50 protein-coding genes and 2 tRNA genes (1 of these 52 running past the window's edge) are annotated in these 57671 nt (G+C 67.8%); 24 read left to right on the top strand and 28 right to left on the bottom strand.

Going from position 1 to position 57671, the window contains the following annotated elements:
• The 4 genes in view from DPM12_RS09805 to DPM12_RS09790 are tightly spaced (at most 21 nt apart) and all read right to left on the bottom strand, a layout consistent with a single transcriptional unit that may run on beyond the window.
• A protein-coding gene (locus tag DPM12_RS09805) for a response regulator (protein ID WP_112258136.1) crosses the window boundary here: on the bottom strand, positions 1-486 show its 5' portion. It extends 159 nt beyond the left edge of the window; only the first 486 of its 645 coding nucleotides appear in the window; it begins with the start codon at positions 484-486; its stop codon lies beyond the left edge, outside the window.
• A gap of 10 nt (positions 487-496) precedes the next feature.
• Positions 497-1894: a sensor histidine kinase gene (locus DPM12_RS23575; protein ID WP_112258135.1), complete on the bottom strand. Its 1398-nt coding sequence runs from the start codon at positions 1892-1894 to the stop codon at positions 497-499.
• 21 nt (positions 1895-1915) lie between these two features.
• Positions 1916-2767 (bottom strand): ABC transporter permease, encoded by an 852-nt coding sequence (locus DPM12_RS09795; protein ID WP_112258134.1) that lies wholly within the window; start codon positions 2765-2767, stop codon positions 1916-1918.
• Positions 2764-3612: an ABC transporter ATP-binding protein gene (locus tag DPM12_RS09790; RefSeq protein WP_112258133.1), complete on the bottom strand. Its 849-nt coding sequence runs from the start codon at positions 3610-3612 to the stop codon at positions 2764-2766. The genes DPM12_RS09795 and DPM12_RS09790 overlap by 4 nt, the downstream gene beginning before the upstream one ends.
• Before the next feature lie 272 nt (positions 3613-3884).
• Here DPM12_RS09790 and DPM12_RS09785 point away from each other — a divergent pair, with 272 nt between their 5' ends.
• Positions 3885-4133 carry a hypothetical protein gene (locus tag DPM12_RS09785; RefSeq protein ID WP_112258132.1) on the top strand — a complete coding sequence of 83 codons (249 nt, stop codon included), beginning with the start codon at positions 3885-3887 and terminating at the stop codon, positions 4131-4133.
• Between the two features lie 13 nt (positions 4134-4146).
• Positions 4147-7143 carry a helix-turn-helix transcriptional regulator gene (locus DPM12_RS24115; protein ID WP_112258131.1) on the top strand — a complete coding sequence of 999 codons (2997 nt, stop codon included), beginning with the start codon at positions 4147-4149 and terminating at the stop codon, positions 7141-7143.
• A gap of 16 nt (positions 7144-7159) precedes the next feature.
• Here DPM12_RS24115 and DPM12_RS09775 read toward each other — a convergent pair whose 3' ends face one another.
• On the bottom strand, positions 7160-7762 hold the full coding sequence (locus tag DPM12_RS09775; RefSeq protein WP_112258130.1) for an MBL fold metallo-hydrolase: 603 nt from the start codon (positions 7760-7762) through the stop codon (positions 7160-7162).
• Positions 7763-7866: 104 nt separating this feature from the next.
• Here DPM12_RS09775 and DPM12_RS09770 point away from each other — a divergent pair, with 104 nt between their 5' ends.
• On the top strand, positions 7867-8361 hold the full coding sequence (locus tag DPM12_RS09770) for a hypothetical protein (RefSeq protein ID WP_123788554.1): 495 nt from the start codon (positions 7867-7869) through the stop codon (positions 8359-8361).
• Between the two features lie 42 nt (positions 8362-8403).
• Here the strand turns inward: DPM12_RS09770 and DPM12_RS09765 are convergent, their stop codons facing one another.
• Genes DPM12_RS09765 through DPM12_RS09740 form a run of 6 tightly spaced genes read right to left on the bottom strand, consistent with a single transcriptional unit; the run spans position 8404 to position 15482 of the window.
• Positions 8404-9573 (bottom strand): glycoside hydrolase family 3 protein, encoded by a 1170-nt coding sequence (locus DPM12_RS09765; RefSeq protein WP_123788553.1) that lies wholly within the window; start codon positions 9571-9573, stop codon positions 8404-8406.
• A 21-nt stretch (positions 9574-9594) separates the two neighbouring features.
• On the bottom strand, positions 9595-10635 hold the full coding sequence (locus tag DPM12_RS09760) for an ABC transporter ATP-binding protein (RefSeq protein ID WP_112258127.1): 1041 nt from the start codon (positions 10633-10635) through the stop codon (positions 9595-9597).
• Positions 10632-11687, bottom strand: a complete 1056-nt coding sequence (locus DPM12_RS09755) for an ABC transporter ATP-binding protein (RefSeq protein WP_211658754.1) — start codon at positions 11685-11687, stop codon at positions 10632-10634. Before DPM12_RS09755 ends, DPM12_RS09760 begins: the two co-directional genes overlap by 4 nt.
• Before the next feature lie 4 nt (positions 11688-11691).
• Positions 11692-12597 (bottom strand): ABC transporter permease, encoded by a 906-nt coding sequence (locus DPM12_RS09750; protein ID WP_112258126.1) that lies wholly within the window; start codon positions 12595-12597, stop codon positions 11692-11694.
• Positions 12594-13595, bottom strand: coding sequence for an ABC transporter permease (locus tag DPM12_RS09745; RefSeq protein WP_211658752.1), 1002 nt, complete (start codon positions 13593-13595; stop codon positions 12594-12596). Before DPM12_RS09745 ends, DPM12_RS09750 begins: the two co-directional genes overlap by 4 nt.
• 33 nt (positions 13596-13628) lie before the next feature.
• Positions 13629-15482, bottom strand: coding sequence for an ABC transporter substrate-binding protein (locus tag DPM12_RS09740; protein ID WP_158542838.1), 1854 nt, complete (start codon positions 15480-15482; stop codon positions 13629-13631).
• Between the two features lie 371 nt (positions 15483-15853).
• Here DPM12_RS09740 and DPM12_RS23170 point away from each other — a divergent pair, with 371 nt between their 5' ends.
• The 3 genes from DPM12_RS23170 to DPM12_RS09730 are packed head-to-tail and all read left to right on the top strand — an operon-like array spanning position 15854 to position 17239.
• Positions 15854-16042 carry a hypothetical protein gene (locus tag DPM12_RS23170; RefSeq protein ID WP_123788552.1) on the top strand — a complete coding sequence of 63 codons (189 nt, stop codon included), beginning with the start codon at positions 15854-15856 and terminating at the stop codon, positions 16040-16042.
• Positions 16043-16098: 56 nt separating this feature from the next.
• Entirely contained in the window at positions 16099-16287 is a 189-nt protein-coding gene (locus DPM12_RS09735; RefSeq protein ID WP_211658750.1) for a hypothetical protein, read from the top strand.
• Between the two features lie 31 nt (positions 16288-16318).
• On the top strand, positions 16319-17239 hold the full coding sequence (locus DPM12_RS09730; RefSeq protein ID WP_112258249.1) for an NADP-dependent oxidoreductase: 921 nt from the start codon (positions 16319-16321) through the stop codon (positions 17237-17239).
• Between the two features lie 30 nt (positions 17240-17269).
• Here the strand turns inward: DPM12_RS09730 and DPM12_RS09725 are convergent, their stop codons facing one another.
• Positions 17270-18736 carry an extracellular solute-binding protein gene (locus DPM12_RS09725; protein ID WP_112258123.1) on the bottom strand — a complete coding sequence of 489 codons (1467 nt, stop codon included), beginning with the start codon at positions 18734-18736 and terminating at the stop codon, positions 17270-17272.
• Between the two features lie 174 nt (positions 18737-18910).
• On the opposite strand from DPM12_RS09725, the gene fdh reads away from it, so the two are divergent.
• Genes fdh through nrfD form a run of 3 tightly spaced genes read left to right on the top strand, consistent with a single transcriptional unit; the run spans position 18911 to position 24065 of the window.
• Entirely contained in the window at positions 18911-22192 is a 3282-nt protein-coding gene (gene fdh / locus DPM12_RS09715) for a formate dehydrogenase (RefSeq protein ID WP_164465309.1), read from the top strand.
• A complete protein-coding gene (locus DPM12_RS09710; protein ID WP_112258120.1) occupies positions 22189-23085 on the top strand; it encodes a 4Fe-4S dicluster domain-containing protein in 897 nt (298 codons plus the stop codon). Before fdh ends, DPM12_RS09710 begins: the two co-directional genes overlap by 4 nt.
• Positions 23086-23090: 5 nt before the next feature.
• Complete coding sequence (gene nrfD, locus DPM12_RS09705) at positions 23091-24065, top strand: NrfD/PsrC family molybdoenzyme membrane anchor subunit (protein WP_112258248.1); 975 nt, start codon at positions 23091-23093, stop codon at positions 24063-24065.
• Here the strand turns inward: nrfD and selB are convergent.
• The 3 genes from selB to DPM12_RS23165 form a co-directional block, all read right to left on the bottom strand.
• Positions 24062-25822 (bottom strand): selenocysteine-specific translation elongation factor, encoded by a 1761-nt coding sequence (gene selB, locus DPM12_RS09700; protein WP_112258119.1) that lies wholly within the window; start codon positions 25820-25822, stop codon positions 24062-24064. The genes nrfD and selB overlap by 4 nt on opposite strands.
• Before the next feature lies 1 nt (position 25823).
• Positions 25824-27149: an L-seryl-tRNA(Sec) selenium transferase gene (gene selA, locus DPM12_RS09695; protein ID WP_112258118.1), complete on the bottom strand. Its 1326-nt coding sequence runs from the start codon at positions 27147-27149 to the stop codon at positions 25824-25826.
• A 23-nt stretch (positions 27150-27172) separates the two neighbouring features.
• A tRNA-Sec gene (locus tag DPM12_RS23165) sits at positions 27173-27265 on the bottom strand.
• 60 nt (positions 27266-27325) lie between these two features.
• On the opposite strand from DPM12_RS23165, the gene selD reads away from it, so the two are divergent.
• Positions 27326-28420 carry a selenide, water dikinase SelD gene (gene selD / locus DPM12_RS09690; RefSeq protein ID WP_112258117.1) on the top strand — a complete coding sequence of 365 codons (1095 nt, stop codon included), beginning with the start codon at positions 27326-27328 and terminating at the stop codon, positions 28418-28420.
• A 205-nt stretch (positions 28421-28625) separates the two neighbouring features.
• On the opposite strand, the gene DPM12_RS09685 is transcribed toward selD, so the two are convergent.
• Positions 28626-29726, bottom strand: coding sequence for a 3-deoxy-7-phosphoheptulonate synthase (locus DPM12_RS09685; protein WP_112258116.1), 1101 nt, complete (start codon positions 29724-29726; stop codon positions 28626-28628).
• Positions 29727-30104: 378 nt separating this feature from the next.
• On the opposite strand from DPM12_RS09685, the gene DPM12_RS09680 reads away from it, so the two are divergent.
• Together DPM12_RS09680 and DPM12_RS09675 are read left to right on the top strand one after the other, a co-directional pair.
• Complete coding sequence (locus tag DPM12_RS09680; RefSeq protein WP_112258115.1) at positions 30105-31565, top strand: amidase; 1461 nt, start codon at positions 30105-30107, stop codon at positions 31563-31565.
• A 116-nt stretch (positions 31566-31681) separates the two neighbouring features.
• Positions 31682-32467 carry a TIGR03936 family radical SAM-associated protein gene (locus DPM12_RS09675; protein WP_211658746.1) on the top strand — a complete coding sequence of 262 codons (786 nt, stop codon included), beginning with the start codon at positions 31682-31684 and terminating at the stop codon, positions 32465-32467.
• Between the two features lie 229 nt (positions 32468-32696).
• Here the strand turns inward: DPM12_RS09675 and DPM12_RS09670 are convergent, their stop codons facing one another.
• The 3 genes from DPM12_RS09670 to DPM12_RS09660 all read right to left on the bottom strand — a co-directional run bounded on the left by DPM12_RS09670 (position 32697) and on the right by DPM12_RS09660 (position 36305).
• A complete protein-coding gene (locus tag DPM12_RS09670; protein WP_170313689.1) occupies positions 32697-33686 on the bottom strand; it encodes an ABC transporter substrate-binding protein in 990 nt (329 codons plus the stop codon).
• Positions 33687-33753: 67 nt separating this feature from the next.
• The gene (locus tag DPM12_RS09665) at positions 33754-34788 is read right to left on the bottom strand and encodes an ABC transporter permease (protein ID WP_112258113.1); all 1035 of its coding nucleotides are present in this window, start codon (positions 34786-34788) and stop codon (positions 33754-33756) included.
• The gene (locus DPM12_RS09660) at positions 34785-36305 is read right to left on the bottom strand and encodes a sugar ABC transporter ATP-binding protein (protein ID WP_112258112.1); all 1521 of its coding nucleotides are present in this window, start codon (positions 36303-36305) and stop codon (positions 34785-34787) included. The genes DPM12_RS09665 and DPM12_RS09660 overlap by 4 nt, the downstream gene beginning before the upstream one ends.
• A 293-nt stretch (positions 36306-36598) precedes the next feature.
• Here DPM12_RS09660 and DPM12_RS09655 point away from each other — a divergent pair, with 293 nt between their 5' ends.
• A complete protein-coding gene (locus tag DPM12_RS09655; protein ID WP_112258111.1) occupies positions 36599-37270 on the top strand; it encodes a FadR/GntR family transcriptional regulator in 672 nt (223 codons plus the stop codon).
• A gap of 66 nt (positions 37271-37336) precedes the next feature.
• Here DPM12_RS09655 and DPM12_RS09650 read toward each other — a convergent pair whose 3' ends face one another.
• From DPM12_RS09650 to DPM12_RS09635, 4 genes are read right to left on the bottom strand one after another with little or no spacing between them, the layout of a single operon-like run.
• Positions 37337-38182: an amidohydrolase family protein gene (locus tag DPM12_RS09650; protein ID WP_211658744.1), complete on the bottom strand. Its 846-nt coding sequence runs from the start codon at positions 38180-38182 to the stop codon at positions 37337-37339.
• Positions 38179-39189, bottom strand: coding sequence for an aldo/keto reductase (locus DPM12_RS09645; RefSeq protein ID WP_211658742.1), 1011 nt, complete (start codon positions 39187-39189; stop codon positions 38179-38181). The genes DPM12_RS09650 and DPM12_RS09645 overlap by 4 nt, the downstream gene beginning before the upstream one ends.
• Positions 39186-39497 (bottom strand): L-rhamnose mutarotase, encoded by a 312-nt coding sequence (locus tag DPM12_RS09640; protein ID WP_112258109.1) that lies wholly within the window; start codon positions 39495-39497, stop codon positions 39186-39188. The genes DPM12_RS09645 and DPM12_RS09640 overlap by 4 nt, the downstream gene beginning before the upstream one ends.
• A 47-nt stretch (positions 39498-39544) precedes the next feature.
• Positions 39545-40873, bottom strand: coding sequence for an enolase C-terminal domain-like protein (locus tag DPM12_RS09635; protein WP_211658735.1), 1329 nt, complete (start codon positions 40871-40873; stop codon positions 39545-39547).
• A gap of 262 nt (positions 40874-41135) precedes the next feature.
• Between DPM12_RS09635 and rplU the strand changes: the two genes are divergently transcribed.
• From rplU to proB, 4 genes are all read left to right on the top strand, one after another.
• Entirely contained in the window at positions 41136-41450 is a 315-nt protein-coding gene (gene rplU, locus DPM12_RS09630; protein WP_112258108.1) for a 50S ribosomal protein L21, read from the top strand.
• 82 nt (positions 41451-41532) lie between these two features.
• Entirely contained in the window at positions 41533-41790 is a 258-nt protein-coding gene (gene rpmA, locus DPM12_RS09625; protein ID WP_112258107.1) for a 50S ribosomal protein L27, read from the top strand.
• Positions 41791-41921: 131 nt separating this feature from the next.
• A complete protein-coding gene (gene obgE / locus DPM12_RS09620) occupies positions 41922-43277 on the top strand; it encodes a GTPase ObgE (protein WP_112258245.1) in 1356 nt (451 codons plus the stop codon).
• Positions 43278-43319: 42 nt separating this feature from the next.
• Positions 43320-44459, top strand: coding sequence for a glutamate 5-kinase (proB, locus tag DPM12_RS09615; RefSeq protein WP_112258106.1), 1140 nt, complete (start codon positions 43320-43322; stop codon positions 44457-44459).
• A gap of 43 nt (positions 44460-44502) precedes the next feature.
• Here the strand turns inward: proB and DPM12_RS09610 are convergent, their stop codons facing one another.
• Positions 44503-45969, bottom strand: a complete 1467-nt coding sequence (locus tag DPM12_RS09610) for an ICP22 family protein (protein ID WP_112258105.1) — start codon at positions 45967-45969, stop codon at positions 44503-44505.
• A gap of 282 nt (positions 45970-46251) precedes the next feature.
• Between DPM12_RS09610 and DPM12_RS09605 the strand changes: the two genes are divergently transcribed.
• A complete protein-coding gene (locus DPM12_RS09605) occupies positions 46252-47088 on the top strand; it encodes an LLM class F420-dependent oxidoreductase (RefSeq protein ID WP_112258104.1) in 837 nt (278 codons plus the stop codon).
• Between the two features lies 1 nt (position 47089).
• Here the strand turns inward: DPM12_RS09605 and DPM12_RS23565 are convergent, their stop codons facing one another.
• Together DPM12_RS23565 and DPM12_RS09585 are read right to left on the bottom strand one after the other, a co-directional pair.
• Positions 47090-49525, bottom strand: a complete 2436-nt coding sequence (locus tag DPM12_RS23565) for an HNH endonuclease signature motif containing protein (protein WP_211658734.1) — start codon at positions 49523-49525, stop codon at positions 47090-47092.
• Between the two features lie 354 nt (positions 49526-49879).
• Entirely contained in the window at positions 49880-50779 is a 900-nt protein-coding gene (locus DPM12_RS09585; RefSeq protein WP_112258102.1) for an SRPBCC domain-containing protein, read from the bottom strand.
• 385 nt (positions 50780-51164) lie between these two features.
• Here DPM12_RS09585 and DPM12_RS09580 point away from each other — a divergent pair, with 385 nt between their 5' ends.
• The 5 genes from DPM12_RS09580 to DPM12_RS09565 all read left to right on the top strand — a co-directional run bounded on the left by DPM12_RS09580 (position 51165) and on the right by DPM12_RS09565 (position 54416).
• On the top strand, positions 51165-52427 hold the full coding sequence (locus DPM12_RS09580; RefSeq protein ID WP_112258101.1) for a glutamate-5-semialdehyde dehydrogenase: 1263 nt from the start codon (positions 51165-51167) through the stop codon (positions 52425-52427).
• 80 nt (positions 52428-52507) lie between these two features.
• Entirely contained in the window at positions 52508-52654 is a 147-nt protein-coding gene (locus tag DPM12_RS23160; RefSeq protein ID WP_158542837.1) for a hypothetical protein, read from the top strand.
• Between the two features lie 98 nt (positions 52655-52752).
• Positions 52753-53349, top strand: coding sequence for a nicotinate-nucleotide adenylyltransferase (nadD, locus tag DPM12_RS09575; protein WP_245951240.1), 597 nt, complete (start codon positions 52753-52755; stop codon positions 53347-53349).
• A 39-nt stretch (positions 53350-53388) separates the two neighbouring features.
• Positions 53389-53784 carry a ribosome silencing factor gene (rsfS, locus tag DPM12_RS09570; protein ID WP_112258099.1) on the top strand — a complete coding sequence of 132 codons (396 nt, stop codon included), beginning with the start codon at positions 53389-53391 and terminating at the stop codon, positions 53782-53784.
• Positions 53781-54416, top strand: coding sequence for a histidine phosphatase family protein (locus DPM12_RS09565; protein WP_112258098.1), 636 nt, complete (start codon positions 53781-53783; stop codon positions 54414-54416). Before rsfS ends, DPM12_RS09565 begins: the two co-directional genes overlap by 4 nt.
• 13 nt (positions 54417-54429) lie before the next feature.
• On the opposite strand, the gene DPM12_RS09560 is transcribed toward DPM12_RS09565, so the two are convergent.
• Both DPM12_RS09560 and DPM12_RS09555 read right to left on the bottom strand, forming a co-directional pair.
• Positions 54430-55032 carry an acyl-CoA-like ligand-binding transcription factor gene (locus DPM12_RS09560; RefSeq protein ID WP_112258243.1) on the bottom strand — a complete coding sequence of 201 codons (603 nt, stop codon included), beginning with the start codon at positions 55030-55032 and terminating at the stop codon, positions 54430-54432.
• A gap of 48 nt (positions 55033-55080) precedes the next feature.
• Positions 55081-57285: an MMPL family transporter gene (locus DPM12_RS09555; RefSeq protein WP_112258097.1), complete on the bottom strand. Its 2205-nt coding sequence runs from the start codon at positions 57283-57285 to the stop codon at positions 55081-55083.
• Between the two features lie 205 nt (positions 57286-57490).
• Between DPM12_RS09555 and DPM12_RS09550 the strand changes: the two genes are divergently transcribed.
• A tRNA-Ala gene (locus DPM12_RS09550) sits at positions 57491-57563 on the top strand.
• Positions 57564-57671 lie beyond the last annotated feature (108 nt).

The raw sequence follows: 57671 nt of genomic DNA, 5'->3' as shown, positions 1-57671 counted from the left end.
CAGGCCGCGCGCCACAGCGGCCAGCACCTCCACCTCCCGGTTCGTCAAGATCGGCTCGGATGGCGCGCGCACGTGGCTGACCAGGCGAGCGGCCACGGGTGGAGCGAGGATGGTCTCGCCTCTGGCGGCGGCTCGCACCGCGTCGGCCAGCTGCGTGCGGGGCGTGTCCTTCAGCAGGTATCCGGTGGCACCGGCTTCCACGGCGCGGATGATGTCAGTATCGGTGTCGTAGGTGGTCAGCACCAGGACGCGGGTGCCCGGGAACTCGCCGACGATGCGTTCGGTGGCCGCAGCGCCGTCCATGCCCGGCATCCGCAGGTCCATGAGGACGACATCGGGCGACAGCGTGCGGACGAGAGTCACCGCCTCGTCGCCGTCGCCGGCTTCACCCACGACGGCGAGATCGTCCTCGGCGGCGAGCATGCCGGCCAGCCCGGTCCGGACGACGGGATGGTCGTCGACGAGAAGGAGTCGCAGCGCCGTCACGGGCGCGAGCCTACCCGGATGGCCGGGCCGCGATCGGCAGGTGAACCCCGATGGTGGTTCCCCTACCTGGCGAGCTGAGCACGTCGAGTTCACCGCCGGCCTGCTGCACGCGGGCGCGCATGCCGCGTAGCCCGAAACCCTCGCCGTTGCTCGATTCGGCAGGGACGAACCCCCGGCCGTCGTCGGTGATGCGCACGGAGACCATGCCATCGACGTTGGGGTCATCACCGTCCGGGACGTCGCGCTCCGGGCGATCGTCGCCCGGGACGTGCGACAGCGCGATGTCGACGCGCCGGGCGTCCGCGTGCTTGCGCACGTTCGTCAACGCCTCCTGGACGGACCGGAGAAGGACGATGTCGGCGAGCATGGAGGACTGGACCTGCTCGCCCTCCATGGAGAGCTCGACGCCTATACCCGTCTGATACGAGAACCGGTCGGCTACCCGGCTGAGGGCCTGCGTGAGTGTGGCGTCCTGCAGATCTGCGGGAGCCAGCGCATCGATCAGCGCCCGGGTCTCGGCGAGGTTGTCCCGGGCGGTCTGCTCGATGAGTGCGAGCTGCTCCCGCGCCCGTGCGGGGTCGCGCTCCAGCGACGCGTCGATCGCCTGGCTCAGCGTGAGGATGCTGGTGAAGCCCTGCGCGAGAGTGTCGTGGATCTCGTGCGCCAGCCGTTCGCGTTCGGCGAGCACGCCGCGGGCGTGCTCGGTTTCGGCGAGTTCGGAGCGGGTCTCCTCGAGCTCGTCGATCAACGTGGCGCGTCGCTCGGCCTGATTGACCACGGAAACCATGAGCAGGCCGAGCAACAGGACGAGCCCGGTCTGCATGACTGCCTGGGGTACGACCCGGGCGACGGTGCCCCACGTCCAGCCGATGGCGTGAATGTTGACACCGGCCATTCCGAGGATGACAGCGACGGACGTCGCGCCAGCTATTTTGGGCGCCAGGAATGCCCAGACCTGCGGGAAGAGCGCGAACAGGATGAAGAAGGCGCTGGTGTTCCGATCGCCGACGAGAATGATCGCGTAGAAGGAAAGCCACGTGATGCTCAGGTAGATCGCCGCCCGGACGCCGCCCGGCCGTTCGAAGAGCGATCGCCCCAATGCGAGATATATGGCAGCCATGACGGTGAGCAGGCTCAGGATGGTCCACCGCTGTTCCAGATCCAGGCGGCCATCCAGGGCGGTGGTGATGATGGCGAGCGACAGCAGGCCGAGGTAGAGCGTGTGCCAAAGCGGGAGGATCCGATCCCACCAGCGCTCGTAGGCGGCCAGGCTGCCGAAGGCTGCCGGGCTTGCCGCCTCGTCGGTCGCCGAGCGCCGCGCCAGCATGTCGGCGGCCGACGCGATGAAGGAGCGCCGGCGTGCTGGCGCGGCGGCAGTGCTCGGCTGCGTTCCGCCCGGGACCGTCATCGAGCTTCAGACTAGCTTCTATCAGGCGTCCCGGCGCTGCCAGTGGAATGTCTGGACGGCGAGGATGAGCCCGGCGACGATCCACGCGACAAGGATCAACGCGATCGGGCCGTGTTGCCACGATCCGGCGGCTTCCATGGGCTCGAATTCGTCCGGGAGGAACGCGGAACGCATACCCTGGGCCATCCACTTCACCGGGAAGATCGACGCTATCGTCTGTACCCATTCGGGAAGCTCGGTGAAGACCAGGAAGACGCCGGAGAGGAAGAGCAGGACCAGCAGCGGGCCGACGACCATGGCCTCGGCGCTCTTGGCCGACTTGGGCACGGACGAGTACCCGATCCCGAGTGTGGTGCCGGCCGTGGTACCGAGTGCGAACACCCAGGCGAACGTCAGCCAGCGCTCCGGCCCGGTCGGCAGGTCGACGCCGAAGAACAGGGCCGCCGCGGCGAGCAGGAGGGCAGCTTGAGCCAGGGCGGCCACGAGCACCATGCCGATCTTGCCGAGGAAGTAGGCGAGTGGCGGCATGGGGGTGCCGCGCAGCCGCTTGAGCGTGCCGTCGTCGCGCTCCATGGCGATACCGATGGCTAGCGTTTGAAAGCTCACCAGCATGATCCCACCGGCGAGCAACCCCGGGGTGATGTATTGGACGAAGTCCACGCTGGCGGCCTCCTCGTAGAGCTCGCCGTTGCTGAAGACCATGGCGAAGATGCCGAGCAGCGCGATCGGCAGGAGGAAGCTGAAAACCACCGCTCCCTTCTCGCGGAAGAAGAGCTTCAGCTCCACGACGGTACGCGCGAGCCCGACCCGGAGCGCCGACGGCGGCGCCGTCCGGTGCGGATCGGTATGCGGATGGTCGGTTGTCACGCTCATGTGTTCTCTCCGATGAGCCTCAGGTAGGTGTCTTCGAGGGTGGGCCGGTCGATGGCCAGGCCGGGGATCTCGCCGTCGAACTCGGCCGCCAGTTCGGTCACGAGCCGCGTCGGTTCGGCCGTCGTTCGCTCCTGCGGGTTCCCGTCGTGCAGCCAGCGCACGGTGGCCAGGTCGCGTTCCCTCCCGCCGAGCCGCGCGGGCGAGTCGAGGGCGACGATGTCTCCCGCCGCGATGACGCCGACCCGATCGGCCAGGCGCTCGGCCTCGTCGAGGTAGTGCGTGGTGAGCAGGATCGTCGTCCCCCCGTCGGACAGTGCGGAGATCAGTGTCCAGAACTCCCGGCGTGCTTCCGGATCGAATCCCGTCGTGGGCTCGTCGAGGAACAGCAGCTCGGGTCGGCCGAGGATGCCGAGGGCGACGTCGAGACGGCGTCGCTGGCCACCGGAAAGCTGGCGTACTCGGGTATCTCGCTTGCCGTCCAGGCCGACGGCCGCGATGACCTCGTCGGGATCTCGGGCATCGGGGTAGTAGAGGGCGAAGTGCCGGATGACCTCCTCGACGCTGAGGTCGTCGTGTCCCCCGGTGTTCTGCAGGACGATACCGATACGGGCGCGCCAGCGCAGATCGGCATCGCCCGGATCGATCCCGAGGACGTGGACCTCGCCGCTGTCCCGTTTGCGATAGCCTTCCAGGATCTCGACCGTGGTTGTCTTGCCCGCACCGTTCGGGCCGAGCAGGGCGAAGACCTCGCCGTGCGCGATCTCCAGGTCGATCCCGCCGACGGCGGTCGTACCGTCGTAGCTCTTGCGCAGCCCGCGTACGTCGACGGCAGCTGTCGTGTTCATGAGACCCAGCCTGCTCGAACCGCGTCGCCGCTGGTAGCCACGACCGGTGGTATCGGCTGTCCACCGATCGGTGGACAGCCGCGGCGGGTGGCTGATCCGGGATTTCTTTGGAGAGCGCTCGCTGGCTCTGAGGGGCCTTAGGCGAAATCCAAGCTCCCGTGCGGCATCTAAGGTGCCGGCCGTAGCCAAAGATGCGGCAGCTGCCCGATGCCGGGGGTCCGGCCTTACGGCGATGCTCGATGTCATCACCAGGAGAAGGCAGGAGATCGGACATGAACATGTTTCACGAGGACGCGATACGGGCGATCCACGGTCAGCGCGCCCGGGAGTTGCAGCAGGAAGCGCTCGTATCCCGGATCCTTCGCGGACGGCGTGCCCGCCAGGACAGCGAGGCCAGCGACGATGCACGGCAGCACTCGGGTCATGACGACGCGCAGGAACGTCAGGGCGGTGACAACGCGCAGGAACGCCAGGACACGGAAGCGCTGGGATCGGTGACCTCATGCGCTCGGGCGGCGTGAGCGGCGCTGCATCATGATCCGGGATCCGGTCGCGGAACTACCCGCGGACCGGCACGCCAGCTCGCACACCGACTCCTCGACCAGCTCGTACTCCGGTTCGATGTCGGTGCCCGGTGGCATCATGGGTGATGTGCGGATCGAAACTGCTCGTACACCGTTCATCGGACGCGAGCACGAGCTTGCCCAGCTGCGGGACGTCTTCAAGGACGCCCGCTCGGGTGAGCCGGCAGCCGTCCTGATCAGCGGTGAGGCGGGGATTGGCAAGACCCGCCTGGTCGATGAGCTCGCCACCGAGGCCGAGTCGGCCGGTGCACGGGTGATCCGCGGGCATTCGGTCGCCCTGGACGGTGAGGAGCTGGCGTTCGCGCCGATCACGGGAATGGTTCGCGGATTGGCGGCCGATTTCGGAACGGAGCGGTTGGTGGAGCTCGCCGGTCCGAGCGGGAACGCGCTCACCGCACTGCTTCCCGAGATCGGCGGCGTCGCCGGTGAAGCCACCGGTCAGGGCCGGTTGTATGAAGTGATCACGTCGTTGCTGGAGCGGCTCGCGGCCGATCAGCCCCTCGTCGTCATCGTCGAGGACCTGCAATGGGCTGACGGCGCCACGCGAGACATGCTTCGGTTCGTGGTGCGCAGCCTGATCGCCGTCCCGGTCCTGCTGCTGATGACCTACCGCGACGACGAGATCGGGCGCGGTCATCCATTACGCCAGTTCGTCGCCGAGCTCGACCGCCATCGGCGCGTCGTGCGCCTGGCCGTGACGAGGTTCGAGCGCGCTCATGTCGCTGATCAGCTACGTGCCATCACCGGGCAGGATGCCGAGGCCGGGCAGATCGAGCGGGTGCTGGAGCGCAGCGAAGGCGTTCCGTTCTATGTCGAAGAGCTCGCGTTCGTCGATGACCATTCCGGTCACCAGATGCCGGCATCCCTGCGTGACGTCCTGCTCGCGCGGGTGGAGCCGCTCACCGAACGGACGCAGAAGCTGCTGCGCCTGATGTCCGTGGCCAGCAGCCACGTCGGGCACGAACTCGTCGAGGCCGTCGCGGACGAGGACGTGCCGGCGCTGGAGCGGTCGTTGCGGGAGGCCGTGTCGGCGGGGGTGCTGGTGGTCGACGGCCGCGGGTACGGCTTCCGGCATGCCCTCATGCGTGAGGCGCTGCATGCCGATCTGTTGCCTGGCGAGCATGCGCGCATGCACGCGTGCTACGCCCGGACGTTGGAGGAGCAGCCAGAACTGGCTCCGGACAGCCGGGCAGATACCGAGATCGCACATCACTGGTACTTCGCGCATGACGTCGGCCAGGCGTTCCGATGGTCGCTGCGGTCGGCCGAGGAACTGGACCGGGCGAACGCGACCGGTGGCGCGCAGACGATGATCGAACGTGCCCTGGAGCTGTGGGATCAGGTCGACGATCCCGCATCGATCGCTGGCACGGGCCGCCCCGAGCTGATGGTGCGGGCGTCCATGCAGGCGTACGAGGCGGGCGAAGACGACCGGGCCGTGGCCCTGGCCAGGGCGGCCGTGGAGAGCTGTGACGAGCGTTCCGATCCGGTGCGAGCAGGTGAGACGCTCGGCTGGCTCGGCCGGCTGAGCTGTAAGTTGAACCTCCCTGGATCCATCGAGCTGCTGACCCGCGCCCGGGCGCTGGTACAGTCCGGCGCCGAGCCGCTCACCAGGGCCACGATCGTGGAATGGTTGTCGAACAATTTGGCGCTTGAGTGGCGGTATGGCGACGCTCTCGACGCCGTCGACGAGGCCGAGCGTCTCGGTCACGTCGTCGGGGCCGATCATCTGATCGCATCGGCACGCACCACCCGCGCCACCATCTGGATGGATCAGGGCCGCAAGGACGAGTCCCTGGCGGAGTTCGAACGGGCCCGGCCCCTGGTGGCCGTATCTGCCGATACGCTGCTGCGTTTTCACGTGAACCTCGCCCACGCCCTCGGCGGGATCGGCGAATACCGGCGAGCCGTCGAGGTCGCTCAGGAAGGAAAGGAACGCGCGGTGGTCATCGGCCGCGGGCGTACCCATGGCTCGATGCTGGCCGGCAACGCCGCGGCGGCACTGGTGCAGCTGGGCGAGTGGGATCGCGCGGAGGGTCTGATCACCCGTGCGCTGGAACTGTTGCCCCCGAGCAAGAACGTCCGGTATCTCGACACATTGCGGGCGTGGCTCTCGCTGTGGCGAGGCGATATCGCTGCGGCAGAGCATGCTGCTGCCGGGCTGCACCGCGCCGTGGACCAGCAAGCGGCGTTCCCGCAATATCGCTGCCACATCGCGCAGCTGAGGGGTGAGCTGGCCTGGGCCAAGGGAGAGTACGACGCCGCCTGGTCCCATGTCATGTCGGTTTTCGACGACGCCAGGAGTACCATCACGGCCGCGTTGCCGTTGCTTACCGTGGCGGCCAGCGTTCTCGGAGCGCAGCGGCGGTCTGGCGCGATCGCGGAGGTCGAGGAGCCGGCGGCCTGGGTGCGCGCGACGACGGCCGCCATGAGTGATGGCTCGCCCATGCCCGAGTGGCGGGCGCTCGTCGATGCCGAGCTCGCGGGCGACGATCCCGATGCCTGGCGTGCCGCGCTCACGGCACTCGAAGCCGCGGAAGGGCCGACCTATCTGCGGACGTATGCCCGGTATCAGCTGGGCTCCGCGTTGGTGACGGCTGGTGCGCGGGACGAGGCGCGGGACGCCCTGCGCACTGCGGCAAGCGAGGCGGAGACGCTCGGATCGGGCCTGCTGGCGGGGTGGATCACCGAGGTGGGCAGCCGTGCTGGCCTGTCGACGACGGAGCGCGTCACTCCGAGCCTGTCCACGACGTATGGACTGACCGGGCGGGAACGTGAAGTGCTCCGATTGATCGCCGCCGGGCGGAGCAACCGGGAGATCGGTGCTGGCCTGTACATCAGCGCGAAGACGGCGAGCGTGCACGTCTCGAACATCCTCACCAAGCTGGGAGTGTCCGGGCGCGGGGAGGCGGCGGCGCTCGCTCACCGGCACGGTCTCGTCGATTGACGTTTCACCTGGCTGGCTAGGTGGCTGCTTCAGCTTCGACGGTGGTGATGGGACCGTGCCCGGGATGGACCACCGTATCGCGTGCGAGCGTGAACAGGTGATTCCGGACGGACTCGACAATCATGTCAGAATCGCTGAAAGATTGCCCGGTCTTGCCGGGGCCGCCGTGTACGAGTGTGTCACCGGTGAATGCGGATCGCAGCTCGGGTGCGTAAAAGCAGACCGATCCCGGTGTATGACCCGGGGTATGGATAGTGTGGATGTCGATGCCACCGACAGCGAATGTGTCGCCGTCGAAAAGGTATTTGTCAGGGGACACGTCTGGATAGACACGTTTCCACAGCATGTGATCCGCACCGTGTAGATGGATCGTAGCGCCCGTTTCGTCCCAGAGCATCCCCAGCGCCCCCAGATGATCATCATGGCCGTGCGTGAGGAGGATGGCCGATACCTGACGGTCACCAACGAGCTCCAGGATGGGCCACGCATCATGCGGAGCGTCGATGATCACACATTCGTGCGCGTCGCCCACGACCCAGGAGTTGTTGATCACATCCTGTGTCTGTCCATCGAGACTGAATGTCCCTGACGTTGTCACGTGGTCGATGCGCACGTCCATGTAATGCTCCCGGTGGCGTCGGATGAGATGTCGTGGGATCGTCCGTTCGTCCAGAATACGGGTAGGCCGATCGGACGATTCGACCGCGGGTGAAGATCGATGTCGTGACTGGATACGGACTGGCGCACGGGCACGAGATCGGCCAACGGGATGGCACGCTAGGGTACGTGTCAGGAGGTGCCGCGCTGATGGGACTGTTCGAGCGAGTGAAGGAACTGTTCAACGGTGGAGGTGTGGAGACACCGCCTGACCTGCCGCTCGATGTCGAGGCGCGGCGTGCCCAGCTCGCCGAACTAGAGGACGCCTTGCGGGCATTGGCTCGCGCCATGGCCGCGGACCGCGACCGCATGGTCAACCCGGGCTGGGCGGGTCGGGTCGAGGATTTGCAGTTCGCGGCCAACGAAGCGGCCCGGCTGGGCAAGGAGGGCTTCGACCGGGCCGCGCTGCACGATCTCGCTGCCGAGGTGCGGCCGCTGTACGGTACGGGTGCCGTGCCGGACGAGTACGCTGCCTACGTCGACGAGCACGAACGCGTCATGACCGTCGTGGAGAAGCTGCGCACACCGTTGCCAGGGGAGGCGCCAGCCGACGACGGCTGAACGATGATGCGTCGAGCCGAATCGGATGCGTGGCGGCGGCCGTTACGGCAGGTTTCCGGTGACTCTCCGCGCGGTCTGCAAGTGATCGCGCGCGCCGACGAATCTCGACGCGAGGTTCACGTCGATATACGGGTCGTCGAACAGGCCGCACTTGGCCTTCAGCCGCAAGATGCGATCGACGGACTCGTCGATCCGCTCGACACTGAGTTCGCCGATCTCGACCGCACGGCGAATCGTCTTGATCGCTCCCGGGAAGGTGCCATCGGCCGGGGTGAGTAGCTGATCGACGCCTGCTTGGAGAGCCCGCAGCGGGGCTTCGGTATCCCCGTATGCCACGCGGGCGGCTTCCATGCCCAGGCCATCGGTCACGACGACGCCGTCAAACCCGAGCTCACCTCTGAGTATGTCGGTGATGATCGGGTACGAGGCAGTGGCGATGGTTTCGGAAGGATCGAGTGCCGGAAACACGAGGTGCCCCGTCATCACGGCATCGACGCCGGCTTCGAGGGCCGCCCGGAACGGCGGAAGGTGGAGACGTTCCCACTCGTCACGACTGTGTTCGATGACCGCCCGGCCGGTGTGCGTGTCCACGGCCGTTCCGCCATGACCCGGGAAGTGTTTCACGGTCGGTATCAATCCGCCCCGCTGGAACCCACGGATCTGCGCCCGGACGAAGGCGGCGGCCGTGTCCGGATCGGAGCTGAAGGAGCGGTCACCGATGACCCGATTCTCCGGATTGGTGACGACGTCGGCCACCGGGGCGTAGTTCTGGTTGATGCCGAGGGCCCGCAGCTCCGTCGCCATGATGCTGGCGACGTTCTCGGCCGTCTGCACGTCGAGCGACGCAATCGTCTTGGCCGAGGGAAACCAGGTCACCGGCGGTGACATGCGGGCTACCCGTCCGCCCTCTTGGTCGACCGAGATCAACAACGGAACCGGGCTGCCGCCCTCGCGAGACATCGCGGATCGTTGAATGCTGTTCGACAGCGTGGCGATCTGCGTGGGTATGTCGATGTTCCCGCTGGTGCGAAAGTAGACGATGCCACCGGGTTGGTAGGTGGATACGAGCGCTGCGGCGTTGTCCACGCCATAGGCAGCTTGATTGTGCTCGACGGCCTCGCTGTCCTGGGTCTCGGCAGAGGGGCCGTGCACTCGGAGCACGAACAGCTGAGCGATCTTCTCTTCGAGGGTCATCGATGGGGGGCGTCTCATGTCGACCAATGCTTCCACGCGTCACGGTGCCTGGACAGAGGTGGCCGCGACCTGCCGCTCTATGGGGTGGAAGCATGCATGGACCCGGCCCTCCGCGTCTTGCAGGGCAGGCACGGCGTCACCCAACACGGGCCGCTCCCGGGTGCAGCGTTCAGTACGGAACGGGCACCGCGGGGCGAACAGGCACCCCGCGTCGTCGACGGTTTCCCCGACGGCCGCGGTGGTGAGCGAGTCGATCGGCGTGACCTGTTCCGCGCCGGGCTGCTCGACGCCGTAAAGGACCGGAATGGCTGACAGCAGGGACTGCGTATACGGGTGTACCGGCTGGTTGATGATCGTCTCGGTGGGCCCACTTTCGACGACTTGACCCCGGTAGATCACGTACATGTCGCCGTCGGCGCCGATGTAGCGCGCGGTGGCGACGTCATGCGTGATGTACAAGAGACTGACTCCCAGCTGTTCCCGAAGATCGCGGAGTAGTCTCAGGATACCCAACCGCAACGACACATCGATCATGGAGACTGCCTCGTCGGCGACGAGCACGTCAGGGTCGACGGTCAGCGCCCGGGCGATGACGACGCGCTGGCGCATGCCGCCGGACAGCTGGTGCGGATAGCGGGGGAGCACGTAGCCGGGATCCAGGCCCACCAGGCCGAGCAGTTCCTCCGCGCGCTCGTAGATCCACTGCGACGACCGGCCGGTCTCGCGGGCGCGGAGCTTCAGCGGATCGTGCAGCGCCTGGTGGACGGTCCTGGTGGGATTGAGTGCCGAGTACGGGTCTTGGTGAATGAGCTGGATCCGGCGAAAGTGCGGCTGCTGGGCGCGGGTGCGCAGGGACGACATGGCCACGCCACCGATGGTGATCTCGCCTTCATCGTGCGTTTCCAAGCCGGCGATGATCCGCCCGAGTGTCGTCTTGCCGCATCCGGACTCGCCGATGAACGATATGGCGCCGCCTTCGGGAATGGTGAAATCGACGCCGCGCAGCGCCTTCACCTCGTTCTTGCCGAGTACGTCGCCGCGCTGGCGGAAGGTCTTGACGATGCCGGTTCCACTGATCACGTTTGCTCCTGGCCGTCGTCTGTGGGTGCGCCGCCGTCCGGCTCTTGCCCCGCCACGGCGTGACAGGCGACCAGCTGGTCGGCGTGCCGTTCGAGGACAGGCTCGACCGTGTCGCAGACGCTCATGCGCAGCTCGCACCGGTCCCGGAACACGCAGCCCCGTTCGGGGATGGTCCCCAGCGTGGGCGGGCGCCCGGGAAGCGCCCGTGCCTGATCGATATCGCCGGTGAGGCGGGGAATCGCCCGGATCAGTCCCTGCGTGTAGGGGTGCCGGGGCTCGCCGAGGACGGAGCGCACCGGGCCGCGTTCCACGATCCGGCCGCCGTACATGACGGCGAGCTGATCTGCCACCTCGGCCACGACCCCGATGTCGTGCGTGATGACGAGCGTCGTCAAGCCGCGCTCGGCGTGGATGTTCCGGATGATCTCCAGAATGTTCGCCTGAGTGATCATGTCGAGTGCCGTCGTCGGCTCGTCGAGCACGACGACGTGCGCGTTCAGGACGAGCGCCAGCATGATTCCGACACGCTGGCGCATGCCACCGGACAGCTCGTGCTGGTACGAGTCGAGCACGCGCGCGCCGTCCAGGCCCATCCGGCCGAGCAGCTCCTTCGCCTCGGAAACCAGGGCGCGCAAGTCGTCGACGTCGTGCGAGCGGCCCAGATCGAGCAGCTGCTTGCCCACGGTCTTCAGCGGGTTGAGCGAGTTCTGCGCGGCCTGGAACACGTAGCCGATCTGGCCACCGCGGACCCGGCGCAACTTGTCGCCCTGCAACGGAACGACGTCGCCGAGACCGTCGATCTCGACCGTGCCGGAGCTGATCCGTCCGGGAGGTTGCACGGCGTTGAGCAGGGACAGCGCGAGTGTCGACTTTCCGGACCCGGACTCGCCGACCAGCCCGGTGATGGTTCCGGCGGGGAGGTCCATGTCGATCTCGGACACGGCGGGAAGTTCGCCGGCCGGTGTCTTGTACACCACCGTCAGGTCACGGATCCGCACGGCCGGGGCCGTGGTGCCGCCTTCGGGGGCGTGGGCAGCCGTAGCGAGGGTCACCGTGTCACTCCTCCCGAAGCCGGGGATTGAAGACCTCGTCCATCGCGTCCACGACGAGCACGATGGCCACCGTGAGCAGCAGCAGCGCCAGCAGCGGCGCCAGCATGTAGGGGAGCCGTGCCGCGGTGGTCATGGCCCCGAAGTCGAAGACCGCCCGGTTGAGCATCACGCCCCAGTTCTCCCCGATCACCGGCATCACGCCGAGGAAGAACAGCCCGACCTGGGCCCACACCGCGAGGATCAAGCTCATCAGCAGGTTCATCGCGATGTATGGCGCGATCGGCGGCAGCAGCTCGCGGAACACGATATGTGGCGTGGACAGGCCGAGGCCCCGGGCGGCCTCGATGAAGCCCCGCTCGCGCAGCGACAGGGTCTGCGAGCGCACCGCACGTGCCAGCGCTCCCCAGCCGAGCAACCCGAGGACCAGCCCCATCTCCCACGGACTGGCGAACTGCCACACCGTGGACAGCACGAGCAGGATGGGAAGCCCGGGAATGGTCAGGTTGATGTCGGTGATCCGCATCAGGACGGCGTCGAGACGGCCGCGGCGGAACCCGGCGAAGAGCCCGATACCGGTACCGAGCACGACGGTGATGACAGCGGTGATGAACGCCGTCAGGAGCACGTAGCGCGAGCCCACCACGACGAGCGAGAGCACGTCGACGCCCTGGAAGTCGGTTCCGAACGGATGCTGCAGGCTGGGCGGGGCGAAGAAGTTGTCCGGATCGCGGGGTAGCGGCCGCTGATACAGCATCGGCCCGGCCGTGGCCATGACGACGAACATGAGCATCAGGGCGACGCCGAGCAGGCGGCTGGGCTTGCGGCGCAGCACGCGCCAGACCCCGCGCCAGAAATTCCGGCGCAGGTCCCCACGCGTGGTGCTCAAACCGGTGGGGGCACCCGACGTCATACTCGATCACCTGCCCGCCGGATACGCGGATCGATCACGCTGTAGAACAGGTCGGCGACGATATTGGCGATGATGACGGCGACCGTGATGAGCAAGAGCGCTCCGGCCATCACCGTGATGTCGCGCCGGCCGATGCTGTCGATCAGGAGCATGCCCAATCCCGGATAGTTGAAGATCCGTTCGATGAAGATCGCGCCGCTGAACACGGCCGCGACGGAGAGGGCGAAGACAGTGAACAGCGGCAGGATGGCGTTACGCGCGATGTAGCGGAAGATGATCGAGCGTTTCATGCCGCGTAGCTCGGCGGCGAGGATGAAGTCGTCGCCGAGAACCGTCACCACGCTGGACTTCATCGCGAGGATGAATCCGCCGTAGGCGGAGATCGTATAGGTCGCCACGGGCAGGATCGCGTGATATCCGAGCGAGAGGACGTACTCGACGGTCCATGGCTCGTACAGGATGTTGACGGCACCCTGCCGCGGCAGGATCGGCCACAGCGTCGCGAAGATGGAGGCCAGTAGCAGGCCGACGACGAAGTCCGGGATGCCGCGCAGCAACGACCCCGACATGGTGAGCATGTCGCCGAGCTTGCTGGAACGCTTGATCGCGGCGTAGACACCGACGACCACACCGAGACCGAAGCTGAGCACCGTGCCCAGGAGGACCGGGATGACGGTCCACTTGGCCGCGTCGGCCAGGACGGTCGCGACGTCCACCCGGGAGTACAGCGACTGGCCGAGATCGAAACGCAGGAGCGATCCCACGTAGTCGACGTACTGTTCGAAGACGCTGCCGGTGGGGCGGAAACGGTGCAGCATCGCTGCCTGCGCCTCCGCCTGCTCGGGGGAGTAGCCCTGCTGGAGGAGGTTCTCGTATTCGGCGCGGACCGGGTCGCCGGGCATGATGCTGATGATCACGAACGTGAACGTCAGCACCACCCAGACCATGACGAGCCCGCGGGCCAGCTGGCCCGCGAGCCGTCGTGCGAATCCCTTCACAGTTGTCGCTATCCGATCTCTGATCGACTGCCGCTACTCGACCGCGGTGACCCAGCCTTGCTGGATCCAGATGCCGGCCAGGCTCGTCACACCGCTGACGCGCCGGGCGTCGTCCGGTGGATCGGTGATGAACCGGTCGGTGTTGCTGAACTGGGTGTTGATGTAATCCCACAACTGGATCACCGGCAGCGTCTCGTTGGTCGCCCGGGCGAGGATCGTCATGATCTCCTGGGTGCGCTCCTCGTCGGCGGTGCGCAGCTCGTGCGTCAGCTCGCCCGGGTTGATCTCGCCGTGCCCCTCGACCTCGATGGTCTCCGGGCCGCCCTTCCAGTTGCCGTCCTCACCGGGTTCGGAATAGCTCAGCTGCCCGGCGTGGACCTGCCAGCCGTTGGACTGGCCATACAGCCGCTGGAAGATGTTGTACGGGCTGGGCCCGAGCCCGATCAGCCAGAACCCGAGCGGGTAGTCGCCCGCGGCCATCTCCTCCTGGTAGACGGTGAAATCCGGGGAGGTCAGGATCTCGGATTCGATGCCGAACTCGTCCAACTGGGTGGCGATGTTCTCCCCGGCGGCGATCCAGTCGGAGAAGCCGCTGACCACCTGGATGGGAACCTCGAAGGGTTCGCCATCGGGCAGCAGCCATCGGCCGTCTTCCTTGGTCATGCCCGCGGCTTCCAGCTCTTCCTCGGCAGCGTCGAGATCGTGCTCGTACGGGTCGAGCTCGCCCACGGCGTCACCGATCCACTCGTCCACCACTTCCTGGTGGATGCCCGATGTCGTCGTCGCCGCGTCACCGCCGTCGGGGGTGGACACGGACACCATCTGCTCGCGGTCGATCGCGTAGGCCAGGGCCCGGCGGACGTGGACGTCATCGAACGGCTCGTAGGACTGGTTGAACGCGAGGCCGGCGACGACAGGGGAGTAGGTGCGGCTGATCTCGTTGCCGGGAACGGCCTCGATCTGCTGGACGACGTCTTCGGGCACGGCGACGAAGTGCGAAGAGTCGAGCTCGCCGGCTTGCAGGTAGTCCCAGACCTGCTCGTTGCCGTCGTAGTTGCGGACGATCACCTGGTCCGGAGCGACCAGATGATCGTTGTGGAAGTGCTCGTTGCGTGTGAGCAGCGCCTCGCTGGGATTGATCCGCTCCAGCACGTAGGGACCGGCGGAGATGTCCTCACCGGGGTCGAAGCTGGCGACCTCCTCACCCGCCTCGCTCACGGCGTCGCGGGCTTCCTCGGCGTCCTCGCCCTCGCCCTGCGCGGCTTCGAGAGTCTCCTCGAAGTCGGCGGGCAGAACGTCACCGTAGACATGCTCGGGGACGATCGTCATGTCCATGATGCCGTTGACGAACTCGCCGGTGGGGTTGTCGGGATCCTGCGTGAACCGGAGCGTCTTGTCGTCGATCACCTCGACGTCGGAGGCGGCGCCGGCGGCACCGGGGTCGAGGATGAACGCGCCGCTGCCGCGCGTGTAGGCGATGTTCGCCGAGAGAACGACGTCATCGCTGGTGACGGGAGTTCCGTCGGACCACGTCGCCTCGGGGTGGAGGGTGACGGTCAGTTCGAGATTGTCGTCGGACACCTCCCATTCGGAGGCGAGTCCCGGGTAGAAATCGCTGGGGTCGGTGGGATGGTTCTTGACCCAGGCCAACCGCATCGCGTTGTAGCCGAGAAACGAGTTGGTATCCGGGTTGAACGGGTTGGGCGGGGCCGTGGCATCGAGCTGGGTCACGATCGTGGTGTAGACGCCCCCTCGATTCACCTCGCCCTCCTCGGCAGCGCCGTTGTCGCCGTCGTCTGGGGACGTGGGCTCGTCGTCGTCACCACCGCAGGCGGTGATGGCGAGGGCGAACGCCGCCAGCGTGGCAGTGATTCGCGTGACTTTCATGATCCGGCTCCCGGGTTGCATGGGCATCGGCGGGGCTGGGCAGATGTAGACCAGTGGTCCGGAAAGCTAGCGAGAGAATTTTTTCCAGTCAAGGGCCTAGATAGGGGCATTGTCGAAACTGTTACCAACCGGCAACCGGTATCGGGACCCCATGGCCGGCTGGCGCCGTACATTCAGCACTTGCAGAGAGCTAGCGCCGTCGTCCATTTGGAGGAGACGTGTGCAGCCAAACGGGTAGATCTTGCCCGCACGGACGTCCCTGAATGGTGGTGACCTGGGGAAACGTATGTGACTCTGGGTGTGTTCGCGTTGCGGTCCGCCACCGACAGGAGGACCATCGAAGTGGCGGGGCCGAAATCTCTCATCGAAGGGTGGAGAGAACAGTGTTGTTGCGCCGGGACACGGAGTACGTGTTGACCTGGAACGCACAAAATCACAGCTGGCTGGTCAGGCCAATCGAGCGGGACGGTGACCGCATCGTCCAGATCGGCCCGGGAGGCTCGCAAGTAGACGACCTTGCGTTGACGGCGAGTTCCGTGATGGCCGGATGGGACGAATGACGTCACAGGATCTACCGCGGCGATTCGCACTACATCGGCATGAGGATGCCACCGGTGTGTCGGGGGTCGGGCTGATCGCCTACGGCACGGTCTACCCCACGGGACGCACGACCCTGGCCTGGTGCTGTGGCGAGATCTCGTCCGTGAGTGTCTACGACTCACCCGAACAAGTCATCCAGATCCACGGCCACGGGGGAGCGACGGATCTGGTGTGGATCGACTCACCTCCGTTCACCGTGACCTAGATTGGGCACGGTGAACGGAGGTGAGTCCACGGTGAGCCAAGAGGTTGTCTACTCCACGTACGGCGGTACCGACGTGCTCGAGGTGGTCGAGTCCGACCCACCGGTACCCGAGCCGGGACAGGTGCGAGTGCGCGTCAAGGCAGCAGGTATCCAGCCATTCGACGTCAAGCAGCGTCGTGGCGACACGGCAGACTGGGCGCCAGCCAAATTTCCACAGGTCAGCGGTTCGGAATTCGCTGGCGTGGTGGACGAGCTGGGTGAGGGCGTCACGGAACCGGCCGTCGGTGCAGAAGTCATCGGCTGGCCCGTCGGCGGTGCGCACACCCAGTATGCGGTGGCCAGGGCGGACGCGCTGGTGGCGAAGCCGCCCGGGATGCCGTGGGAGGAGGCCGGTGCGATCGGCGCCTCGGGCCAGACCGCGCACACGTCGCTGCAGGCGCTGGATGTCGCCGCAGGCGAGACGGTGCTGATCCATGCCGCGGCCGGCGGCGTCGGGACCGCCGCTGTCCAGCTCGCGAAGGCGTGGGGCGCCGAGGTGGTCGGGACGGCCAGCGAGCGCAACCACGAATACCTGCGAGAGCTCGGTGCGGTCCCCGTCACGTACGGTGCTGGCCTGGTCGAGCGGGTACGCGAGGCCGCGCCGGATGGCGTCGACGCCGCGCTCGATGCGGTGGGAACCGAGGATGCGCTGCGGGCATCGATCGATCTGGTGGGGGATCTGCAGCGGATCGGCACCATCGCGGGTCAGGAGATCGCGCCCGATCTCGGGGTGCGGATCCTGGGGATGAAGCGTTCCACCGAGCGGCTGGCGGAACTGGTGCGGCTGTATGCGGAGGGCAAGCTCCGGGTGCACCTGCACGCGGCGTTCAGCCTGGACGACGCCGCCAAGGCGCACCGCGAGGTGGAGACGGGCCACGTACGCGGCAAGGTCGTCCTCGTCCCCTCCCGCTGATCATGAACACTAGCCGACCTATGTAGTCGCCTAGTGTTCATGATCATGGGGCGGAGAGGGCGAAGGGGAGGGGTGGTGGGAAGGCAGGCCGGTGATGGCGGAGATCAGCTCGGCCACGCGGCTCACGGCCCCGGCCGGTGTGGCCTGGCCGGTCAGCACGCTCTCCAGCATCACCTGTAGCTGGGCCGACACCCGCGGATACAGCGGAATGCGGGGCCGGATGACGGCCTGTTCGAGTGCCTTCACCGTGTCCGGGAGCAGCGGTACCCGCGATCCCGCGAGCTCGATCGCCGAGCGACGAGGCGGGATGCATCCCGTGGCGACGCTGAGCTCTGCCAGCAGTTCGGCCGCGCTGAGGTGACGGAGCAGGCGCAGCGCCAGGTCCGGGTAGGCGGTCTGGCGGAAGATCCCGCACACCATCGTCCCCGCGAGGCTGGCTGGCGCTCCTTGGGGGCCGGGCGGTATCGGAAGGAAACCGATCCGCTGGCCGAGATCCTCGACGTGGATGCCCATGCTCTCGGCCAGCGTCCGGGCCTCGTAGCTGCCGCCGAAGCTCATGCCGGCCTGCCCGCGGGCCAGCAGCCGGACCGGTTGGTTCCACTCGAAGCCCACCGCCTCGGCCGGAACGACACCTTCGTCGACGAGGCGGCGCAGGTACTCCAGCGCTTCCACCACCCGTGGTTGATCCACAAGTACGCCGTCCGTGCCGAGCACCTCGACGCCATTGGACGCGAGAAACGCCAGCAGGCAGCACGTCGTCGTCTCGTCACCGCGGGAGCCCCCGGGCAGGGCGAGCGGGTGAGCGATGCCGTGCTCACGTAGCGCGTGGCCGCATCCGCGTAGCTCGGCCCAGGATTCCGGTGGCCCCACCCGGAGCTTGTGCAGCTCGGAGCGTCGATACCACAGCCCGGCGACGTCGGCGCTCAGCGATACCGAGTAGGTACGGCCCGCGTAGCGGTTGGCAGTGATGAGGGGTGGGAGGAAGTCACTCTCGTACTCGTTCGTCACCCAGTCCTCGTCGACCTCTTCGAGGGCGTAGAGGAATCCGGCAGCGGCGAACTCGGGCATCCACACCGAGTCGAGCACGGCCAGATCCGGCGCCTGGGCCTCGGCCACGGCGCGGGTCAGGGTTCGGTGCAGATCGGCCCGGGGAACGGTGACGACGTTGATCGTGAGGTCGTCCGGAACGGCCTTGTGGATGAGCGTCTCCCACGGTCCTTCGGCGGGTACGACGACACGCAGTTCCGTGCCGCGGCGAGGTGCCCAGTGGGGATTGACGAAACTGCCGCGGCGGCGATGCCGGAGGACGACGCCCTCGTCGGCGAGCTCGGACAGGGCGCGGCTGACGGGCGTGCGGCTGAGCCCGTAGAGGTCGCACAGCTCGTGCTCGGTGGGCAAGCGGTCACCGGGGCCATACTCACCCCGGATCATGGACTGGAGCAGGAGCGTCTTGAGCTGGAAATACAGGGGTATCGGCTGCTCCGGATCGATCGACATGTGACGCAGCCTCCGGTGTGTCGTGCGGCATCTCTAGTCTAGAGGCTCGTCGAGGAGTTATACCGGTGAGTACGTGGGTATCTCCCGGTCACCGATCGGGGACGATCTGCCGGGAGATCACCGGCGCGTGACCGACCGTGTGGTGACCGACGATGCGCCCGGGGGTGGCAGACCATGGGTCTGAAGAAGTGGCTCGACCGCTGGCCGGTGTACCGGCAGCTCACGAGTGCTGATCCGCTGGGGCGGGGCGCCGCGAGCCAGTCCGCGCGCTCGGCCGAACGGACGCCACGCACCAGCGACGCCGACCGCGTCGTCAAGTCGATCTGCCCGTACTGCGCCGTGGGATGTGGCCAGGACGTCTATGTCCGAAACGGTGAGGTCACCCAGATCGAGGGCGACCCGGACAGCCCGATCTCGCGCGGGCGGCTGTGCCCCAAAGGTGCGGCCAGCGAACAGCTGGTCAACTCGCCGTCTCGGGTCACCACGGTCCACTATCGCCGGCCGTACGGCACCCAGTGGGAGGAACTCGACCTGGACACGGCGCTCGACATGATCGCGGATCGGGTCATCGACACTCGCCGGCGCACGTGGCAGGACACCGACGAGGAGGGCAGGTATCTCAACCGCACGATGGGGATCTCACATCTCGGCGGGGCGACCCTCGACAACGAGGAGAACTACCTCATCAAGAAGCTGTACACGGCCCTGGGCGCGATCCAGATCGAGAACCAGGCCCGCATTTGACACTCCTCCACCGTCCCCGGTCTGGGGACCTCGTTCGGGCGCGGCGGCGCCACGACCTTTCAGCAGGACCTGCAGAATGCCGACTGCATCGTCATCCAGGGGTCCAACATGGCCGAGTGCCATCCCGTGGGTTTCCAGTGGGTGATGGAGGCGAAGCAGCGCGGAGCGGCGGTCTTCCACGTGGACCCGCGGTTCACCCGGACCAGCGCGCTCGCCGACGCGCACGTGCCGCTGCGTGCCGGTACCGACATCGCCTTCCTCGGCGGGCTGGTGAACTACGTGCTGCAGAACGAGCTCGATTTCCGTGACTACGTCCTGGAGTACACGAACGCCGCGGCCATCGTCGACGAGCGGTTCCGCGACACCGAAGACCTCGACGGCCTGTTCTCCGGCTACGATCCGGAAACCGGCTCCTACGATCCGGTGAGCTGGGCGTACGCGGACGCGACGGCCGCCGCCGCAGCCGGGCACCGGGACATGCCGAAGGATGGCCACGCGGGTTCCGCCTCGCTGGCCGCGTCGCCGGAGCGGGCCGGCGCCGGCGGGCCAGCCGTCTCTGCCAAGCCGCATCAGGACCGCACCCTGCAGGACAGCCGCTGCGTGTACCAGATCCTCAAACGGCACTACGCTCGGTACACGCCGGAGATGGTGGAACGGGTCTGCGGCATCCCCCAGGAGATGTTCCGGAAGGTCGCCGAGGCCGTGACCAGCAGTTCGGGTAGGGACCGGACAACCGCGTGGGTCTACTCGGTGGGTTGGACACAGCACACCGTGGGGGTGCAATACATCCGCACCGCCGCCATCCTGCAACTGCTGCTCGGCAATGTCGGCCGTCCCGGCGGTGGGATCCTGGCCCTGCGCGGTCACGCGTCCATCCAGGGGTCGACAGACATCCCCACGCTGTTCAACCTGCTCCCCGGCTACATCCCGATGCCGCACGCGCACCACGACGAGAACCTGGACTCCTTCGTCGAGGACGATGCCGGGGCAACCGGATTCTGGGGCAACATGAAGGCGTACGCCGTCAGCCTGCTCAAGGCCTGGTGGGGAGACGCGGCCACCGAAGACAACGACTTCTGTTTCGGCTACCTGCCGAGGCTGAGCGGAGACCACGGCACCTATCGCACGGTGCTCGACCAGATCGCCGGAGACGTGAAGGGCTATTTCGTCATCGGCGAGAACCCGGCAGTCGGCTCTGCCAACTCCAGGCTGCAACGGCTGGGACTGGCCAATCTCGAATGGCTGGTGGTCCGGGACTTGCAGATGATCGAGACGGCGACGTTCTGGAACAACGCGCCCGAGCTTGAGACCGGAGAGCTGGTCACCGAGCAGATACCTACCGAGGTGTTCTTCCTCCCGGCCGCGTCGCACACGGAGAAGGACGGCACCTTCACCAACACCCAGCGGCTGCTGCAATGGCACCACAAGGCCGTCGAGCCACAGGGTGACCAGCGCAGCGACCTGTGGTTCTACTACCACCTCGGCCGGCGGATCCGGGAGAAGCTGGCCGGCTCCACGGACCCCCGCGACCGCCCTGTACTGGACCTCACCTGGGAATACCCGACCGAAGGAGAGGTGGGCGAACCGAGCGCCGAGGCGGTACTGCGCGAGATCAACGGGGTCGGGCCGGACAGTTCGGCGCTCTCGGCCTTCACCGAGCTCGCCGACGACGGCTCGACGGCCTGCGGCTGCTGGATCTACTGCGGCTGCTTCACGGACGAGGTGAACCAGCCGGCCCGGCGCAAGCCCGGTTCGGAGCAGTCCTGGGTGGCTCCGGAGTGGGCGTGGTCGTGGCCGGCCAACCGCCGCATCCTCTACAACCGCGCGTCGGCCGACGCCGACGGGCGGCCGTGGAGCGCGCGCAAGGCCTACGTCTGGTGGGACGCCACGGAGGAGCGCTGGACGGGACACGACGTCCCGGATTTCGAGGTGACGAAGCCGCCGGACTACGAGCCGGAGCCGAATGCCCGGGCGCAGGACGCGCTGTCCGGGACGGATGCGTTCGTCATGCAGACCGACGGGAAGGCCTGGCTTTACGTTCCCACGGGCCTGCTGGATGGGCCACTGCCCACCCACTACGAGCCACAGGAGTCGCCGTTCACCAACCTGATCTACGGACAGCAGGTCAACCCGGTCCGGCACGTGTACAGGCACCCGGCCAACCGCTACCACCCGATGCCCACGGAGCGTGGCGTCGACGTGTTCCCGTACGTGTTCACCACGTACCGGCTGACCGAGCACCACACCGCCGGTGGCATGAGCCGGTTCCTGCCCTACCTGTCCGAGCTGCAGCCCGCCTTCTTCTGCGAGGTGTCACCGGAACTGGCGGCGCAACGGGGCCTGGAACACGGTGGCTGGGCGACGATCATCACCGCTCGTACCGCCGTCGAGGCACGGGTGCTGGTGACCGACCGGATGCGGGCGGTCCAGGTACAGGACCGGACCGTGCACCAGGTGGGCATCCCCTATCACTGGGGGCCCAACGGGCTGTCCACCGGCGACGCGGGCAACGAGCTGCTCTCCGCAGCGCTGGATCCGAACGTGCACATCCAGGAGTCGAAGGCGGCCACGTGTGACGTCCTTCCCGGCCGGAGGCCACGCGGGCCGGACCTCGAGGAGCTGGTCCGGGACTACCGGGCACGTGCGGGTATTACCGAGGACACCGGCATCACCACCGGACGGGTCGGCACGGAAGGGACGGCGAGCGAATGAGCAACCAGCTGTACGGGCCGGTCGACGACGTGGCCCAGCAGGCCGGATACGAACCGGATCACCCGCCCCGCATGGGATTCCTGACCGACACCAGCGTCTGTATCGGCTGCAAGGCATGCGAGGTGGCCTGCAAGGAGTGGAACGGCGTCCCGGGCACCGAGCTGGACCTGCTCGGCACGTCGTACGACAACACCGGCGACCTGGGCGCCAACACGTGGCGGCACGTGGCGTTCGTCGAGCAGGCGAAGCCGCGCCGCGAGCTCGTCGACCTCGGCATGCCCGCCATGGGCCCGCCCGGCGGGCAGGAGGCGGAGCAGCCGGACCAGGACCTGCGCTGGCTGATGATGTCTGATGTCTGCAAGCACTGCACGCACGCCGCATGCCTGGACGTCTGTCCCACCGGCTCGCTGTTTCGCACCGAGTACGGCACCGTCGTCGTTCAGGAAGACATCTGCAACGGCTGCGGGTACTGCGTGCCGGCGTGCCCCTATGGGGTGCTGGACGTCCGGCCGGGAGACGGGCGGGCGTGGAAATGCACCCTGTGCTACGACCGGCTGTCGGACGGGATGGAGCCGGCGTGCGCCAAGGCGTGCCCGACAGATTCCATCCAGTTCGGCCCGGTCGAGGAGCTGCGCGAGCGTGGCCAGCAGCGGGTCGAGGAGCTGCGGGCGGCGGGCATCGACGAGGCGCAGCTCTACGGTGCAGATCCCGGCGATGGCGTAGGTGGCGACGGTTGCTTCTTCCTCCTGCTCGACGAGCCCGAGGTCTATGGCCTGCCCCCTGACCCGATCGTGACGACGCGGGATCTGCCGTCCATGTGGAAGCACGCCGCAGCGGCGGCGGCCACGGTGGCGGCCACGGCGGTGGCGGCCTTCGTCGGGAGCCGGAGGTGAACGGCATGACCGGCACGCGGGCCAGTACGACGACGAGTACGCGGGCATCCGAGTCCGGCGTGGAGTACCGCTCTTACTACGGCCAGCCCGTCATCAAACGTCCGACGTGGAAGACGCCGGACGTGCCGGTGTACTTCTTCCTCGGCGGGCTGGCCGGGGGTTCGTCGGTGCTCGCCGAGCTCGGCGAGCTCAGCGGACGGTTCCGGCTGGCGCGGGCGGGCCAGGTGACGGCCGCGGCGGCCAGCGCAGGCAGCGTGTTCGCGCTCATCCACGATCTCGGCCGGCCCGAGCGGTTCCTCAACATGCTCCGCGTGTTCAAGCCGACGTCGCCGTTGAGCGTCGGGTCGTGGGTGCTCGCCTCCTACGGCACGCTCGCCGGTGCGGGGGCCGTCTCCCGGGTCGCCGGCGTGCTGCCTCCCGCGGGACGGTGTGCGACGGCCGGGGCGGCGGCGCTCGGGCCGGTGATGACGACGTATACGGCGGTGCTCGTGGCCGACACGGCGGTGCCGGCCTGGCACGAGGGCTACCGGGAGCTCCCGTTCGTCTTCGCGGGCAGTGCACTGGCCAGCGCCGGTGGGCTCGGGATGCTCGCCGCGCCACGCGAAGCGGGCCCGGCCCGGCTGGCCGCGGTCGCGGGGACGGGTATGGAGCTGGCAGCTGACCGGCTCATGTCGCACCGTTTGGGCTTTCTCGCCGAGCCCTATCATCACGGGCGCGCCGGCAGGTGGATGCGTGCGGGGAAAGTCCTGGGTGCCGCGGGCGCGGCTGGTGCGCTGGGAGCACTGGTCCGGGAGCCAGGCAGGCGCGGCGGCCGGGTGGCCTCGGTGCTGTCGGCGATCTCGGCGAGTGCCCTGCTGGCGAGCTCATTGTGCACCCGCTTCGGCGTGTTCGAGGCCGGCCGGGCGTCGGCGGACGACCCGAAGTACACGGTGGTGCCGCAACGCGAACGGCTCGATGCCCGGAACGCACGCAACGTCTAGCGCAGTTGCCGGCGGTCATCCGGGAGCCGTTCGGTGATCTCGTGCCGATCCAGGTACTGGAGCAGCGGTATCGCCACGCGCCGGGTCGTTCCCCATGCCTGGCGGGCATCACTGACGGTGAACGGGCCGGACAACGTGCGCAGCGTTCGTACCGCCTCGTCGATGCTCTCCGGCAGGAGCACCACGCCGTCGCCGATACGGACCAGGACTCCGGCGCGATCCGCGGCGGCGAGCTCGCGACGCCCGAGTCCCAGCTCGGCGAGCTGCGTGGCGTCCGGAGCGACGAGCGGTTCCGCCGCCAGCCGGGCGCGCAGCTCGTCGACCGCCTTCGCGACCGGCGCAGGGAGGTGATCGACCTGCGCGGTGTCGTCGCGCACCACCCGGCCCGCCCTGATCGCCAGCGGTGGTGACACGAGAGCGTGGACGAGCGAGCGCTCGGGCAGGTCGAGTTGCTGCCGGACGACGTCGACGGGAGGGCCGGTTTCCAGCGGGTTGGCCTGGCGCCATCGGGCGACGACGTCCGGCAGCCGGGAACGCAGCTCCGCCCACAGCTTCTCGTCGACCACCCAGCCGGCGGCGACCGGCCGGGACGTGACCGGCACGCCCATACGTTTCAGCTCGTCCTTGCGGACGATGCCGCGGCGGCGCAGCTCCGAGTGCTCGTCGGGCTCGCCGTCGAGGGTGCTGAGGATGCGAGCGCGCTCGGCGGCGGCGCCGCGACGGGTGAGTGCCGGCGGCGCCACGTCAAGGACGGTGGTGCCGCCGAGGACGCGGTGCCGCCCCGGCTCGCGTAGCAGGCCGCGGTCTCCGACACGCAGCGGCAGCGCGCCGGAAAGTGTCAGCCGCACGGTGTCGGACCCGAGCGGGCGCACCCGCGCTGTCACCGCGGCCGAACCGATGTGCAGCATCAGGTGCTGCGGCAGCGGATCGTCACCGGTCCGGTCGAGGCGCGCGTCGAGCACATCGCTCGTGCGGAAGCGCTGCGGGGTGAGCACGGCGTCGCCGCGGTGCAGCGCGTCTGCGGGCACCCCGCGCAGGTTGACCGCGACCCGGGCGACGGCGCCCGCTTCGGTCACGGGACGGCCCAGGCATTGCAGGGCGCGCACTCCGGCGGTGCGTCCCAGCGATGGGATCTCCAGCTCGTCGCCCACTCGGAGGCGCCCGGCCGGGAGGGTACCGGTGACGACGGTGCCGCTGCCCCGGATCGTGAACGAACGGTCGACCCAGAGGCGCACCGGGGCGTCGACATCCGGCTGGGGTAGCCGCCCGGCGAGGTCGTCCAAGGCGGTCACGAGGTCGTCCAGGCCGCTACCCGTGGGTGCGCTGACCGGGATGGCGGCGACGTCGCCGAGTGTCGTCTCATTGATCTCGGCGAGCGCCTCCGCCGCGGCCGGTGCGGGATCGGCGAGATCACTGCGGGTGATGGCGAGCAGGCCGTGCCACACACCCAGCGCGTGCGCGGCGTCGAGATGCTCGGCAGACTGCGGCATCCAGCCCTCGTCGGCCGCGACGACGAAGAGCACGGCGGGCACCGGCCCGACCCCGGCGAGCATGTTCGGCACGAACCGGTGATGGCCCGGGACGTCGACGAACGCGAGCGTGCCGGCCGAAGGCAGCTCCGTCCAGGCGAAGCCGAGATCGATCGTCAACCCACGGCGATGTTCCTCGTCCCACCGGTCGGGCTCCATTCCGGTGAGCGCCCGGACGAGCGTCGACTTGCCGTGGTCGACATGCCCGGCTGTGGCGACGACGTGCATGTCACTCCGATCGTGCTTGCCGGTGCCACGCGGACACGACGGCGGAACGCAGCGTGGAATCCTGATCGGAAGGCACGCACCGCAGATCGAGCAGCAGCCGGTCGCGTTCGAGCCGGCCGACTACGGCGGGCTCGTGCTGTCGTAACGGGGCCGCTAGCCCGGGGTCGACGGCCACCGCCCACGAGGTGAGCTCCAGCCCGGGGCCACCACCCCCGCCGACGACGCTGGCTGTCTCGACGGTCTCCGAGGTGACGCCGTCTTGCCGGAGCCCGTCCCGTAGTTCTTCCGCCCGGGCGTGCAGCTCGGCGGCATCGTGCCGCAGTGCCGCCCACGTCGGCGTCTCGGGGCCGCGCAGTGTCGCCTCCAGCGCGGCCAGGGTGAGCTTGTCCACCCGGAGCGCCCGGGCGAGAGGGTGGCGGCGAAGCTGTTCGATGATCTCGGCACGGCCCAGGAGCAGACCGGCCTGCGGGCCGCCGAGCAGCTTGTCGCCGCTGCCCGTGACCAGGGCGGCGCCGTCGGCGAGCGCACTCGATGCGTCCGGCTCGTCCGGAAGCAGGGGATCCGGTGAGAGCAGCCCGGAGCCCAGGTCGGCAACCACCGTGGCACCGAGCTGGGCTAGGTCACGGATGGACACCGACGACGTGAATCCCTGGATGACGAAGTTCGACGGGTGAACCTTCAGCACGAATCCCGTGTCGGGGCCCAGAACGGCGCGGTAGTCGTCGAGCCTGGTCCGGTTCGTCGTCCCGACCTCGCGCAGGACGGCACCGGTCGATTCGAGCAGTTCCGGCAGCCGGAAGCCATCCCCGATCTCGACCAGTTCGCCCCGGCTGACCACCACCTCCTGACCGGGCGCCAGCGCGGTAGCGGCGAGCACGAGTGCGGCGGCGCCGTTGTTGACGACGTGGGCGGCTTCGGCAGAGGGCACGGCGGCGCCGAGAGCGTCCACGACACCGCGTCCCCGGAGGTCGCGGCGCCCGGTGTCCGTGTCGTACTCGACGTCGGTGTGTCCCGCTGCGGCGTGCACGGCCGCTACCGCCGCCGGGGACAAGGGAGCGCGTCCCAGGTTGGTGTGCAAGACGACACCCGTCGCGTTGATCACTGGGCGTAGCGTGCTCGCCCGTGGGGGAAGCGACCCTGCGGCGGTGTCCCCGACGTCCTCGGGCGTGATCTCACCCCGGCGGGCACGGTCCTGTGCCTGGGTGATGGCGGCCTTCACGAGGTCGCGGCCGAGGGCCGACGTCGCGGCGGTGAACCGGGGTTCGGCGAGCAACGTGTCTGTCCCCGGGATGCGGCGCCGCGATTCCGCGTCGTGTTCGGAGAGCACGCCACACCTCCTGTGATCGGTAGCGGAGACGGACGGGAATCGAACCCGCCTGGCCCGGTTCCCGGGCCACACCGGTTTTGAAGACCGGGAGGGGCACCAGCCACCTAAACGCCTCCACGTCCACGCTAACCACAATCGGGTGTGTCAAACGACGTGATGTGGGCATTGAAGGAGCCATGACGGTGACGGAAGACCAGGGAATCCAGCGGACACGACCCGGCCAGCACATCCGGCTCACGCAGTATGCCCACGGTGGAGGGTGCGCGTGCAAGATCCCGCCGGGGGAGCTGGAGGACGTCATGTCCGGCCTCGTGGGCGCACGTTCCCCGGGTTCCCCAGGTTCGCCCGGTTCCCCGGGTTCGGTTGGCGGGCTCGTCGTCGGTCTGGACGACGGCGACGACGCCGCTGCCGTCCGCATCGACGGCGATCGAGCCGTGCTGGCCACCGCGGACTTCTTCACCCCCGTCGTCGACGACGCCTACGACTGGGGGCGGATCGCCACGGCCAACGCGCTGTCCGACATCTACGCCATGGGTGGACAGCCCGTGGTGGCGCTGAATCTGCTGGGGTGGCCTCGGGACGTGCTGCCCATGGATGTGGCCAGCGAGGTACTGCGCGGTGGCCTGGACGTCGCGCGCACGGCCGGCTGCCATGTGGCGGGCGGGCACAGCGTCGACGACCCGGAGCCGAAGTACGGCATGGCGGTGACCGGCATCGCCGACGCGCACCGGCTGTTGCGCAACGACGCCGGAACGGCTGGCCAGCCATTGACGCTGACCAAACCCCTGGGACTTGGCGTGCTCAACAACCGCCACAAGGCGACCGGCGAGGTGTCCCCGGCAGCGATCGAGGTGATGGCGGAGCTCAACCGGGACGCGGCCCGCGCGGCTGTTGAGCTGGGAGCACGGTGCGCCACCGACGTCACCGGCTTCGGCTTCCTTGGCCACCTGCACAAGCTGGCCCGGGCGAGCGGCGTGGGCGCGGTCGTGTATGCGGGCCAGATACCGTACGTGGACGGGGCGCGCGAAGCTCTCGCGCAGGGCTACGTCAGCGGCGGGACGCGGCGCAACCTGGAATGGGTGCGGCCACACGTCGATCCCCGCGGCGGCGATTCTGGCCGCACGGCCGATCTGGACGAGAGCGAGCTGCTCCTGCTGGCGGACGCGCAGACGTCGGGCGGGCTGCTCGTTGCCGGCGAGATCCCGGGCCATCCGGTCGTGGGCGAGCTAGTCCCTGCCTGGTCTGGCGACGTCACCGTCGCCGTCCGCTAGCTTCGCCCGCTCCCGGCACACGGCGCCATGCGCGGTGAGGCCCGCGCGCCGTGCACGCCCAGACCACGCGCCGTGCACGCCCAGACCACGTCGATCGATCGCGGAAGGCGTTTTCCGGTGTGGTCTCGGCGTGCACGGCACATACCTCGTCGGTGTTGACCGGGACAGATCCCGCTGGCCGGCACGGGCGTCGCTGGGGGTGAGGCTAGGCCTGGCGGCGGGCGCGAACCGCGGCGGCGAGCTCACCCAGGAGCTCCTCGGTACTCGCCCAGTCCATGCAAGCGTCGGTGACGCTCTGGCCGTACGTCAGGGACGAACCGTCGAGGTCCTGGCGGCCGGCTTCGAGGAAGCTCTCCAGCATCACCCCGGCGATCCCCGTCTCGCCGCCGGCGATCTGCTCGGCGATCTCCCGGGCCACCACGGCTTGCCGGAGATGGTCCTTGCCGCTGTTGCCATGACTGGCGTCGATGACGAGCCGCTGTGGCAGCTCGGCCTTGTGCAGCAGGGCCAGCGCGTCGCGAACGTCGGTGGGCCCGTAGTTCGGGCCGGCGCTGCCGCCGCGCAGGATGACGTGGCAGTCCGGGTTGCCGATGGTGGAGACCGCAGCCGCGCGGCCGTCCTCGTCCACGCCGAAGAACACGTGGCGGTGCGCGGCCGCGATACATCCGTCGATGGCCGCCTGGACATCTCCGCTCGTCGCGTTCTTGACCCCTACCGGCATCGACAGGCCGGAGGCAAGCTGGCGGTGGACCTGGCTTTCCGGAGTTCGGGCGCCGATGGCACCCCACGAGACGGTGTCGGCGATGTACTGCGGGCTGATCGGTTCGAGGAACTCGCATCCCGCGGGCAGGCCGGTGTCGAGCACGTCGAACAGTAGCTCCCGGGCGATGCGCAGGCCCCGCCGGACGTCGTGGGATCCGTCGAGGCCGGGGTCATTGATCAGGCCCTTCCACCCCACCGTGGTGCGTGGCTTCTCGAAGTACACCCGCATGACGATGCGCAGGTCGTCGTCCAGCTCGCGGGCCACGGGAGCGAGCCGGCGAGCGTAATCGAGGGCCGCATCGGGATCGTGGATCGAGCACGGGCCCACCACGACGAGCAGGCGGTCGTCGTCGCCGGAGACGATCGAACGCACCTCATCCCGGGACGTGCGCACCGTCGCGGCGTGCCGGTCGTCAAGGGGAAGCTCCTCCAGGAGCTGACGGGGTGCATCGAGCGGTTGGAAGCCGGCGACGCGCAGATCACTGACACTCGAGGCATCACTGCTCGGATTGCGTGTGGATCGATGGGGTTCGCTCTGACACATTCGCGGGTCCGTTCCTCGTCTCGGGGCGGGACGCCCGCGGTACTCACCCGGCCGGCCCGCCTGAATGACAAAAGGCAGAGACCGACGGTCTCTGCCTGGCTGGCTCCGGGTGAGGGCTGGTCAGCGCGTCTGACCGCCGGCTCCACCCGGAGCCGACGTAAAGCGCCAATACCAGCGAATCTCGACCACGAGAGGGCACTATAGCGTTCCGGGCCGGGCGCGCGCCAACCCTGCGCGTCAGCGGGTTCATGGAGGGGACCGCCGACGGCCGGGGTTGGCGTGTGACGAACGGCGGTCAGAGGAGGTGCGGCCGTCCGGAGCGGCGCTTGCGGCCCGCCTGCTCCCACTGTTCGCGAGCGGGCTCGTAGGGTCGGATGCGTGACGGAGATCCACGAGTTGACCGCGCTCGACATAGCCGCTGCGATCCGGGCGGGAGATCTCTCGCCCACGGAGGTCGTGGAGCACAGCCTGGATCGAGCGCAGCGGCTGGATCCGCAGCTCGGTGCATTCGTCGAGCTCACTCCGGAGCTGGCGCGCGAACAGGCCCGCGCGCGGGAGCGGGCGCTCGCCGCGGCCGGGCGCTACGACGGGTCGGGGCCGGCCACGCCCCTGCTCGGGGTGCCCTGTCCCATCAAGGATCTGGTGCGCGTGGCGGGTGTGCCGGTCCGGTACGGCAGCGCCGCGCTCGGCGACGCGGACGCGCCCGTCGACGATGGCGTGGTGACGCTGCTCAACCAGGCCGGGACGGTCACCATCGGCAAGACGAACACGCCCGAGGTGGGGTTGCCCGCCTACACCGAACCGGACATCGCGCCGCCGGCGCGATCCCCGTGGGATACGCGCCGCTCGGCTGGCGGTTCCAGCGGGGGAGCGGCGGCTGCCGTGGCGGCGGGCATCGTGCCGATGGCGCACGGCAATGATGGCGGCGGATCCATCCGTATTCCCGCCAGCGCCTGTGGCCTGGTCGGGTTGAAGCCGACGCGTGGACGGGTGAGCCCGGGCCCACACGGTGTGGAGGGAGCCGGACTCGCGATCAACGGTGTCCTCACCCGCGACGTGCGGGACACGGCGGCGGCGCTGGACGTCCTGTCCGCGTCATGGCCGGGCGACCAGTTCATCCTGGCCGGACCGAAGACGAGCTACGTGGATGCGTGCGCCCGCGAGCCCGGAACGCTACGGGTCGGCGTGCTCACGACCCCGATCATCGCCGACGTTCCGGTCGACCCGTCCTGCATAACCGCGGTCGAGGAGACGGCGGCGCTGCTTGAGGAGCTCGGCCATCACGTGGAGCACGCTCCGGTGCCGTTCCCGGCGCAACGGTGGTCATCGTTCGAGGCCCTGTGGTCCGTCCTGGCGTTGAGCATCCCGCTCCCGCCCGAGGCCGAGGATCGGCTGGTGCCGCTGACTCGATGGCTCCGTGAGCAGGGCAGATCCGTCTCCGGTCTGGACTACGCCAGCGCCGTCACCTCAGCCCAGGAAACGACACGTGAGGCCGCCGTCACGTGGGCGGGATACGACGTGATCGTCTCGCCGACACTGGCGCGCCCGCCGGCCTTCATCGGCGAACTGCGCAACGACGATGATCCTGCCGCAGACTTCGCCGCGCAGGTGGCCTACACGCCGTGGACTAGTGTCTGGAACCTTACGGGCTGGCCGGCGATCAGCCTGCCGTTGTCGTGGACGCGGGGTGGCGCGGCTGACGACCCGCCGGTGCCGGTGGGCGTGATGCTGGGCGGCCAGCACGGCACCGAGGAGATGCTGCTGTCGCTGTCGGCGCAGCTGGAAGTGGCCCGGCCTTGGCGGCACTACCGCCCGCCAGAGCCGCCTGGCTCCGCATAGCTACCTGACCAGCTCGGACCCCAGCTGCCCCGGTTACTCCGGACCCCAGCCTGCCTGACCAGCCCGGACCCCAGCTGCCCCGGTCAGCCCGGACCGTCCGGGCTAGGCTGGGCTGCGTGAGTTCGCGCGTCAAGCAGGCCGTGCCCGACCGTGACCAGCGCCCGGCCGTGCAGAAGATGTGGGTGCAGTTCGCCAAGCGGGGGCGGCTGCGGTTCACCAGCCATCGCGACTTCCAGCGCGCGTTCGAACGCGCGGTGCGCCGTGCCGGGGTGCCGGTGGCCTATTCGCACGGGTTCACCCCGCACCCGAAGGTGTCGTTCATCGGGGCCGCGCCCACGGGCTGTGCGAGCGAAGCCGAGTATCTGGAGATCTCGCTGACCGACTGGTGCGCCCCGGAACAGGTCCGTTCTGCCCTCGACGATGCACTCCCGCCGGGGCTCGACGTCATCACCGTCGCCGAGGCCGACGCCGATCAAGTTGATTCCCGGTCACCGTCCCAGCTGCCGTCCAGGGCGTCGTCCCTGGCGTCGTGGTTGGCGGCGTCGTGGTGGGAGATCGCATTGCCTGGCGCCGAGGCGGGTGCCGTCGGCCGGGCACTCGACGCGTTCCTCGCGGCCGAGTCCGTCGCGGTCGAGCGGCTGACGAAGAAGGGAACGAGGTCGCTCGACGCACGCGGCGCGGTGCTGTACGCCGACATGGTCACGGACGAGGGCGCGGATGCGGATGCGCCGGCCATCCGATGTGTCATCGAGCATCAGGAGCCCACCGTCCGGCCCGAAGAGATGCTCGGCGCGCTACGTGTGGTGGCCGAGTTCGAGGCACCGGCACCGCCGCGAGTCACCCGTCTGGCACAGGGCACATGGGATGCCGAGGCGGAGATACTGAAGCCGCCCCCGCTGTAGCGCACGCGTGAGCAATCGATTGCCCGCGCGCTAGGGTGCCCTTCCGGCGATCCATCACGGTCACCATCGAGCACGGCGTGCTGGTACCAGGCCGAGCCGCACGCGCCGTTCCCCGAGCTGCCCCCGGGTGAACGCGCGGCTGCCCCGCCCGGACCAGTAGACGCCGTGGACCGTGCCCCCGTGCCTTCGTGCCCCGTGCCCTTGTGCCTCCGTGCCCTCCTTGGATGCTCTACTCGTAGAGCACTTCCTGGATCTCCTCGTCGTCGATGTTGGAGGAGTCGTACCAGAAGTATCCGGTGTCGATGGTCTCGGGAAGTTCCTCGCCCTCCAGGGCCATCACGGCCGCCTTGACCGTCTCGTAGCCGATGCCGATCGGGTTCTGGGTGATGGCGCCGGTCATGGTGCCGTCGCGGATCGCATCGATCTGCGCTTGTCCGGAGTCGAAGCCGATGATAGTGAGATCCCCGGCCATCCCGAGCTCTTCGACGGCATTGATGACGCCGATGGCCGAGCCCTCGTTGGAACCGTAGATCCCGTCGAGGTCGGGGTTACCTTCGAGAATCGCGGTCGCGAGGTTGGTGGATTCGAGGTGGTCACCACCGCCGTACTGCACCGAGACGATCTCGACGTCCGGCGCGTTCTCCTCGATGTACTCGACGAAACCGTCACGGCGCTCGACGCCGGTGACGCTGGTCTGGTCATGAACGATGAGGGCGATCTTCCCTTCGCCGTCGATGTGCTCCACCATCTTCTCCGCGGCGAGCGCCGCCGCGGCGCGGTTGTCCGTGGCGGCGGTGGCGAGCGGAACGTCGCTGTCGACGCCGGAGTCGAATGCCACCACGGGTATGTCCCGGTTGGCCGCCTCGTCCATGAGAGGCGCAGCCGCCTGACTGTCCAGCGCGGCGAACCCGATGGCATCAGGACTGCGGTCCAGGGCGGACTGGAGCATGTCGATCTGCTGGGCGACCTCGGACTCGGAGTCGGGGCCCTCGAACGTGATCTCGGCGCCGAACTCGTCGGCTGCCTCCTCGGCACCCTGCTGCACGGCCTGCCAGAACTGGTGCTGGAACCCTTTGGACACGAGGGCGATGTCGTACCCGCCGTCGCCGGCCGAATCGTCGGACGCGGTCGTGTCGTCGTCGGCGCAGGCGGCCAGGAGGATCCCGGCCATCATGATGCCGGCCAGCCCGAGTGACCGGCGTCTCGTCGTATGGTTCATGCTCATGTGCGCTCCCGTGTTGTGTGATGCGTGGATGTCGTGCCGTATGTGGTGCCGGTGGATGCGATCAGCTCTGTCTGCGGCGCCGGAGGATGTCGGTGTAGACGGCGACGAGGATGACGAGGCCGATGATGACGGTCTGCCACTCCTGGGGTATCGACATGATCCGCAGGCCGTTGGTGACGGTTCCCACGATCAAGGCACCGATGAGCGTGCCGACGATGCTGCCCTTGCCGCCTTGAAGAGACGTACCCCCGATGACGACGGCGGCGATGGCCTGGAGTTCGTAGCCGACGCCGAGGGATGGTTGTGCGGAGTTCAGCCGCGCGGCGAGCACCACACCGGCGATCCCCATGAACGCTCCCGACAGCGTGTAGACGAGGATCTTCCACTTCCGGATGTTGATGCCGGAGATCCTCGCGGCCTCTTCGTTGCTGCCTATCGCGAACGTGTACCGGCCGAGAACGGACTTGTTCAGGATGATCGCGCCGACGGCTGTCAGCCCGATGAGGATGATCACCGCGTTGGGGACGTTGACCCCCGGGATCAGCGTGCCTTGCGAGATGCTCGTGAACCCGGGGACGTCGGTGAAGTAGATCGGTGCGGTGCCCGAGATCACCAGAGCCAGGCCCTCCGCGATGAGCATCATGGCGAGCGTCGCGATGAACGGCGGGATCTTCAGGATGGCGACGTTGAATCCGTTGACGAAGCCGATGAAGGCTCCGACCATGATTCCTCCGAGGACGCCCACGACGAGTGGCAATCCGAGGTTCGCCAAGAAGACGCCGGTCATGACGGCCGAGAGCGTCATCCCGGTACCGAGGGACAGCTCGATGCCCCCGGTGATGATGACGTAGGTGGTGCCCAACGCCAGGATCCCGATCACTGCTGTGGACACCAGGATGCCCATCATGTTGGACCAGGTCAGAAAGTTGCTGTTGGCCAGGGCGAAGAAGCCCACGAGCACGATCAAGCTGGCGAAGGCCAGGATCTGCTGAAGTTGCTTGCGCAGGAATCCGCGTGACGTGCCGAGGGTTGCGCCTCCGTTCGCGGCTTCGGGCCCCGCCTCGGGGGTGCGCTCGGCCGTCTCTACCGGCTTCATACCGTCATGCCTCCATGTGCTCCGGCTCGAGTGGCGTAATCCATGAGGATCTCCTGGTCGGCGTCAGCGTTGTCGAGTACTCCCGTGACCCGCCCCTCGCACATGACGACGATGCGGTGCGAGAGCCGGAGGATCTCGGGCAGCTCCGACGAGATCATGATGATGGATTTCCCCTGGTCTGCCAGGGTTGTCAGGAGGTCGTAGATCTCTTCCTTGGCTCCGACGTCGATACCGCGGGTGGGTTCGTCGAAGATCAAGATGTCGCAGTCGCGGGCCAGCCACTTCGCGATGACCACCTTCTGCTGGTTCCCTCCGGAGAGGTTGGTGGTTTGCTGCGCGATGCTCGGAGTCTTGACCTTGAGTGACTCGACGTGGTGCCGCGCGGTCTGGCGGACCTGGTTGTCCCGGACGAGGCCGACGGCGTTGGTGTAGCTGGGAATCGACGAGATCGAGATGTTGAAGCCAACGTCCTGGTCGAGCATCAGGCCGAAGCGCTTGCGATCTTCGGACAGGTACCCGATGCCCAGGCGCGCGGCGTCGGACGGGCTCTTGATCTTCACCGGCTGGCCGTGCACGGTGATATCTCCATGGTCGGGCCGATCCGCACCGCAGATGGCGCGTGCCACTTCGGTGCGGCCAGCGCCCATGAGGCCGGCGAAACCGAGGATCTCGCCCTCGCGGAGGTCGAAGCTGACGTCTTTGAGAAGGCTCTTGGTCGAGAGCCCGGTGACTTCGAGCGCCGTGGGCCGCGTCTCTCGGGGTACTGCCGGGCGGGTCTCACCCTTGATCTCGCGGCCGACCATCAAGGCGATGACGTGGCGCAGGTCGGTGTCGGGTGTGGCCAGCGTGTCGATGTACGAGCCGTCGCGCAGGACGGTGATGCGGTCCGAGATGGCGGTGAGCTCTTCCAGGCGATGGGAGATGTAGATGATGCCGGTATGGTGCTGCCGCAGGTCACGGATCAGGCCGAACAGGGTTTCCGTCTCCGAATCGGTCAGCGCGGCCGTGGGCTCGTCCATGATCAATATTCGGGCGTCGAAGGACATCGCCTTGGCGATCTCGACCACCTGCTGCTGCGCCACCAGGAGGTCACCCGCCTTCGTGCGCGGATCGAGCGAGATGCCCAGCTGGTCGAACAACGCGCCCGCACGCCGGTTCAGGTCACGGTCGTCCATGAAGAATCCGAGTCCGCGGCGTCGCTCCCGTCCGATGTATATGTTTTCGGCGATCGTCAGGTCGGGCATGAGCGACAGTTCCTGGTGGATAATGCTGATGCCCAAGTTCTGCGCGGTGCGGGGACTGTCGATGTGGACCGGCCTGCCGTTGACACGGATGGTTCCCGAATCCTCCTGATAGATCCCTGCCAGGATCTTCATCAGGGTCGATTTGCCGGCGCCGTTCTCGCCGACCAGCGCATGGACCTCTCCGGCGTCCAGCTGCAGATGGACGCCGGACAGCGCTTGTACGCCGGGGAATCCTTTGCTGACCCCGTCGATCTCAAGCAGGTGGTCGGTCACGCGAGCTCCCGTTCGTTCCCGTTCGTGGCGCGTTTCGCTGTGGCGTATCCGAGCTAGACGTCGGATGAATCCGATCGTATCGGCATGAGTTCGAGTGTCAATGGCCGTAATGCACCCGAAACTCGACGGCGTACGCCGCGTGCTGGAATAGTGGATCGATATGGCTCGACGTGCCGACGTCGTCCGGTGCCCGCGGGTGGCCGCCGGGAGCTATAGCGGTGACGGCGCGATATGAATGGCATACTGTCCTTGATGTGAGACATCCGATCTCTCGTGGGAGGGATGCGTCCGGTATGGCTGTCACGGACGAGGCGATCCTCAAGATCAAAGAAATGATCGTCAGCGGGGAGCTGCGCCCCGGCGACCGGCTGCCGAAGGAAGCCGAACTCGCAGCGCGTCTGGGCCTGGCGCGCAACTCGTTGCGCGAAGCCGTCCGGGCGCTGGCGCTGATGAATATTCTCGACGTGCGTCAAGGCGATGGCACCTATGTGACGAGCCTCGACTCGCCCCGGCTGCTCGAAGCGCTGAACTTCGTCGTGGAGTTTCACCAAGACGACACCGTCCTCCAGTTCTTCGAAGTGCGGCGGATCATCGAGCCGGCGGCCGCGGCGATGGCCGCGACCCGGATCGAGGACGACGCGCTGGAGCGGCTACGGGGAATCCTGGGCGAGATCGACGGTACGGCGTCGGCGGACAAGCTGGTCGCCAACGACCTCGAGTTTCACCGGAGCATCGCCCAGGCTTCTGGCAACACGGTGCTGAGCTCGATCTTGGAAGGGCTGTCGGCACCGACGCAGCGCGCCCGGATCTGGCGAGGTCTGACCGAGCACGGCGCGATCGAGCGCACGCTCAACGAGCATCAGGCCATCTACAACGCGCTCGCGTCACATCAGCCCGATGTGGCGAGATCCTGGATGACCGTGCACATCGCGGGCGTCGAGCAGTGGCTGCGCCAGGTCCTCTAACCCGTTACGTCCGGTAACCGTGCCGTCCGGTGATCCGTCCCGTCCGCTGATCCGTCACCTGACCCGTCACAGGGAGTAGACGCGGCTCGCGGTGCCGCCGAACACGGCCGCGGACTCGGCATCCGAGAGGTCCGACAAGCAGGCCCGCGCGGCGGCGAAGACCTCGGCGTAGCTGGCGGCCAGGGTGCACACCGGCCAGTCGGAGCCGGCCAGGAGCCGAGGTGGCCCGAACCACTCGAGCAGCCGGTCAGTGTAAGGCCGGAGGTCGTCGACCGTCCACCGGTCCCACTGCGCCTCGGTGACCAGCCCGGACACCTTGCAGCTGACGTTCGGCAATGCGGCGAGGTCGGAAACCAGGCCGGCCCACGGTTCCGTGCCACCGTCGGCGATCGGGGGTTTCGCGCCGTGGTCGAGGACGAATGAGAGGTCGTCGATCTCCCGGGCCACCCGGCATGCCGCGGGCAGCTCGCGCACTCGGACCAACAGGTCATACACGAGTCCCTGACGAGCCAGCACCCGCAGCCCACGGCCGACCTCCGGCCGCAGGAGCCACTCCGGGTCCGCCTCGTCGTGAACCTGGTGCCGGACGCCCACGAGACGATCTCCGCCGGGTCGCGCGCGGAGCCGGTCGAGCTGGTCGGTGAGATCGTTGGCGGTCAGATCGACCCAGCCGACCACTCCGGCGACGAGCCCTCCCGAGGAGGCCGCGATGTCGAGGAGGTCCTCGGTCTCGCTCGCGTCGTGCGCGGCCTGGACGATCACCGTGCGGTCGATACCGGCATCCGGCGTCACGGCGCGAAGATCTTCCAGCCCGTAGTGCCGCCGCAGCGGGGCCGCCGGACCCGTCATCCACGGGTAGTCGCGGCGTTGCGGGTCCCAGAGATGGTGGTGCGCGTCCACTCGCCCCGTCACCGGTTGCCTCCCGCCGGTAGGGGAACGTCGCCGCGCAGCAGCCCTTCCTCGCGAAGCGCCGGCCAGAGCGCATCCGGCACCGGCTGCTGGAACAGTTCGAGATTGCGCCGCGCCTGGTGGCCGTCGCGGCATCCGACGCCGACGCTGGCCACGGCTGGATGGGAGAGCGGAAACCGCAGCGCCGCAGCGGGCAGCGTCGTCTGATGATCGGCACACAGCTCGGCGATCCGTTGCGCCCGGGCGATCAGCTCCGGTGGGGCCTCCTCGTAGTTGTACTTCGCGCCCCGCTCCGGATACGGGCGGGACAGCAACCCGGAATTGAACACACCCACGGCCACGATCTGCACCCCGCGGTCGAGGCTCAGCGGCAAGAGATCGTCCATCGCGCCCTGTTCGAGCAGCGTGTACCGACCAGCGAGCATGACCACATCGATGTCGGTGTGGCGCACGAAATCGGCCAGCATCTCGGATTGGTTCATGCCGGCTCCGATCGCGTCGACGACCCCTTCGTCTCGCAACTCGGCGAGAGCGGGATAGCCATGGTCAACCGCCTGTTCCCAATGGTCGTCGGGGTCGTGCAGGTACAGGATGTCGACCCGGTCCATTCCCAGGCGATCCAGGCTCTGCTCGACGGAGCGGAGGATCCCGTCGCGGCTGAAGTCCCACACCCGGCGGTGTGTCGCGGGAACGTCATAGCCCTCGTCGTCGCGGCGGGACCGGCCGTTATCCGACGGAACGAGCACCCGGCCCACCTTCGTGGACACGGTGTACGCGTCGCGTGGCTTGTCCCGCAGGGCGGCCCCGAGCCGGCGCTCGGAGAGGCCGAGGCCGTAGTGGGGCGCGGTGTCGAAGTAGCGCATCCCGCCATCCCAGGCCGCCTCGACGGCCGACGCCGCGTCGTCGTCGCTGGTCTCGCGGTAGAGGTTGCCGATCGGCGCGCCGCCGAACGACAGGGTGGTGAGCTGGGTGTTCCACCGGCCCACACCGACGCTCTCGATCTCACTCATGGCAGCTCCCAGACCAGCGGCAGCCCGTGGTCGTCTCCCGCATAGCTGTCGGGGACCTCCAGCAGCTCCGCCATCCGTTGCTGCCAGGGCACGTTGGCGGGATGCTCGCGCAGCGTTCTGCGCATCGCCTGATAATCCTCGACCTCGACCACGTGAAACAGGTCCTGACCGTCGCGCCAAATGCGCCATGCGTGCACGCCAGCGTCGCGCAGCGCCGCGTCGAGCTCGGGAGGGATGACGGCGTGCACGCGCTCGTATTCTTCCTCCTTGCCGGGTTTCAGCCGGGTGTGCAGGGCGATCCGTTCCATCTCACTCCTTTGTCGCTCCTTCACGTCGCTGCACGACCGGCCCGTGCTCATACCCGGTCGTGACGTATGTCCTGCCAGGCGGACCCGTCCGGGTAGGTATATGCCGTGATCGTCTCAGGCTTCATGGCCGCGCTGAACCCGGGCATGGTGGGTGCCAGGTAATGGCCGCCGCGGACGACGACCGGATCGACGAAATGCTCGTGCAGGTGGTCGACGTACTCGATGACCCGGTCGTCGAGTTCCGCGCTGACGGCCACGTAGTCGAACATGGCCAGGTGCTGGACGAGCTCGCACAGGCCGACCCCTCCGGCGTGCGGGCAGACGGGGATGCCGAACTTGGCGGCGAGCAGCAGGATCGCGATGTTCTCGTTGACGCCCGCTACCCGGGCGGCGTCGATCTGGACGAACGAGACGGCGCCGGCCTGGAGCAGCTGCTTGAACACGATGCGGTTGGGCACGTGTTCGCCGGTGGCCACGCGTATCGGTGCGATCGCCTCGGCGATGGCGGCGTGTCCCAGCACGTCGTCGGGGCTGGTCGGTTCCTCGATCCACCAGGGTTCGTAGGGCGCCAAAGCGTTGATCCAGCGGATAGCGGTGGGAACGTCCCAGCGCTGATTGGCGTCGACGGCGATGCGGATCGCTGGCCCGCACGTGCTGCGGGCTAGTTCCAGGCGGCGCCGGTCCTGCTCGAGATCGCCGCCGACTTTGAGTTTGATCTGGCTGAATCCCTGGTTCACCGCGTCCTCGCAGCGTTGCACCAGCTTCTCGTCGGTATAGCCCAGCCATCCCGGAGTGGTCGTGTAGGCCGGATAGCCCCGGGCGCGGAGTCGTTCCTCGCGTTCGGCCTTGCCGGCGTCGGAGCGGCGCAGGATGTCCAGCGCGTCGTCGGGGGTCAAGACGTCGCTGATGTAGCGGAAGTCGACGAGGTCGACGATCTGCTCGGGCGTGAGGTCGGCGAGCAGTTTCCACAGGGGTTTGCCGGCGCGCTTGGCCTTCAGGTCCCACATGGCGTTGACGACGGCGGAGATCGCCATGTGCATCACGCCCTTCTCCGGGCCCAGCCACCGCAGGTGCGAATCGTGCACGAGACGTCGCCAGAACGACCCCATGTCATCCAATGTTTCGGCGAGGGGCAGGCCGATGAGCATGGGACGCAACGCGTCGATGGCCGCCTTCTGCACCTCGTTGCCGCGCCCGATGGTGAAGGCGAACCCGTGGCCTTCATGCCCGTCGGGTGCATCCGTCCTGATCACAACGTATGCGGCCGAGTAATCGGGATCGGGGTTCATCGCGTCCGAGCCATCGAGTTCCCGGGACGTCGGGAACCGGACATCAGAGGTCTCGACGGCGACGATCTGCGCATCATTCTCGGCCACGTGTCATTCCTCCACCACATGCTCACAAGCATGAGTCATCCGATGTTTCAGTGATCCGATGTATAACGTACGCGCGCACCGTATGTCCAGACTCCAGCTCGCGGCGCGGGGGTGGTTTGACCGTGGCTCGTCCGGCTCCGTATCCTTAGTCGTCGGCGTGTTTCACGCTGCCCACCCGTGCGCCCGCAGACCGTGCGGGGCGTGCGTGTCCGAGTCCAGTCCGAGCGAGCCATCTGGCCCGACCTAAGAGAGTGAGTCCGCGGTGTACGCGATTGTCCGTAGCGGCGGCATCCAGCAGAAGGTGTCCGTCGGCGATGTCATCAATGTTGACCGGCTCCACGACGAGATCGGATCGACGGTGACACTGCCCGCGGTCCTCGTCGTCGACGGCGATACCGTCACATCCGACGCGGACAAGCTGGCGAAGGTCTCGGTGACGGCCGAGGTCCTCGACGAAGTCAAGGGACCCAAGATCAAGATTCTGCGGTACAAGAACAAGACGGGATACCGCCGGCGCCAGGGGCATCGGCAGAAGTACACGAAAGTCAAGGTCACCGGCATCGACGCCAAGTCCTGATCTCGCCCGAGTTAAATAGAGAACATCACATAAGCCACAGCAGTGCTCCCCGTGCACGCGGGGATGATCTGAGGAGACCATCATGGCGCACAAGAAGGGTGCCTCGTCCAGCAAGAACGGACGTGATTCCAACTCGAAGCGGCTGGGCGTGAAGCGGTTCGGTGGCCAGCTGGTGAACACCGGCGAGATCATCGTCCGGCAGCGCGGGACCCACTTCCACCCCGGCACCAACGTCGGCCGTGGTGGTGACGACACCCTGTTCGCCACCACCGTCGGAACCGTGGAGTTCGGTGTCCGTCGCGGCCGCAAGGTCGTCAACATCGTTCCGGCGGGGGAGTGACCCCGCCGACGAGCACAGCGATCACCGAAAGCGGGCCGGTCACGATCGACCGGCCCGCTTTTCTCGTCGCGGCATCATGCATGCCCGGCTGACATCATCGACACGAGAGAAGGGAGGAACGGGCCGTGGCGATACCGTCGTTCGTCGACCGAGTGGTGCTGCACCTGGCTGCCGGCAACGGCGGTCATGGCTGCGTGTCCGTTCACCGCGAGAAGTTCAAGCCGCTGGGCGGGCCCGATGGTGGTAACGGGGGCCGCGGAGGAGACGTCGTCCTCGTCGTCGACCCCAACACCACCACGCTGCTCGACTACCATCGCCGGCCGCACCGGCGCGCCGGCAACGGCACCGGCGGCGAGGGCGGTCACCGGCACGGCGCCGACGGCGCCGACGTCGTGCTGAAGGTGCCCGACGGTACGGCGGTGTCCCGCCCCGACGGCGAGGTCATCGCCGATCTCGTCGGCGCCGGTACCAAGCTGGTCATCGCCCACGGCGGGCGGGGCGGTCTCGGCAACGCGGCGCTGGCCAGCCCCCGGCGCAAGGCGCCGGGCTTCGCCCTGCTCGGCGAGCCCGGCGATCAGCTCGATGTCGTGCTGGAGTTGAAGAGCGTTGCCGACGTCGGCCTGGTCGGTTTTCCGAGCGCCGGCAAGTCCAGCCTGATCGCCGCCGTGTCCGCAGCCCGGCCGAAGATCGCGGACTACCCGTTCACCACCCTCGCGCCGAACCTCGGCGTCGTCGAGGCGGGCGACGTGCGGTTCACCATCGCCGACGTGCCGGGGTTGATCGAAGGGGCCAGCGAGGGCCGCGGGCTCGGCCACACGTTCCTGCGGCACGTCGAGCGTTGCGCGGCTCTGGCGCACGTCGTCGACTGCGCCACGCTCGAACCCGGCCGCGATCCGATCAGCGACATCGACGTCATCGAAGCAGAACTCGAACGGTACGGCGGCCTTGCGGATCGCCCGCGGGTGGCCGTGCTGAACAAGGTGGACATCCCGGAGGGACGCGAGCTCGCCGACTTCGTCCGGGACGACATCCGCGCCCGCGGCTGGCCCGTCTTCGAGGTATCCGCGACCAGCCGGGACGGGTTGCGCGAGCTGATGTTCGAGCTGGCCGGGATCGTCAGCGCGGCCCGGGCGGCGGCGGAGCCCGCGGAGCCCACGAGGATCGTGCTGCGCCCGCGTGCCGTTGACGACGGCGGCTTCACCGTGACCAAGGAACACACGCCCGACGGCTACCGCTTCCGGGTTCGTGGCACGAAGCCCGAACGGTGGGTGCATCAGACCGACTTCGGCAACGACGAGGCCGTCGGGTATCTGGCTGACCGCCTGGCCCGGCTGGGTGTGGAGGACGAGCTGTTCAAGGCGGGAGCCGAGCCCGGAGACGAGGTCGTCATCGGTGGGGAAAACGCCGTGGTCTTCGACTGGGAGCCGACCATCCAGGCAGGTGCGGAGCAGCTGGGTCCGCGTGGTACCGACTCCCGGCTGGAATGACGGAGCTGGCAGGAGCGAGGAGACCGGAGTAAGGAGAGCGACGTGAGCGAGACATCGGCCGGGCGGCGTGAGCCCGTGGCGAAAGCCTCCCGGCTGGTCGTGAAAGTCGGGTCGTCATCGTTGACCACGGCCCATGGCGGCCTTGACGAGCACCGGCTGGTGGCGCTCGTCGACACCCTGGCGCGGGCACGCGCCGCGGGCCAGGAGGTCGTCCTCGTGTCGTCGGGCGCCATCGCCACGGGCCTGGCGCCACTGAACATGCCAGCCCGCCCGCGTGACCTCGCCAGCCAGCAGGCCGCCGCGAGCGTCGGGCAGGGCCTGCTCGTCGCCCACTACAACGCCGCCTTCGCCGCGCACGGATTGCAGGTCGGGCAGGTCCTGCTGACCGTGGACGACGTCACGCGCCGCTCGCACTACCGCAACGCCTACCGGACCCTGCACAAGTTGCTGAACCTTGGTGTCGTTCCCGTGGTCAACGAGAACGACACGGTGGCCACCCAGGAGATCCGGTTCGGGGACAACGACCGGCTGGCCGCACTGGTGGCGCAGCTGGTCCACGCCGACGCGCTGATCCTACTGTCTGACGTCGACGGCCTGTACGACGGCGATCCGGGCCATCCCGACTCCCACCGGGTGCGAGACGTCTACGATCCGAACGAGCTGGAGAAGCTGCGCATCGGGCGAACCGGGCGCTCCGGCCTGGGCAGCGGCGGGATGCAGACGAAGGTGGAAGCCGCCGCCATCGCGACCGGATCCGGGGTGGAAGTGGTCCTGACGTCGACGGACGAGGCATGGCCAGCCATCGGCGGCGCGGAGGTGGGCACCTGGTTCCATTCCCGCGCACGCCGCCGCTCCACCAGGCTGCTCTGGCTCGAACACATCGCCGACGGGCTCGGACGCCTGCGGCTGGACCCCGGGGCGGTACGCGCCGTCGCCACACAGCGCAAGTCGCTGTTGCCGGCCGGGATCTCGGCCGTCGACGGTACCTTCACCGCCGGTGATCCGGTTGACCTGGTCGACGAGCAGGGCCGCGTCGTCGCCCGGGGGCTCGTGAACTACGACTCCGATGAGCTGCCTGCCTTGCTCGGCCGCTCGACCCGGGACCTCGCTCGTGAACTCGGTGCCGAGTACGAGCGTGAAGTCGTGCACCGCGACGACCTCGTCGTGCTGCGCGACTCCTGAATCCTGACTCCCGAGGCCTGCTCCTGAAGGCCCTGCGCCCGGGTCACGGCATCCCAGGATCCGGATTCCCCGCCCGCCGGCGTCGTCCCCGTCCGGAACGTTCCCGGTCCCTGCTCTCATCTTCGCCGAGCCTCTTCTCGAGCGCCCCGACGAGACGGCGGGTCATCCGGTGCTCGCCGAACGCACCGACCGTCGACAGCAGGAGCCATCCCAGCGTGGCTGCCATGTAACCGATGAGGGTGACGGCCACCAGGATGCCCGTGAGAAACGTGCCCCACGAACTCGCACCCGTGGCGAGGTTGATGCCGGCCAGGGCGCTCAGAGAACTCCCGATCAAGCCAGCGAAGAGCAATTCCAGTGATGGCCCGGCCCGATAGCCGAAGTAGGCGTCCCGGGAGATCTTGACGATGATCCACCACATGAAGCCGAACCATGCCACCCCCAGCCCCAGGACGCCGGGCCAGTATCCGGAGATCCACGCGGTCAGCGCTACGGCCATCGCCAGCGGAAGCAGGCTGAGTACCAGAATCTCGACGGAACGACGCCGGGCCGCCGTGAGCAAGAGCCGTCGGGTGACGGCACGGAGCTGGGATTCGCCGGGAAGCCACAACTCGGCCAGGACGTGCTTCCACAAGTCAGCTCGTCCCGGGCTGTGCCCCGGGTCGGCCCGTAGTGCCTGCAGCCTGTCCCGGACTCGTTGCCGTCGCCAGGCCCTTGCCCGTACATCGAGCGTGCGCAGAACGTCCTCCGAACTCAACGCCGTGAGGCTGATCTTCAGGGTGAACAGGAACACGAGGATGGCACTGGCGACGACGAAGAAGGAAGGGACGTTGAGCGCATCCGGGCTGTCGGTGAACAGCACGAGCAGGCCGCAGATCGTCGCCAGGTAACCGACGATGCCGCTCGCGGTGCGTGCGATCGTCAGGCGAACCGTATACTCGCTCAGCTCTGCGGCGTGTACGTCTGGCTCGCCGGTGCTGGGTTCGTCGGTGCCTGCCTCGCCGGTACCCGACTCGCTGGTGTCGGGTTGGTCGGTGTCTGGCTCGCTGGTGCTGGGTTCGTCGGTGCCTGCCTCGCCGGTACCCGACTCGCTGGTGTCGGGTTGGTCGGTGTCTGGCTCGCTGGTGCTGGGTTGGTCGGTGCCGGGTCGGTCCGCGTCCCGCTCATCGCGGATGCCATCTTCGCCGCCGGCGTCGTCTCTGGCGCTCAGGCTCCGGACAGCCGCAGAGGATCGGTCGACCTCGACGACCAGGGCGATGACGACGGCAGAGAGGACGCCGAGAACGGAGAAACCGTCACCGACGGACAGCGAGACGATCAACTGAGGACGGTCGGTGTCGCCGCCGATCGTATCCAGGAAATCGATCCACGCGTTCAGGAGCCCGAGTGCTATGACGACCGCCGAACTCACCGCTACCGTCCGCCACGCCGCGCGATAGATCTCGCGGTAGTGCCGATCGGCGTGGGTGGCGAACACGTTCTCTCCGGTTTCGTCCGGTCCGTTGTTCATCGTTCTTCTGCGCCTCCCAGGGCCGACGGGGCTGGAAACGAGCCTCTCCGGCTGCGACATCGTCCGTGCCTCCCCGAATCCGTACTCATCGAGCGTCGGGAAACGGTCGCCACGGACTTCATCACCAGTCAGCGATCAATCTACGGGGAATCACCCGTCAGGGTGCTGATTTGCCCTGGGGGCATCGTTCATCCGGCACGGAACGGAAGCACGGCGCGTCCAACGGCACGCGGTGTGTCGCGGCTCTGGGCCGGATCATGCGCCGCCGGGTAAGACTGGAACATGCGATACGGACTCAAACTCAGCCAGAAAGCGAGCATCGACGAATACCGGGCGGTGTGGCGGATCGCCGATGACGAAGGCTTCGATCACTGCTGGAACATGGACCACCTCGCCACACTCGGCGCGGACCCCACGGGCGACATTTTCGAAGCGTGGACCCATCTGGCGGCGATGGCCGAGGCGACCACACGCACCCGTATCGGCTGCATGGTCACGGGAAACACGTACCGTCACCCTGCGGTGCTGGCCAAGATGGCCGTGACGGTCGATCACCTGTCGGGTGGCCGGCTGGAGTTCGGCCTCGGCGCGGCCTGGGCCGAGAACGAACACACGATGCTGGGGCTGGAGTTCGGCACGGTCAAGGAGCGGATGGACCGCCTCGAAGAAGCCTGCCAGATCATCCGGTCGCTGTGGACCACGCCGAGGACCTCCTTCGAGGGCCAGCACTACCAGCTCGACGACGCGATCGCCGAGCCCAAGCCGGTGCAGCAGCCACACCCGCCGATCTGGATCGGCGGCATCGGCCGGAAACGTACCCTGCGTATCGTCGCTCGCTACGCGGACGTCTGGAACGCTGCCTTCGGCACTCCGGAGGACATCGCGGACCTGTCCGCCGTCCTCGATCAGCACTGTGCCGAGGTTGGACGCGACCCCGCCGAGATCCGGCGGACCGTCCAGCTCCGGCTCCCGGACAAGCCCGAAGACGTGATTCCACAGATCGAGGCATACGCGCAGGCCGGTGTGAGCGATATCGTCATGATCACCATGGGCGGAACCGCTGAACGGCAAGCGGAGCAGGTGGCGTCGTTGCTTCCGCGTCTGCGAGCGATCGGTTGAGCTAGAAGGGCGGGATATCGTCCTCGGGCATTGGCGAGATCGTGGACGTCGCTGCCGAGGCTTGCGTGGGTGCTCTGGTGCCGTGCCGGGTCGATGTTGTGGGCCGGGCCGGCATGATCGGGCCGCAGGCGCAGCTACCGTGACATCCGCATGCTAGCGTCCGGCCGCGCCTGCTGGCGCGACGCCAGACGTGGGCGGGATGCGTCGGGTTCGCTGCATGGTAGCTCGCCGCGGCGGGGCGGGCTCGTGACCGGGGGAGCTCGGGAATGATTGGTGGGGGTTTGCTGGTGTAGGAGTGCCCGAGGCTGCTGGTCCAGATGAGAGTCCCGGCTTCGGGTGGGGCGTGCCCGGATGGGGCATGGCGGGGGAGGGTGTACTCGGGTTGGTGGGTGTGCCAGCCGCCGTGGTGTTTGAGGCGGTGGTCGTGCCGGCACAGGGAGACGAGGTTGGCTGCGATGGTCGGCCCGCCGGCGGCGTGATCGATGGTGTGGTCCTGGTCGGTGCGGGTGGCGGGCATGCGGCAGGAAGGGTGCGCGCAGTGGCGGTCGCGGATCTCGATCAAACGGCGCACCCCTGCTGTGGCAGTGCGGCGGCGCACATCGTGGTCGGTGGTGGAGCTCGTGCCGGTGGTGCTCCTGCCGGTGGTGCTCGTGCTGGCTGTGTGCTGTTCCAGGATGTCGGTCACGACGGCATGCCAGCCCGAGTTATGCGTGTTCGGGGTGGTGAGCGTGTCCAGGTCGGTGTGTGTGATGTGAAGTTCGACGATGCCCCGGCGGGTGGAATGCTGTCGTGCCGGGCGGCCTTGCCCGGGCGGGCCGGGTCGCCGGGTGGTGATGCCGTGGTCGACGGGCTGGCCGCGCTCGTCGCAGATGATCCAGCGCCATTCGGCTGCGAACAGGGTGGTGACCGCCTCTCGGGCCAGGGGCGCGGTGATGTATCCCCATCCGGGAAGTTCGGCCGGGTGATCGTTGAATTCAAGCAGGGTGCTCAGCTCGACACGTAGTTCACGCACGGGCCAGCTGTTCGCCCCGGTTGCGGGCGTGGCCTCGGTGGCGGGTTCGGCTGGGGGCATGTCGGCGTGTGATGGGTGCACGCCCTTGTTGCCCGTGTCGGTGGCACCCGGGTTGGTGGCACCCGGGTTGGTGGCACCCGGGTTGGTGGAGCCCGTGTCGGTGGAGCCCGGGTTGGTGGGCTCTACCGGGACATCTGGCGAGCCGCCGTCGGGGTGAGCACCAGATTCACGGGCGCCAGGTGCACGGGCGGCGGGGTTGTCCGGGTGGGGCACGCTGACACCACTCGTACCGCTGGGACTGCTGGGACCACTCGTACTGTCGGGACTGCTGGGACCACCCGTACCGCCGGGACTGCTGGGACCACCCGTACCGCCGGGACCAGTGGGACGGGTCGGTCCGTCGGTGCCATCTGGGTTGGGGTCATCCGGGTCGCCGTCGCCGCCGGTGTCTTCATCGCCGCCGGTGTTGTCAGCTTCGTGGGTGTCGGTGGTGAAGGGGTGCGTGAGGATGTGGGTGATGATTTCGTCGGTGGTGAGTTGTTCGAGGGTGCCGTCGAGCATGCCGAGGAAGATGTCGGTGCGGATGTGGGCGATGGGGCGGGTGTCGCCGGAGCGCTTGCAGGCGCGGGCGAGGGTGTCCACGCGGTCGCTTGCGGCGGCAGTGCGATTGACGGGCAGGTCGAGCCCGCAGAGGTTGGCGGTGCCGTCCTCGTTTCGACTGCCCACGACTCGGCGCTGGCGCATCGCGTTGCGGTAGCGTTTCTCGGCCCAGTCGGGGTCGATCGCCAGCGCGCGGCGTTTGATCCGGTCGATGAGCTGGCCCACGGTGAGCGTGGCGGCCTGCGGCAGAAGCTCGGCGCAGATCTGTGCGGCATCGTCGTCGGCGAGTCCGCTGGTCCACTGGGTGAACGCCTGTGCGCGGGCCTCGTCCAGCTCGCCGCGCAGCATGGCGTGCCCGAGTACCGGCAGGCGATGGTGGACGTCGAAGGCCAACTCGAAGGTCGTATCGGCGCGCCGGCGTGACCAGGCCAGCGCGACACGAGCTTCCTCGGCGGCGAACTCGTGCGGCACCTCGACGCGGCTCACCGTCTCCACAGAACCAGGCTGGCGCATCCCGGTCTCGAGCAACGCCTGCAGGAACACCGCCCGCGCATGATTGGCCTGCTGATAGGCAGCCGTCATCACCGACACCGTGTCGTGGCCCGAGACCTGATCCACGGCGACCTCGTTCAACACGGCGGCTAGACCCGGACCCGGCGAGGCGCTGGCGAGGATGCACGACAGCGACTCTGCGCCGTTACGAGCAGCCGTGGCGTCATGACCAGCAGCCGTGGCGTCATCACCGGCAGCCGCGCCGTGGTGTTCGCCGTACCGGCCAGGCGGTGGCTCGCCCTCGGCGGGTGGCGGTGCTGGCGGGTTCAACATGGCCGCCACCCCCTTTCCTCGCCCTGATGACGTCAACCCGGGTGTTGATGTAAACGTAGCTAAACATATGTAAAAACGAGCTAATGAAGAGATTAGCTCGAATACATGTTCGAGTCAAGCCAAACTCGGATCCTTGGTAGACATGCCGGATGGCGGGCTCCAACCCCACCCAAACCCCACCCGAACCCGACGCTGTCCTCGACACACCCTCGAACATGCCAGCACGTCCGCCGGACAGCCGTGGTTCGAGCGTTGGGCATGGCCACGTGGTTCGAGCGTTGGGCATGGCCACGTGGTTCGAGCGTTCGGTATGGGCCACGTGGTTCGGGCGTTGGGCATGGGCCAGATGCCCGGTCACGCCACGGCTGGGCTCTCGAACATCCAGCGGTGACCTTCCAGATCTTCGGCCCGGTAGCTGCGCCCATAAGGCCTGTCTTCGGGTTCGGACAGGATCGTGGCGCCCGCGGACACCGCGTGGGCGTAGTGCTCGTCGACGTCGGGAACGCGCACCAGGACACCGTTGATGACCCATGCCGGTTTGGACCACGACGCTGCCGCGGTGCAGTGTTCTCGATGCCAGCGCGGTGACTCGTACTCCGCCCAGCCGCTGGCAAGCATGATGACGCCGTCACCGATGGTCATCTCGCCGCGGGCGAGCGTGCCGTCGTCGTTGAGCCACCGCGTGTGCTCGACAAAACCGAATACGTGGGCTAGCCAGTCCATCGCTGCGATGCCGTCGGCGTAGAACAGGATCGGGGTCACCGCTTGCGTGCTCATCGGGTTGACAGTGATGGCCTCGTGAGTGTGATGTGCGTGCCCACCTGCGACATGTGCGGCGAATGCTGCCATGAAACGGCGCCAGGCCCGGCCGGACCACTCGTGGAGAGCCTTGACCGGCAGGCGTTCCAGCCCCCGGTGTTCGAAGGTTACGCGGGTGCCGCGCGGCACGGCGTCGAACCGGATATCGATCTCGGTGAGCAGATCTTCTGGCAGGCTACGGTGGCGATACGTCAGCAGCAGCCGCTCTCCAGGTTCCCACGCCAGCACCCTGCCCATCTCGTAGCCGTGACCGTCGTGCCAGATCTCCCTCCAGCGGCCGCCGACGCCGGGTTCGAGCTCAACGCCGACAGCACGGTCGGGATAGTTGAACGCGTGTGGGTCGCGGGGTAGCCATGCGTCCATGTCGGCCGTGAACAGGGTGAAAGCGCGCATGGGCTCGACGTGAACCGTGACGGTTCGGGTGATGGTGCTCATCGCTCCTCCGCTTCAGCGGGAAGGTATGGATTGTGGGAGAGATACGGGGGCTCCGGGTGACAGGTTTGGCGTAGGCGCCAATGCATCGCACGAAGGGCGCGCCCCCGGCTCGGCGGCGACGCCCAGCTCGTTGCAGGCGATGACTGCCGGGCGTCCACGAATCGCTTCCGAGCGGGACGCTGCGGAGCGGTAAAGAGCTTTATGTATTTCAAATGTTAATCCGCGTAATTAATTATACATTTTAGCAATTGCCATTTCTCGTTCCATGTCTTCCGGGCATCCCACGGCGCCGCCCTTTCCGGACACCTCGTGATGGCGCCAAAGCACGAACGGCCCGGGTGATCTCCCGGGAACCGGGTGGCATATTCGGCGTAGACTGCGGCATATGACAGATGAGCGTGCAGCTTCCGTGCTCGATGTTGCCCACCGTGCTCGTACGGCCGCGGCTGATCTGGCCATCCTGGCCCGCGCGCAGAAGGATGCCGCCTTGCTGGCCATGGCCGATGCGCTCGTGGCACGTACCGCGCAGATCACGGCGGCGAACGACGAGGACGTCGCCCGGGCACGCGAGAACGGCACCAGTGAAGCCATCATCGATCGGCTCCGGCTCGACGAGAAGCGCATCGCGGCCATGGCCGATGGGATGCGTCAGGTCGCCGAGCTGCCCGATCCGGTGGGTGAAGTGGTCCGTGGCTACACCCTGCCGAACGGTATCGAGATCAGCCAGCGCCGCGTCCCGCTCGGCGTGGTGGGCATCATCTACGAGGCGCGCCCCAACGTCACGGCCGATGCCGCCGCGCTCGCTCTCAAGAGCGGCAACGCGGTGCTGTTGCGGGGCTCGTCCAGTGCTGCGTCGTCGAACGCCGCGATCGTCGACGTCCTGCGGAGTGCGACCGAGTCCGGAGACGTTCCGGCCGACGCCGTCCAGCTCGTACCGGGTGAGGGGCACGAGCCTGCCAAGCATCTGATGCGAGCACGTGGCCTGGTCGACATTCTGATTCCACGCGGCGGTGCGGGCTTGATCCGCAGCGTCGTCGAGGAGTCGACGGTACCCGTCATCGAGACGGGTGTGGGTGACTGCCATGTCTACGTCGACGCCGCGGCGGATCTCGATAAGGCGCTGGACATCGTCGTCAACGCCAAGACGCATCGACCCAGCGTGTGCAACGCGGCGGAGACGTTGCTGGTGCATGCGGACGTCGCCGACGCGTTCGTGCCGCGCGCGCTGAGCGCACTGCGTGATGCCGGGGTGACCGTCCACGGTGATGATCGCGTGCGCGCCCACGACGCCTCCGTGATCCCGGCGAGTGACGAGGACTGGCAAGCCGAGTACCTCTCGCTGGATATCGCCGCTGGCATTGTCGACTCGCTGGATGAGGCAGTCGCCCATATCCGCCGGTGGGGAAGCGGGCATACCGAGGCCATCGTCACCGACTCCCTGTCGGCGGCCACGAGGTTTACGTCGACGACCGACTCGGCGGCAGTGATGGTGAACGCGTCCACCCGTTTCACGGATGGTGAGCAGTTCGGATTCGGGGCTGAGATCGGCATCTCGACGCAGAAACTCCATGCGCGCGGTCCGATGGGCCTGCCCGAGCTGACGACGACCACATACGTGGTCACCGGCGATGGACACATCCGTGCGTAAGGTGCCGGTGGCCCGTCCACGGGCCCGCCCGACGAGGTCGGTGGACTCCCTGGGCAACCCCCTGCGATAAGGTGTGGCCCATGCAGAAGGTCGTGCTCTTGGCGGACGAGGTCCATGGCGATGAGGGGGGTTTCCCGGCCGAAGGATGGGGTATCGGCGTCTTTCTCATTCTCATGATGTTGTTGACGGTCACGCTCGTGTTCGGCAAGGGTCGGCCGCATGTCTGACGTATCGTGCCGCGAGGCCGCTTGGTGATCCCTCTTCCCCGTCGTGTCGCCAGCTCGCGTGAACGCGTGGGCTCGGGCGCAGCATGGAGTGAGTGCCGGTGAATAGGCGCAGGCGCCTCGGGATCATGGGCGGTACGTTCGATCCGATCCATCACGGTCACCTCGTGGCCGCCAGCGAGGTCGCGCACTGGTTTGGTTTGGACGAAGTAGTCTTCGTTCCAACAGGCCAGCCCTGGCAGAAGGAGGAACGCCAGGTGGCTGCGGCCGAGGACCGTTACCTGATGACGGTGATCGCGACGGCGTCCAACCCGCGGTTCTCCGTCAGCCGGGTCGACATCGACCGGGGCGGCCCGACGTATACGGTCGACACGTTGCGCGATCTTCGGCGGGAGCGAGGGCAAGACAACGATCTGTACTTCATCACGGGAGCCGACGCGCTCCAGCAGATCTTGTCCTGGCGTGATGTCGACGAGTTATTCGATTTCGCGCATTTCGTCGGTTGCACGCGGCCAGGGCATGTCCTTTCAGACGTCGGCCTGCCAGAAGGCAAGGTGACCTTGGTGGAAGTGCCGGCGCTGGCGATCTCGTCGAGCGAGTGCCGCGAGCGGGTCGGCGCCGGTGAGCCGATCTGGTATCTGGTGCCGGACGGCATCGTTCAGTACATCAACAAGCGCCAGTTGTACGTGAAGACGTAGGATCCGCAGAGGGCACGTTCGTTCGAAAGGTTTCCCGATTTGCCAGCTACCGACCGCGCTGTTCAACTCGTCGTCGCCGCTGCCGAGGCGGCCGCAGACAAGCTGGCCGACGACATCGTCGCCTTCGACGTTTCCGACCAGCTGGCCATTACCGATGCTTTCGTCGTCTGTTCGGCGCCGAACGATCGGCAAGTGCGTGCGATCATCGATGCGATCGAAGAACGGCTGCGCGGGTTCGACGCCAAGCCGGTCCGGCGGGAAGGGGAACGTGAGGGCCGGTGGGTGCTCCTTGACTACGTCGACATCGTCATCCACATCCAGCAGACCGACGATCGCGGTTTCTACGCGCTGGAGCGGCTGTGGAAGGACTGCCCCACCATCACGCTTCCCGACAGCGTGCGCGTCGGCCCTAGCGCCAACGGGGCCTCGGAGTGACCCGGCGCATCGTCCTCTGGAGGCACGGCCGCACGGAGTGGAACGCGACCGGCCGCTTCCAGGGGCAGACGGACGTGGAGCTCGACGAGAGCGGACGGCAACAGGCGCGTGACTCGGCTGCCCGGCTGGCGTCGCTCGAACCTGACCTTCTCGTATCCTCCGATCTAAAACGGACGCGAGATACGACGGCGGTGCTGGCTGCCCTGGTAGGTGTCGAGGTCGAGCTCGATACCCGGTTACGCGAGACCTACGCGGGTGAGTGGCAGGGCTGCACGTCCAACGAGATCGCCGAGCGGTGGCCCGACGAGTACCGGGCCTGGCGCTCGGGCGATCCGCTGTTGCGGGTCGGTGGTGGTGAGACCCGCCAGGAGGTAGCCGACCGGGTGGTCGCCGCGGTGAACGATGCAGCGAAACGGCTACCGAATGACGGCCTAGCAGTGCTGACGTCGCACGGCGGCGCGGCGCGGCTGGGTATCGCGTCGTTGATCGGCATGCCGTTGAAACTGTTCACCAACATCGGTGGGCTGTCGAACTGCTCGTGGTCGATGCTGCGCGAGGGCGAGGATGGGTGGATCCTCGTCGAGCACAACGCCGGCACCCTTCCCACCCCGGTCGCGATCGAAGAGGGCTAGCCTCCACGCGGCGTTACAGGGGCAAGCCAGCCTCGAGTCGAGCGATGGCGCCGTCGATGTACTCGATGAGGTCCGCATCCGGATCTTGTAGGGCGGCGAAGAACGCGGCGTAGATCGCACCGATCAGCCCTCCTGCCCATATGACGATCGCGATGTCGTCGGGCTCGCGCCCCACTCGTTGCGCGATCGTCTCTGTGAGCAGAGCGGTGGGTTGAGCTATGTGATCCGTGAGGGCGGATCGGAGCTCGGGTTCCTGGGCGACGAGACGCCACCGGGTCTGTTCGAGCTCGAGCTCGTCGGGCTTGAGCTGGTCGAGGACCTGGTGTATCGCAGCGCGGACGGCGGCGAGCGGTGACAGCTCGGCGGGCTGGTTGAGCAGCGAATCCATCAGGACGGGGTCGAGGCGGTCGTAGAGCACGGTCTCGGCCTTGGTCGAGAAGTAGCGGAAGAACGTGCTCTGCGATACCTCCGCTGCCTCGGCGATCTGTTCGATCGTCGTCGCCGCGTATCCCTGTTCGAGGTAGAGACGCAACGCGTGGTCCTGGATTGCCGCCCGGGTACGGGCCTTCTTGCGTTCCCGCAGCCCACCTGCGTGTGTGTCTCCGGATGCGGTCATGGTCCCGATTCTCGCCGCGGCCTGCAGTATCCGCCACATCGGGGCACCTCACCTGGCGGTGGTGGGTACATGATCGTTCTCGCGCTGTAGATACCGGGACAGCCGTTCGCCCTCGACGTCGACGTTGGGCAGGATCCGGTCCAGCCAGCGTGGCAACCACCACGCGCGGGAGCCCACGAGGGCGAGGACGGCGGGGACGATCGTCATCCGGACGACGAAGGCGTCGAGCGCGATGGCGACGGCCAGTGCGAAGCCGATCTGGACGATGTCGCTGACATCCCCCAGGATGAACCCGCCGAAGACGCTGATCATGATGATGGCCGCCGCGGCCACGACCCGAGCACCGTGCTGGAACCCGACGGTCACGAACGATCCCGGCTGGGCACCGTGCACGAACTCTTCGCGCATTCTGGTGACGAGGAAGACCTCGTAGTCCATGGCCAGGCCGAACACGACGCCGATGATGAAGATCGGCAGCAGGCTGATGACGGAGCCGGTCTCCTGCACTCCGAGCACGTCCGTAAGCCAGCCCCACTGGAAGACGGCGACGAGCGCGCCGAACGTCGCGCCGATGGTCAGCAGGAATCCGAGCGTGGCCTTCAATGGCACGATGATCGACCGGAACACGATCATGAGCAGGATGAATGAGAGCCCGATGACCACGCTCAGGTAGGGCAGCAGCGCGTCGCCCATCTTCTTGTTGAAGTCGATGAAGACCGCCGTCGAACCGGTCACGGAGAGGTCGGCGCCGGACTGCTCGGCTCGCTCCCCGACCTCACGTCGCGTGGTCTCGACGAGATTCTCGGTGTCCTCGTGGTCCGGCCCGGTGAGCGGGACGACACTCATGACGGCCGTGTCCCCGGCCTGATTGAACTGTGGGGGCGTGGCCGTCTGGACGCCGTCGAGTTCGGACAGCGTCGCGTGCAGCTCCCCGGCAGTCTGTTCGGGGTTGGCGGCGTCGGCCATATCGGCGACGACCAGCAGCGGACCGTTGAATCCGGGCCCGAAACCCTCGGCGGTGAGATCGTAGGCCTGGCGCTGGGTGGTCTCCGGCGGGTACGTGCCCTCGTCCGGGACTCCGAGTCGCAGGTCGTGGATGGGCAGCGCGAGGACTCCCAGCCCGACGACGGCGACGGCCAGCACGGCTACCGGGCGACGGACGATGAAGCCGGCCCAGCGGCGACCCGCCGTCGGCCTGCTGTCGTCCTCCGGGTCACGGACCTTCAGGCCGGGAATGCGCGTGGAGAGGACCCGGCGCCCGGCGAAGCCGAGGAGGGCCGGCAGCAGGGTCAGCGCGATGACGACGGCGACGCCGACGGTGAGTGCGGCGGCCAGCCCCATCTCGGTCAGGATCGGGATCCCGACAACGGACAGCGCGGACAGCGCGATCATGACCGTGAGACCGGCGAAGACCACGGCGGAGCCCGCTGTGCCCAGGGCACGTCCCGCCGCTTCCGCGCCGTCGCGCCGGATGGCCAGCTCGTGCCGGTAGCGGGACATGATGAACAGCGCGTAGTCGATGCCGACCGCGAGACCGAGCATCGTGGCGAGGATGGGCGTCGTCGTCCCGAGATCGAGGAAGCCGGTGCCGGCGGCGATGGCCGCGACGCCGATCGCCACGCCGGTGATGCCGGTGAGTAGCGGCATACCTGCCGCGACGAGGGAGCCGAACGTGATCAGCAGCACGACGGCGGCGACCGCGAGGCCGATCAGCTCGTTGCTGATCTCCGGCTCTTCCTCCAGGACCGTGCCACCCAGCTCGACCGTTATGCCGGCTTCCCGGCCCGTCTCGGCTGCGCTGTGCAGGACCTCGCGGGCTTCGTCGTCGAGATCGACGACGTCGTAGAAATCGACCGTGTAGGTGACCTCGGCGAGCGCGATCGTGCCGTCGCCGGAGATCAGGCCGGAGTCGTAGGGACTGTCGATGCGAGCCACCTGGGGTCCGGAGGCGATCTCGTCGAGCACGTCGCCAACGATCGCCCGGTTGTCCGGGTCCTCGAACGTCTCGCCCTCGGGTGTCTGGAACACCACGCGCGCGGAAGCGCTGTTGAGATCGGCCTCGGGGAAGCGCTCTTCGAGGAGGTCGAAGGCTTCCTGAGACTCCGTGCCGGGGATGGCGAACGAGTCGGACGTGGCGCCGGACAGGGTGGCGGCACCCGTGCCGGCGGCCACGAGAACGGCCAGCCATAGCAGGCCGACGAGCTTGCGACTGCGGTAGGAGAAGCGGCCCAGCCGGTAGAGGAACGTTGCCATGGATGCTCCAAATTGATAGTTACTGTCATTTGACAGTAACTATCAATTTTGCGGGGTGCAAGTCCGTTGGCGATGCCGATCGGCAGTGGATATGCTGTACCGGGACGTCGACATCGGTTCGACACATGGGCCGGGACACACGAGCCCGGAGGGCGATTATGAGCATCGCCCGGGTGTCGGTTAAGCTGTCCGAGCTGTTCCGAACGGGGCTGTGGCGCAGTTGGTAGCGCGCCTCCATGGCATGGAGGAGGCCAGGGGTTCGAGTCCCCTCAGCTCCACCCTTGTGATCTCTCAAGACATCGGCGACAGGGTGACCCCTCGGGGGGTCACCCTGTTTCGCTTTTGTGGGGTCCTCGTGGCAGGCCGGTGGGCTGGTAGTCGCGGGT

Source organism: Phytoactinopolyspora halophila (assembly GCF_003287285.1).
GTDB classification, from domain to species: domain Bacteria; phylum Actinomycetota; class Actinomycetes; order Jiangellales; family Jiangellaceae; genus Phytoactinopolyspora_A; species Phytoactinopolyspora_A halophila.
The sequence above is the reverse complement of the archived record's forward strand: the minus strand, read 5'-3'. Positions and strand labels throughout refer to the sequence as shown.

Bases quoted from the DNA above. Each gene is read 5' to 3' on its own strand.
- DPM12_RS23575 (WP_112258135.1), bottom strand. From the start codon at position 1,894: ATGACGGTCCCGGGCGGAACGCAGCCGAGCACTGCCGCCGCGCCAGCA.
- DPM12_RS09795 (WP_112258134.1), bottom strand. From the start codon at position 2,767: ATGAGCGTGACAACCGACCATCCGCATACCGATCCGCACCGGACGGCG.
- DPM12_RS09790 (WP_112258133.1), bottom strand. From the start codon at position 3,612: ATGAACACGACAGCTGCCGTCGACGTACGCGGGCTGCGCAAGAGCTAC.
- DPM12_RS09785 (WP_112258132.1), top strand. From the start codon at position 3,885: ATGAACATGTTTCACGAGGACGCGATACGGGCGATCCACGGTCAGCGC.
- DPM12_RS24115 (WP_112258131.1), top strand. From the start codon at position 4,147: ATGATCCGGGATCCGGTCGCGGAACTACCCGCGGACCGGCACGCCAGC.
- DPM12_RS09775 (WP_112258130.1), bottom strand. From the start codon at position 7,762: ATGGACGTGCGCATCGACCACGTGACAACGTCAGGGACATTCAGTCTC.
- DPM12_RS09765 (WP_123788553.1), bottom strand. From the start codon at position 9,573: ATGAGACGCCCCCCATCGATGACCCTCGAAGAGAAGATCGCTCAGCTG.
- DPM12_RS09750 (WP_112258126.1), bottom strand. From the start codon at position 12,597: ATGACGTCGGGTGCCCCCACCGGTTTGAGCACCACGCGTGGGGACCTG.
- DPM12_RS09740 (WP_158542838.1), bottom strand. From the start codon at position 15,482: ATGAAAGTCACGCGAATCACTGCCACGCTGGCGGCGTTCGCCCTCGCC.
- DPM12_RS09725 (WP_112258123.1), bottom strand. From the start codon at position 18,736: ATGTCGATCGATCCGGAGCAGCCGATACCCCTGTATTTCCAGCTCAAG.
- DPM12_RS09710 (WP_112258120.1), top strand. From the start codon at position 22,189: ATGAGCAACCAGCTGTACGGGCCGGTCGACGACGTGGCCCAGCAGGCC.
- nrfD (WP_112258248.1), top strand. From the start codon at position 23,091: ATGACCGGCACGCGGGCCAGTACGACGACGAGTACGCGGGCATCCGAG.
- selB (WP_112258119.1), bottom strand. From the start codon at position 25,822: ATGCACGTCGTCGCCACAGCCGGGCATGTCGACCACGGCAAGTCGACG.
- selD (WP_112258117.1), top strand. From the start codon at position 27,326: ATGACGGTGACGGAAGACCAGGGAATCCAGCGGACACGACCCGGCCAG.
- DPM12_RS09685 (WP_112258116.1), bottom strand. From the start codon at position 29,726: ATGTGTCAGAGCGAACCCCATCGATCCACACGCAATCCGAGCAGTGAT.
- DPM12_RS09670 (WP_170313689.1), bottom strand. From the start codon at position 33,686: ATGAACCATACGACGAGACGCCGGTCACTCGGGCTGGCCGGCATCATG.
- DPM12_RS09665 (WP_112258113.1), bottom strand. From the start codon at position 34,788: ATGAAGCCGGTAGAGACGGCCGAGCGCACCCCCGAGGCGGGGCCCGAA.
- DPM12_RS09655 (WP_112258111.1), top strand. From the start codon at position 36,599: ATGGCTGTCACGGACGAGGCGATCCTCAAGATCAAAGAAATGATCGTC.
- DPM12_RS09645 (WP_211658742.1), bottom strand. From the start codon at position 39,189: ATGAGTGAGATCGAGAGCGTCGGTGTGGGCCGGTGGAACACCCAGCTC.
- DPM12_RS09640 (WP_112258109.1), bottom strand. From the start codon at position 39,497: ATGGAACGGATCGCCCTGCACACCCGGCTGAAACCCGGCAAGGAGGAA.
- rpmA (WP_112258107.1), top strand. From the start codon at position 41,533: ATGGCGCACAAGAAGGGTGCCTCGTCCAGCAAGAACGGACGTGATTCC.
- DPM12_RS09610 (WP_112258105.1), bottom strand. From the start codon at position 45,969: ATGAACAACGGACCGGACGAAACCGGAGAGAACGTGTTCGCCACCCAC.
- DPM12_RS09605 (WP_112258104.1), top strand. From the start codon at position 46,252: ATGCGATACGGACTCAAACTCAGCCAGAAAGCGAGCATCGACGAATAC.
- DPM12_RS23565 (WP_211658734.1), bottom strand. From the start codon at position 49,525: ATGTTGAACCCGCCAGCACCGCCACCCGCCGAGGGCGAGCCACCGCCT.
- DPM12_RS09585 (WP_112258102.1), bottom strand. From the start codon at position 50,779: ATGAGCACCATCACCCGAACCGTCACGGTTCACGTCGAGCCCATGCGC.
- DPM12_RS09580 (WP_112258101.1), top strand. From the start codon at position 51,165: ATGACAGATGAGCGTGCAGCTTCCGTGCTCGATGTTGCCCACCGTGCT.
- DPM12_RS23160 (WP_158542837.1), top strand. From the start codon at position 52,508: ATGCAGAAGGTCGTGCTCTTGGCGGACGAGGTCCATGGCGATGAGGGG.
- DPM12_RS09560 (WP_112258243.1), bottom strand. From the start codon at position 55,032: ATGACCGCATCCGGAGACACACACGCAGGTGGGCTGCGGGAACGCAAG.
- DPM12_RS09555 (WP_112258097.1), bottom strand. From the start codon at position 57,285: ATGGCAACGTTCCTCTACCGGCTGGGCCGCTTCTCCTACCGCAGTCGC.